Consider the following 51,038-nt stretch of genomic DNA (forward strand, 5'->3'; position numbering starts at 1 on the left):
GGAGCGCGGGGACAACAGCAGTACCGTTGTCCCCGTGCGCAGGGGGCTCGGCGCCGTTGGCAACAGTTGTATCGTTGCCTACGGCGCGCGCAGCCCGGCCCCCGCTTGCGGGGGACACGCCCAAACCGGGCCGTTGTTCAGTCAGTTCAAATGACGCCGCGACGGCCCGCAACCTGCTGGGCTGTAAAAAACGAGGGAACCGCGGCGAACCGAAGGGCCATGATCAAAGTACGCGTGCAGAGCCTGGGGCTCGACCAGAACACCAAGTCGCCCGTCGTCATCCTGCAGGAGGACGGCGGCGAGCGGGTGCTGCCCATCTGGATCGGGCCGGCGGAGGCCAGCGCCATCGCCATGGAGCTGGCCGGGATGAAGTTTCCCCGCCCACTCACCCACGACCTGTTCCCCCTGCTCATCCGCGGGCTGGGGGGCACGCTCACCCGCGTGCTCATCACCAGGGTGCACGACAACACCTACTTCGCCGAGCTCGTGATCACGCGCGGCGACGAGGTGTTCACGGTGGATGCACGGCCGTCGGACAGCATTGCCATCGCGCTGCGCACCCGCGCGGACCTGTTCACCACCGACGACCTGCTCACCAACGCCGCCATCGAGGTGCCGCCCCCCGGCGAGACGACCTTTCCGGGAGAAGGCGGCGATGCGGAGACGTCCGGCCCGCAGCCGGGGCTGAGCCCCGAGCAGCTCAAGGAATACCTCCGCAAGCTCGACCCCGAAGACCTGGGACGCTTCAACCCGTGATCGATTCAGTCCTGCGGATGCGGGCGGCGCGCTGCACGGCGCGCCGCCCGTTCCCGCTCCTGACCCTGCTCCTCGCGCTGGCCGCGGGGATGCTTTCGTTTTCGGCCGACGCCGCGGCGCAGACCGTCACCGGGCGCGTGGTGCGCGCGGGCGCCGGCGTGCCCAACGTGCCCGTGGAGCTGCACCGGGTGGCCACCGACACCTCCGGCCTGCTCGCCACGGGCACGGCGGACGGGGACGGCCGCTTCAGCTTTACCCTGCCGCCGGTGGACGCGAGGGGGTTCACGGTCTTCTTCGCCACGGCCATGGTAGAGGGGGTGCGCTACTTTGGCCCCGCGCTGCACCCGGGGGAAACGGGCACTTCGTACGTGGTCGCCGTGTACGACACCACTTCGGCCAAACCGGCCCTGGACGCCCTGCGTGTGGGACGCCGCGACGTGATCGTGATCGCGGGGCAGCGCGGCGGCTGGGAGGTGGCCGAGGTGGTGCGCGTGGAGAACCCCACCGGCAAGACGGTGGTGGGCGCGGGCGGCTCCCCCGTGTTCGGGATGGCCATGCCGTCGGGCGCCACGGACTTCCAGACGGAGGAGCCGGGCGTGTCGGAGTCCGCCGGGGCGGAAAAGCCGCGCGACCTGGTGCTGATGGGTGGCCGCGTGCTGGCCACGGTGCCCCTGACGCCCGGCGGCCGCGACTTCTTCTTCCGCTACCGGCTGCCCGCGAAGACGGGGACGCTGGCCCTGCCGCTGTCGCAGCGCACGGACACGCTGGCCGTCTACGTGCGCCAGCCGTCGCCGGACGTGCGGGTGGACGGGCTGCCCGCGGGCGAGCCGTTCACGGCGGAGGGCGAGCAGTTCCTGCGCTACACGGGCACGGCGCTGGCCCCCGGCGCGACGGTCCGCCTGCGCGCGGCGAGCAACGGCGGCGCGCCCATGGACCCGCGGCTGGCGGCGGGGATCGTGACGGGGCTGGTGCTGGCCGCGGGCGCCTGGTTCGCCCTGCGCCGCCGGCCGTCGCAGCCCACGCCGGCCTGAGCCGAAGGGGATCGCGGCCCATGGCGCTGGCCAACACGCGGGCGCTGGTGCTGCAGTCGTTTCCGTACAGCGAAAGCAGCAAGGTGCTCCGGCTCTTTACCCTGGAGCACGGGCTGCGCTCGGTGATGGCCAAGGGCGCGCTGCGCCCCAAGAGCCGCTACGGCGGGGTGCTGGAGCCGTTCACGGAGGGAGTGGCCACCTTCTACCTCAAGGAGGGGCGCGACCTGCACACTCTCTCCGGCTTCGACCTGCTGCGCAGCCGGCAGGCGCTGGGGCGCTCGCTGGCCGCCTTCGCGGGCGCCTCGCTGGTGGCCGAGCTGGTGCTGCACGCCGACACGGAAGAAGCCAACCCCGAGATCTACGAGTCGCTCGCCGCCGCCTTCGACGCGATGGCGGCCGCGGGCGACGCGGACGAGGCGCTCCGGGCCGCGCTCACCGGCGCGTGGACGCTCATCTCCCTCCTCGGCTTCGAGCCGGGGACGGACCACTGCGTGGTCTGCGAGCGCCCGCTGGTTCCCGCCGAGCCGGTGCGCTTCGACACGTCGGCCGGGGGCGTGGCCTGCGTCCGCTGCCGCCCGGCGGGGCGCATCATCCCCGCCGCCTCGCGCGCGGAGCTGCACGCCATGGTGCGCGGCCGCACCCCCGAAGAGCCGCTGGCCAGCCCGGGGCTGCACCGCGCCCTCCTGCGCGTGTTCCTGGAGACGCACGTGCAGCAGGACCGCCCCTTCCGCGCGCTCCCCCTCTTCCTGGACCAGATGGGCGCCACCGTCCCATCGGAGAGCGAGGCGGAGGGGGATGGGGATGGAGAGGCGATGGACGGCGCGCGGTAGGGTGGCCGGACAGGCGCGTGTCATCCCGGTAGACGGCGAGCGCGGAGACGATCGGCCTCCCGCCGCGGAGTCGGACGCGCGGGCGCACTTTCGTACTTCCGTATTCCCGTACTTTTCGTACTCCCGCGCAGCGGGCCGACGAATCTTCCGTGCCCCCAGCGGGGTAGACGCGGGGTTCATCGGTGCCCGCGCGGGTGTGCCGGAATTGCTTGACCCATGGCGGACGCCGCGGATATGTTGACCCTGATCCCCAACCCCGAACCGTCCGACCCGTGCGACTCCAGGAGGCGAATGCGACGGTAAACGCATGAACAGAGGAAGGTGCTGATGCGGCGCGCCCCACCTGTTCTGCTCCTCCTCCTGGTGATCTACGGCTTTCTCTCCCCTCCCGCGGCACGGGCGCAGGACCCCCGGGGAAGCCCGCCGGTGGTGACCCAGAAGGGATTCCGGCTGGAGCAGAACTACCCGAACCCCGCGAACCCGGGCACGTACATCCCGTTCTATCTGGAGGAAAGCCTGTTCCAGCATGGAGGCAACCGGGTGGTCTCCATCAGGATCGTGAACATATTTCGTCAGCTGGTGGCAATTCCCAAGGCCGTGGGCCATCCGCGCGGCCCCGACGTGCCGGTGAACAACCTCCCCTACACGGAGCCGGGCCGGAAGCAGGCGCGGTGGGACGGCAGGGACCTGAACGGCCGGATCGTGGCCACCGGGGTGTACTACTGCGAGCTGGTGGTGGACGGCAACACCGACTACATCAAGATGGTGGTCACCCACCCCCGCAGGCGCTCGCGATTCCCGATTCCATTCCTGCACTGAGAAGCCGGTTCGACGTGGTTTAGTCGGCCGGCTTTTTTGTTGGAGTGAGAGAAGTCCTAAGTGCTAAGTCCTGAGTCCTAAGTGCTAAGTCCTGAGTGCTGAGTGCTGAGTGCTGAGTGCTGAGTGCCGAGTGCCGAGTGCCGAGTGCTGAGAGGAGATCGGTGTTGAGCGCCGATGCCGCGGAGTGAGCGGATCAGCCTCGCGCAGTTTGCGAGGCTTCCCGTAGTTGTTGCTGCGGCTTCAGCCGCCGGTGAGCACACAAGAAGACCGGCCCGGTGCATCGTCGCACCGGGCCGGTCTGACAACTTCAGGACTTGGGACTTAGGACTTCTTTTCTCAGTCCACGTGGTAAAGGAAGCGGCCGCAGTTCTCGCAGGTGCGGATCTCGGCGTTGCGCTCGGCGTCGCTGGCCTGCGCGGTGGGCACGGCCACGAAGCACCCGTAGCAGGTGCCGTTGATCACCGGCACCATCACCCGCGGCAGCCGCGCCGACACGCGCCGGTAGCGGGCGAGGATCTGCGGAGGCAGCGTCTCCTCCATCTCGGCGATCTTGGCGTCGAGCTTCTGGACGGCGTCGTCCACGCTCAGCCCGAACACCTGCTCCTGGACCTCGCGCTCGCCGGCTCCGGCGATGTCGCGGCGCTGGGTCTTCAGGTCCTGGATCTCCAGCAGAATCTCGAGGTTCTGGTTCATCATCTCAGACGCCCTTTTCCTCCAGCAGGGCCAGGAAGTCCTTCGGCCCGTCCAACCCCCCCAGCCGTTCGGTCACGTCGGCCTCCTTGGCGAACTGGGCGATGCGCCCCAGCACCGGCAGGTACTGGTTGCTCACCTCCAGCGGCGGGGCCACGATCAGGAAGAAGTAGCTCACCGGCTGGTCGTCGATGGCCTTGTAGTCCACGCCGCCCTTCTTGCGCCCGAAGGCCAGGCGCAGGCGGTTCACCACCAGCGAGCGGCAGTGCGGGATGGCGATTCCCTTGCCGATGCCGGTGGAGCCCAGGTTCTCGCGGCGCTTCAGCATCTTGAACAGGATGCCCTGGGACTTGTCGTCCACCCCGAGCAGCCCGATGAGCTCCTTCAGGATCTCGTCCTTGCTCTCGCCCTTCAGGTCGAGCTGGATCGCGTCCTCGCCCAGAAACTCACGAAGTTCCATGTCTTCAATCAGGGTTCGGATCTATGTAGAAAACCGCGTCCGGCATGTTCCGGATACGGAAACGCGCCAATGTAAGCCACGGCTCGTGCACTGTCAAAACAAGCAGGGAACAGGGGATAGGGGACAGGGGACAGGGAACGGCGGCCCTGCACGCTTTTCTCCCCGTTCCGGTGAATCGTGGCCGATCCGCCTCGCCGCGATTATCCTGAGGACACGCACGTCTTCCGGCTCGCTGGATGAAAATCCCCTCCCACTTTCCGGATCTTCCATGCGCCGATTCATCACCCTCGCTCTCTGCATCCTCGCCGCGCCTACCCTCGCCCGCGCGCAGGCGGTCGGCATCTCCCCCGGCACCGCCACGTACGCCGGCCGCTACGAATACCAGGGGCAGACGCAGGACGGCGGTACCCGCCGGGTCAGCGTGTCGGACACGACGATCGACGGCGCGCACGTGTGGATCGTGGTGAACCGGCTGAAGGTGGGCGATGACGCGATGCTGGACTCCGTGGGGATGCGGGCGGGGGACCTGCGCCCCGTCTTCCGCCGCACGGCCGGGGATGGATCGCGCCTGAGCCTGGCCATGCGCGACGGCGTGGTGGAAGGCCAGCTCGAGACCGACGAAGGCACGGTGCGGGTGTCGCTGCGCCCCGGCGAGCGCAGCTTCCTGAACTACTACGCGCTGTGGGCCGCGCTGCGGGAGTGGCCGCTGGCCGCGGGGTGGCGCGGCACCGCCAGCGCGCTGGAGCTGAACGGCCGCTCGGAGTTCACGCCGCTGGAGCTGGCGGTGGAAGGCGAAGAGCGGATCCACACGCCGGCGGGCGACTTCGACTGCTGGATCGTGCACGTGACCGGCGCAGGGGGCATCGACGAGCGCTACTGGGTCAGCAAGCCGGACCACGTGGTGGTGCGCACCCGCGAGCCGGTGGGCCCTCCGGGCGGCATGCTGCAGCTGGACCTCACCGCGCTCACGCACGCGCCGTGAGGAGAGCGGTGGCCGGGGTGATCGGGGTCGGCGCGGCTCGCGGCGTTCGGCGGCGGGTGGGACTAGCGCGGGTTGAAGCGCGGCGCCGATTCGGGTAGCTTTCCGGGATGCAACAGAACGCATTCGACATGCTCCGGAGCGGCCGCGTGCCGCTGTACCTGGCGCCGCAGGCCGGCGTCAGCGAGAGTCCCTTCCGCCGCCTCTGCCGCTCGTTCGGCGCGGACGTGGTGGTCAGCGAGTTCGTGAGCGCCGAGGGGATCCGCCGCCACGACCGCCGCACGCACTCGTACCTGCGCTTCCACGACGACGAGCGCCCCATCGGCATCCAGATCTTCGGCGCCGACGCGCAGGCGATGGCCGAGGCCGCCGCGCTGGTGGAGGAGGTGTACGCGCCCGACTACCTGGACATCAACTTCGGCTGCCCGGTGAAGAAGGTGGCGCTGCGCAACGGCGGCAGCGGGTGCCTGAGGGACCTGGACATGGTGGAGCGCATCATTCGCGCGGTGAAGGGCGCCATCGCCATCCCCACCACGGTGAAGATCAGGAGCGGCTGGAGCGAGGAGATGCGCGACCCCGTGTCCATCGCGCTCCGCTGCCAGGACGCGGGGGCCGAGGTGCTGACGCTGCACGCCCGCACCCGCACGCAGATGTACAGCGGCCACGCCAACTGGGACGAGATCGCCGCCGTGGTCGAGGCGCTCGACATCCCCGTCATCGGCAACGGCGACGTGTGGACCGGCGTGGACGCCAAGCGGATGCACGACCACACCGGGTGCGCGGGGATCATGATCGCCCGCGGCAGCCACGGGCAGCCGTGGATCTTCGGGCAGGCGCGCGCGGCGCTCGACGGCACCCCCATCCCCGACGACCCGGACGTGACGGAGCGCTTCCGCATCATCATCCACCACGCCCGCCTGGCCATCGCCTGGGAAAAGGATGAGGAGAAGGCGATGATCGAGTTCCGCAAGCACCTGGGGTGGTATACCAAGGGGCTCCCGAACGGGCGCATCCTCCGCCAGGAGCTGTTCGAGGTGACGTCGCTGCAGGAGGCGGAGGAGAAGCTGGAGCGGTATCTCGAAGAGTACGAAGGGGCGGCGGTTTGACCCCCGAGCGGCTGCGGGCGCTGCTGGCCGAGGTGGCCGCCGGCGCGCTGACGGTGGACGACGCGGAGCGGCGCCTGGCCTGGGAGCCGTTCGAGGACCTGGATTTCGCCTCGGTGGACCACCACCGGGCGCTGCGGCAGGGCTTTCCCGAGGTCGTGTTCGGGCAGGGGAAGACCCCCGAGCAGATCGCCGGCATCGCCGCGCGCATCGCCCCGCGCGGGGACGGGTTCCTGGCCACGCGGCTGGCCGACGATGCGGCGGAGATGCTGGCCGCGAAGATCCCCGCCATCGAGCTGAATCCCCTCGGCCGGACGGCGTATCTCCCCCCCGCCGAGCCGGTCGCCCGGAAGACGCGCGGCAGCGTGCTCATCGTCACGGCGGGGACGAGCGACCTTCCCGTGGCCGAGGAGGCGGCGGTGACGGCGGCGGCGTTCGGCAACCCGGTGGAGCGGCTGACCGACGTGGGCGTGGCGGGGATCCACCGCCTCCTCGCCCGCACCGACCGGCTGCGCTCCGCCTCGGTGGTCATCGTGGTCGCGGGGATGGAGGGGGCGCTCCCGTCCGTCGTCGGCGGGCTCGTCGCCGTCCCGGTGATCGCCGTGCCGACCAGCGTGGGGTACGGCGCGTCGTTCGGGGGGATCGCGGCGCTGCTGGGGATGCTGAACTCCTGCGCGTCCGGCGTCACCGTGGTCAACATCGACAACGGCTTCGGCGCGGCGGCCGCCGCCTCGCGCATCAACCTTCTGCCCGCTTCCTGACATTCCCTCCAGCGGACGCAGCCCCGCCCCGCCCCAGCTGATCGCCGCGGGCGCCGCGTACCTCGCGGTGCTGGCGGCGCTCGGCCGTCTCCCCGTCTGGGCGCTGCTGGCCGCGGGCGCGCTCCTGGTCCTCCTCGCCGCCTGGGTGCAGCGCGCGGGCGCGGGGCGGACGCAGCTGGCGCTGGCCGCATGGCCGCCGCTGCACGTCCTCCTCTTCGCGACCGGATCGGCGGATTCGCCGCTGATCGCGCTGGCCGCGGCGTGGCTGGTCGCCCTGGGCCGCTCGTCCACCCGCGCGCTGGCGGGGGGATGGATCGCCGCGGCGCTCCTCGTCCCCGCGGCGCAGTGGCTGCACCGCGCGCCGCCGTCCGTCATCTCCATCACCCGATACGAATTGCTCCTTGCCGTCGCCGCGGGGCTGTCGATGCTGCGCCGCGCCCGTCCCTCCGCATCCGCGTCGCCATCGACCGACGAGCCGCGGGAGGGGGGGAAGAAGGAGGAGACGGGGGATGCGGACGCGGACCTGAGGGCGGCGCTGGAGATCGTCCGCCGCGCGACGGACGCGCACGAGGCCACGCTCTGGCGCGCGGACGGCGAGTGGCGCTCGGCGTCGCTGGTGGCGCGCGCGGCCGCGCCGGGGGTGCCGCTGCCGGACGCCGTCGTCGGGCTGGAGGGCTCGCCGTACAAGTGGGCGGTGGAGGAGCAGCTTCCGCAGCACGTGCGCCGCGGCAAGCGCGACCTTCCCGCGCCGTGGGCGGAGGAGATGCTGGTCGTTCCCGTCGACCTTCCCGAGGGGGTGCTGGCGCTGGCGTATCCCGGGCTCGTTCCCCCCGGCGCGGACGCGGCGGCGCTGGACGCGGCCCGGCACCTGACCACCGTGCACGCGCTGCTGAAGTCGCGCGGCGAGCACGCCCGCGACGACGCCCGCGTGCAGGCGATCGCCGAGGCCGCTCGCGCGCTCCCGGGCGAGATCGAGGTGGACGCCTTCGCGCGCCGCCTGGCCGCCATCGTCCGCCAGGGAACGGGCGCCGCGGGCGTCGCGGTCGCCGTCGCGGGCGACGAGGCGGGGCGGGGAAGGGTGCTGGTGGTGGACGACACCGGCCCCGCGCCGCAGATCTCCGACGGCTTCGCGGAGGGCGATTCGCGGCTGGCGATGGCGATGAAGCACGCGGTGGACCTGCGCTACGACGATCTGCGCCGCGAGCGCGAGAAGCTGCCGCTGCTGACCGCGGGCGAGCAGTGGCGGATGGCGCCGCGCTCCGCCGCCGTGTTCCCGCTCGTCGCCGACGGGCGCGCGCTGGGCGCCGTGGCGGCGTGGCACCCGGAGCCGGGGAAGTTCGGGGAGAAGGAGACGGAGCTGCTACGCCTGCTCTGCTCCATCGCGCCGATGCCGCTGCGCAGCGCGCGCCAGTACGAGGCGCTGGACCTGCGCGCGCACACCGACGCGCTGACCGCGCTCCCCAACCGCGCCGCGTTCGAGGAGCGGCTGGCCACGCTCACGCACGTGTTCGACCGCTACGCGCGCCCGTTCGCGGTGCTGGTGCTGGACGTGGACTTCTTCAAGAAGTTCAACGACACGCACGGCCACGAGGCGGGCGACCGCGTGCTGCAGCACGTGGCCGCCGTCGTCCGCCAGACCGTGCGCGACGTGGACACCCCCGCGCGCCTGGGCGGCGAGGAGTTCGTGGTGTTGATGCCGGAGACGGGCCTCCGCGCCAGCCAGGAGGCGGGCGAGCGCCTGCGCCGCAGCATCGAGGCGCGCACGGTGAGCTGGAACGGGCGCCCGCTCTCCGTCACCGTTTCCATCGGCGCCGCGTCATGCCCCGACTGCACCACCACCGCCAGCGAGGTGCTGAAGCTGGCCGACGAGGCGCTCTACCGCGCCAAGGCCGCCGGCCGGAACCGCGTCGCCAGCGCGCCCAGGGCGGCGAAGGTGTAGGGAAGAAAGAAAAAAGAAGTCCTAAGTCCCAAGTCCTGAGTCCCAAGTGAACTGCGAGCGTGTGCCACCTGGGACTCAGCACTCAGCACTCAGCACTCAGCACTTGGGACTCAGGACTCAGGACTCAGGACTATCCCCGTAAGTCGTTGCCAGATCGATAGATTGACACGCTCGCCCACAGGGGTTAGATTGGGAGCGTTGATTGAAAACACAGGGTCATGGGGATGACAGGTTTCGACGCGTACGGTGAAGCCGTGGCTGCGTGCCGAGGAGCTCGGGGCACTCGTTAAATCTCCGGGAAAATTGTACCTGCGAACGATAACTTCGCCCTGGCTGCGTAAGTAGACGCCCCTCACGGGGCTCCTTACCTCCCATCCGTCGGTCAGCCCCGCCTGAGGCGGGCCGCCGGGTGTCGATAAATTCTGGCTGGCCTGCGTTTGGCGCCGTGACGGCGCAGGCGAGATTTTCACGGCTGGTTCGCAAGGGGCCTTCAGCCGGCCGATGAGCGAGCGAGGAGAACAGAACGGTTGAATACGCACGTAGACGCTGCGGGGGATCGGTAGGCGGACCCGGGTTCGAATCCCGGCATCTCCACTCATGACGAAAGCCGGGCTCAGCTTCATTGCTGGGCCCGGCTTTCGTCGTTTCTGTCTTCCCGCATCTCCACGCGAACTCAGCCGCAGTAAACAACCCTCTTTCGCTCGCCGCTTCCACGGATTAAGTTCGCTCCGAGACATAACTAGACACGTTGGACAAATTGGAATTATTGGAATTACTGGTCAGGCGGCCGGCGCGGAAGGGTGGGCCTTGTGCTGGTACGTCTTTTGACGTACATTGAAATCCGGGAGGCGGAATGGGGTTTCGGGACGTGCGGAGCCTGCTGATCGACGCCCTGGAATCCGGGCGCTTTCAGCACGAATACCGGGCCGACATGGAAAGCAAGAACCTGCTCGCCATTGGCGAGGTCACGCCCGAGTTCGTGGTGTCGCTGCTGCGGCGGTGCCCGGGGCAGGCGTACCGGTGCAGCCCGTACCACTTCGACCATCGCATCCAGTGCCACCAGTTCACCCCCAGCCTGAACGGCGAGCGGTGGTACCTGAAGGCCTGCTTCCTTTCCGCCGACGCCGTGTTCATCAGCGTGCACCAGTAGGAGGGCTCCATGCATCTGTACCGTGAGGGCGACGCGTCCGAGGCCATCTGCCACGCCTGCCAGCGGCGCGTGGCCACGCGCTTCGCCGTGCGCACGGTCACGCTCCCCGAAACGGGCATCGAGGTGCCCGACGTGCTGGCCGCGGTGTGCGACGAGTGTGGCCAGGTGGCCGCCATCCCGGCGCAGTCCGCGCCCAAGCTGAAGGAGGCGCGGGAGCGGCGGAAGGCGGAGGAGCTGGAGGCGCGCATCCCCTCGCACCTGGACGACGTGGTGCACCTGCTGTCGGACCACTTCGCGGCCGCGGTGGCCAGCTTCCGCCCCTCGCTGCTGCGCTTCTACCTGCGCGAGGTGGCCAGCGACCCGGAGCTGGCCGCGCGGGTGCGGTCGCTCTCGGCCAGCGACCTGGCGCAGGGGCGGGCGCGTGCCCGCGTGTCGCTGCGCGCGCCCGAGGGGCTGCTGCGCGACGTGCGTCAGGCCGCGCGCCTGGCGGGGATCGGCTCCGATGCCGACCTGATCCGCGGCATCCTGCTGGCGGCCAAGGAAGATGTGCTGGAGGGCGGCGCCCCCGAACGCCGCCTCCGTCTCGGTGGCGCCGCGCAGGCCGAGGGCGCGCCGCGGCCAGCGGAACTCGCGGTTCGGTAGGTTTCCAGGAGATGAAGAGAGCCGGCCCGGGATCATCCCCCGGACCGGCTCTTCGCGTTCGGCGACGCGCCTCTCGGCCTCACTCCGGCGGCGGGGCGCGGAAGCCGTTGCGGGCGAGGAGGTCCAGCGCGGCGGCGGCCTTGCGCGAGCGGACGGCGCCGCTGGCGTGCAGGCGGCGGAGCGCGTCCGCACCCGCGGGGCCCATCTCCGCCAGCGTCCAGACGGCGGCGGCGGGCGCGTCGTAGCCGTCGGCGGGGTCCGCGTCTCCCGTCGCGACGGTGATGAGATAGGCGGCGGCCCGGCGGCGATCGGGGGCGAGCGCGAGGAGGCGCAGCGCGGTGCGGCGGAGCGCGGGATCGGTGCTGCGCCGGTGGATGCGCTCCAGCCGCGCGCCCACGCCCGGCGCGGCGGTGCGCGCGAGGGTGATCGTTGCCGCCTGGCGCACCTTGGGGTCGGCCGAGCGCAGCGCCAGCCGTTCCAGCGCCGCCTGGAACGCCGGTTCGCCGGCCGCCGCCCCGGTGGAGGGGGCGGCGTCCGCGGGCTCGTCCAGCGCGGCGGAGCGGCCGGGGGTGGGGTCCTCGGGGCGGCGCGTGGCCGGGGCGGGGAGGGTGATGCTGTACTCTACGCCGTTCTGCTCGTGCACGCGCAGCTCGTAGCCGGCGGAGGTGCGCACGAGGCGGCCAGCATCCTCCTGCGCGGGCGCGCGGGCGGCGAGGAGCGGGATGGAGACGAGAAGAAGCGGGACTGCGCGGCGCACCGGCATCATCATCACCCACCTCCCTTCTGCGCATCGGGACGGTGATCGTCGGCTTCCCCGTAGAACGCGGGGCGGGAGGCGATTCTAACGCGCACCGTCTTCATCGCCGCGCTTGACGGTGGCGCGGGCGCAGCGCGTATTGTGCGCCGGGGATTCGATCTCCATCTCCCGAAACCGGCGGAGGCTCCGATGCGGCGTGCTCCGGTCTCGCTCCTGCTGGTCGCCGGGCTGGCGCTGCTCGTCCATGTGGACTGGCACCTGGCGCGGTCCGGGCACGGGCATCACCGGCTCAGCTTCGACTGGCCGTACCACTGGACGCTGGCCGTACCCGCCTTCGCGCTCGCCGCGTGGGTGGTGTGGCGGCGGTGGCCGGACCGGCTCGCCCCGGCGTCGGCGCTGAACCTGGGGCTGGCGCTGGCGGTGGGGCAGGTGCTGGAGCCGCTGGCCGAGCAGATCCACTACTTCCATCGCTTCGCCCTGGGGATCGAGCCGCCGCGGTGGACGGTGTTCCTGCAGTTCGCGGGGACGGGGCTGCTGGCGTACGCCTGCACGCTGGCGCTCCTCCATCGCCGCGCGCGGCGCGATCCATCGCGGGCGCCGGTGCGTCCGGCCTGAGCATCGGACGATCTCCCGAAAATCGAAGAGGCGCCACGGACCGATCGTCCGCGGCGCCTCGTCTCCATCATCCCCCGCCCGCGGTCACGGCTTCTGCGCCGCCGCTTCGCGCGCGAGGAGCGCCTGCACCTGGGCCTGCAGCCCGGCCACGTCGGCGCGCAGCCCCTCGACCTCGCCGCGCAGCTGCGTGACCTCGTTGGTGCGGTGGTTCAGCTGCCGCTGCAGGTCGGTGGTGCGCGCCTCCAGCGCCTTCACGCCGGCCAGGTTCACCCCGTCGATGTCGCCCAGCCCGATGGTGGTTTCGCCCAGGCCCAGAGCGAAGGCGTGGTAGAAGTCTTCGGCCACCGGGCCCAGGTGCCGTACGCGGGCGGCATCGGGGCCACCGATCATGTTCCAGGTGGTGATGGGGATCCCCCGGATCCGGGCGAGCACGTCCTCGCCGTTCACCGCCACGAAGTTCTCCTTGAGCGTGCGGCTGGACGCGCAGGTCCAGCTGGGGACCGCCACGGTCAGGTCGCATCCCACGTTGCCGCCGGCGCCCGGGGTGTTGCCGTTGGCCGCGGTGCTCACGCGCAGGCGGATGCCACCGTTGTAGCGGATGCGGAACTCGTTGTCGGCCTGGTTGCGCACCGAGTCGGTGGTGGACTCGTCGCCCATGGCCATGGTGCCGGTGTGCGTGTTGTTCGAGGCGCGGTACCCGATGGCCACCGAGTAGTCGTTGTTGGCCGTGGTGCGGTAGCCCAGCGCCACCGAGCCCTGCCCGCCCGCGCGCACCGTGTAGCCGATGGCCGTGCAGGCGAAGCCGGAGCAGACGTTGCTGGCGCCCGAGCTGAAGCCGGCGGTGCCGCTTACGGTCACCCCCGAGCCGAAGCCTACGCCCACGGTGGAGCTGACCGTCACCTGGTCGCCGTAGGCGAAGGCGCCGTAGCCGCTGGCGGTGACCTGATTGCCGCCGGCGAAGGTGAAGTCGTCCATGTTGGCGTCGTCCCAGTTGGTCTGGGCCGTGGGAACGCGCCCCCAGCGCACCGAGCCGCGGCAGGGATCCCACATGAAGCGTGTGCCGGCGCCGGTGGCGGGGAGCTGCGCCGCGCAGCCGGTGGTGTTGCCCACGTCACGCACGAAGCCGTAGGCCACGAAGGCGCCGGAGCTGTCCACGCGGAAGCGGTCGCTGAGCGGCGAGCCGGCGCGGAGCCTGAGCAGCACGGCGGCCTGCCCGTGGGCGGGCGCGGGAGCGCCGGCGGCGCACAGGGCCGCGGCGAGCGTCGCGGCGGCGAAGATCGGGGTCCTCATGGGGGCGTGTCTCCGGGAAAGGTTTCGCGCCGCGCGCTACTGCGCGTCGACGTCCATCTCGAACAGGTCCGACGTGATCGTCCCCGAGTCGACCGCTTGGGGCGCCACGCCGTGGTACTGGCCGTCCAGCGCGTATGTCCCGGTGACCAGCACGCTGGGGAAGCGGCCCTGGAACGCCTTGTTCGCCCCCGACAGGAGCACCGAGCCCGCGCCGCTGGCCACGATCCCCGAGGGCGCCGTCTGGCCGGTGCGCACATTGCCGGTGGAGGTCAGGACGAAGCTCGCCACGTTCAGCGTGGCCTGGTCCGCCACCGTCAGGTCGGAGATCGCCACGGCCGAGGTGAGCACGGGGAAGTTGCCGCTGGCCAGCGGGAAGGGAACGGTGACCGAGTCGGCCGCCACCGGCACCAGCCCGTCGGCCCAGTTCGTTCCCACGCTCCAGTCGGCCGAGGTGGCGCCGGTCCACGCGCGCGTCATCCCGGTGACGTCGAACACCATGCTCCCCGAGCGCGTCCCGTCGTTCGCGGTGATGGAGCAGGTGGCGAACTGGACCCCGTCCACCAGTCCCGTCCCGCTCACCGTGGCGCACGCCGCGTTGGTGGTGCCGAAGGTGATGGTGGTGCCGGGGACCACGTTCCCCACCGCCGTCCTCGACACGGCCGTCAGCGGGTGCGTGGCCGTGGGGTGCAGCGGGCCGTAGTGGTAGTCGGGAAGCTCGCCGTCCAGCGTGATGTAGCCGTTGGGGTACTCGACGGGAGCCGAGACGTAGAGGAGGAACGTGAAGGAGGTCACCGTCGGCGGCATCACCAGCGTCCACGTCTTCGCGCCCGAAGTGGCGTTCTGCGCCAGCAGCTGGTTGTACTGGTAGAAGGGCTGCCCCGCCGCGGTGAAGGTGGCGAAGCCGTCGGGGACCACCGCCGCCGTCCCCGTTCCCCCGGTGACCGTGGGGCCCGAGGAGAAGAAGACGCGCACCCCGTTGGGGTCGGTCGTCGTCCCGTCCGTCGTTCCCATCGGCTGCTGGATGAGGTTCTGCACCGTGACGTCGAAGGTGAACTGCCCGGTGCCGCTGTTGTAGGCCACGTTGCTGGAGGTGAGCTTCACCAGCACCCCCTGGTTGCCCACGATGATGTCGCCCTGCGTGCTGCCGGCGGGGAGCGCGGCCGCGCAGGAGACCGCCAGCGTCTGGCGGTTGCCGGTGCACTCGAGCGCCTGGATGGTGATGGGCGTGCCGGGGGTGCCGGGCGGCGTGCCGGTGCCAGGGCCGGGGCCCACGGGGTTGGCCCGGTCGGAGCAGGCCGCGGCGCCGAGCGCCAGCAGCGCGGCGGCCAGGGCGCGGGTCCGGCGGTGGAGGGGCCGGTCAGGAAGCATGGGACGTCCTTGCGAACGGGTTGGCACCGCGCCGGCGGTGGGCGCGGGGTCGGGCACATCGGCCGCGCGCACAGACGGGCGCGCGTGGACATAACGGGAGCCGGACGGGCCTGCGGCTCACGCTCGACGCTTGGTGCTGTGTGCTGGTGCTCCGGGACCCCGGGGAGCAGATCGGCTGCGGGTCCGCTATGGGGCCGGGGGTGATGAGCGGGAGGTGAGGTGGTACTCCCCGGCCGGGTGCACGCCAGGTGCGTGCAGGTGGTGCAGATACAAGGTTGCGCTTTGTCCAACGTTGGCGCAAGGGAACGTTTGGCGTAATTCCTGATCCGCCAATGCGTTGCAGATGCTGCGAACTGCGAGGGGATGGGGAGGGGAGATGCGGGGCCGTCCGTTGCCCCCGTGACCGGTGGCTGGGTCGATCCGTGCGGGGTAAACGATGGAGGCGCCGCGAGCCATGCTCGTGGCGCCATCGTCAAGTCGTCAGCGGGCTCGCCTGATCCGGCTGGTATTCGGACCGGCAGCCCAGTCCAGCCCGGGCCTACGGCGTGATGGTGAAGCCGATGCTCCCGGAGCGCGCGCCGCTCGTCGCCGTGATCGTGCAGGTGCCGGGAGCGACGCCGGTGACGGTTCCCGCGCCGTCGACGGTGGCGCAGCCGGAATCGCTCGTCGCATAGGTCACCGTGGCGCCGGGCACCGTGGCACCCGAGGCGGTCTTCACGACCGTGGCGAGCGCGCGCGTCGTTCCCACCTGAAGCGAGTCGGTGCCCGCCCCGGGAAGGTAGCCGTCCAGCTGCACGTATCCGCTGGGGTACTGAACCGCTGCGTAGACGTAGACGGAAAAGCTGAACGATCCCACCGTCGGCGGCATGTCGAACGTCCACGTACGTGGGGAGGAAACTGCGCTCTGCGCCAGGATCGTGCTGTACTGGTAGTACGGCTGGTTGGACGCGGTGAAGGTTCCGATGCCATCCGCCTCGACGGTGATGGATCCCGAACCGGACGTCACGAACGGTTGCACGTTGAAGAATACGTCGATCCCGTTCGGGTCCGGCGTGATGCCGTCGGTGGTGCCGATCGGCTGCTGGATCAGGTTCTGAACGGTCACGTCGAAGGTGAACTTCTCCACTCCATCGTAATGAACGTTGCTGGACGTCAGCTTCACGGCACCGCCTCCCAGGATGATGTCGCTCAGGGAACCGCTGCTGCCCGGGCGGGCCGGGGCGCAAGTGACGGCGGTCCGGGTGGCGGTGCACTCGAGCAGCTGGAGGGGGACGGCGCCGCCGGGCGAGGCCGGTGCCGGCGCTTTCGCGAGCGGATTGGCGCCGTCGGTGCACGCGGCGCCCAAGAGAGCCACGATCGCGACGGGGATCAGCCTCAGCGAGCGGCGGCGTTCGTTCGTCATCGGCATCGGATCTCCCTTGCGGTGTGAGCTGGGTGGATTCCAGGTGCCGGGACGGAGAGTCATCGTCCGCGCCGGATGTGCCAGAATCCTTTCCGGCATACTATGTCGGTAGATGAGTGCTCTTGCAAGGACTTTCTATCGTGCCGATCCCTCGGTCGGTCCGCGTTCGTGCACTGTCCCGCGGTCTTCACGACTCGCGGCAGCACGGCGGGTGAAGGCCGCGCCGCATTGACGAACCGCCTCGCGCGGCGGCATTCTGCGGCCGGGCTGACGCGGACGACGAGGAGGGGACGAGTGGCGAACGGGCCTGGGCAGGGCGAAGGCGTTCCCGAGTGGGCGCTGAAGTACGACGCGGGCGAGTATCCGGCCTACGCCGTCACCGGCGACGCGGTGGCGCTGGCGCTGGACTGGCCGGTAGGCGAGGCCTCGCTGCGCGCGCTGGTCGTGGTCCGCGGCGGCGACCCTTTCCGCGGCCGCGACGCATGGCCGGGCGGCTTCCTGGAGTGGGACCAGGACCCCACCACCCGCGAGACCGCGCTGCGCGAGCTGCGCGAGGAGACCGGCGTGGAGGAGCCGGGCTACCTGGAGCCGCTGGGGAGCTACACGCAGGACGGCCGCGATCCGCGCCAGTTCGCCGGGCATCCCGATCCCGCCACCGGCGCGTGGGTGCGCACCGGCGCGCGCGTCGCCTCGAACGCGTATCTCATGCTCCTCCCCCAGCCCGCGGAGCTGACGGCGCAGGCGGAGGAGGTGTCCGAGGCGCGCTGGACCGACCTCTACACCTACCTGCCGTGGGAGGACCTGCGCGCCGAAGCCGGGCGCCGCGCCGCGCACGAGGTGCTGGCCGTGCTGGGCGAGTGGGCCGCGCGTCAGGGCGGCGACGCGCGCGAGCGGATCGGCCACGCCTTCGGGTCCGGGCTGCGCGAGTGGAACGAGGAGCGCGTGTCCGAACGCTGGCGCCTTCTCTTCGACGCCGGGCTGGTCGCCGAGGCGCGGCGGGACCGCTGGGGGCGGCCGCTCCCGGGCGCGGGGGAGGGGTTCGGGCGGGAGATGGCCTTCGACCACCGCCGCATCCTGGCCGACGCGCTGGCCCGGCTGCGCGGCAAGATCAAGTACGTCCCCGCCACCCTGAAGGCGCTGGCCGGCGACGACTTCACCCTCGACGAGCTGCAGGCCGCCTGCGAGGCCGTGGCCGGGCGCCCGCTGCACCGCGCCAACTTCCGCCGCACCGTGGCGCAGACCAAGGGCGACCGGCAGACGCGCGCGCCCCGGATCGTCGCGGGAACGGGAAAGCGCCGCACGCGCGCCGCCGGCGAGCCGGGGGTGGCGCCGGAGCTCTTCCGCTTCCGCCCGGGGGTGGTGCACGCGCGGCTCGACCCCTCGCTCCGCCTTCCCTTTCTCCCGCTGGAGCCGGGCGACGGAGACGACGCTTGACGCGGCCCGCACCCGGCGCTATCCTGTGCCGATCGAATGATTCTCGTTTTGAGAATAACATGGGAGCCGAAACCGGATGATCGACCAGCCGCCCGCCGACGATGCCACCGCACGCGCCGCCCATCTCCACGACGGGCTGCGCCGCTTTCCCCCCGAGCTCTTCCAGTTCGACGCGCGGATCCGCACCGGCTGGCTCTCCGACCGTTATTTCGTGCGCACCGCCAGCACCCTGCGCCACGCCGGCCGCGACCCGGTGGTGACGATGCAGGTCTTCGCCAAGCAGGCCGGCGTGCTGGCGGGCGTGTACGAGGCGGTGCGCCTCTTCCAGACGCAGCTGGCGGAAGGATACGACCCGGCCGATCTCCGCATCCGCACGCTGCTGGAGGGCGACGCGGTGAACGCCGCCGGCTCCGACGCGTGGGAGCCGGTGATGCACATCACCGGCTGCTACCGCGGCTTCGCGCACCTGGAGACGCCGGTGCTGGGCGTGCTGGCGCGGCGCTCGCTCATCGCCAGCAACACGCGCATCGTGGTCGACGCCGCGGCGGGGAAGCCGGTCATCTTCATGGCGCCGCGCCACGACGACTGGCGGGTGCAGACGCCCGACGGCTACGCGGCGCAGATCGGCGGCGTGCAGAGCGTGTCCAGCGACGCGGCCGGCGCCTGGTGGGGCGCGCGCGGGGTGGGGACCATGCCGCACGCCATGATCGCGGCCTTCGGCGGCGACACCGTGGCGGCCACCCTCGCCTTCGCGCGCTACCTGCGCGGCGAGGAGCCGGGCGTGCAGCTGATGAGCCTGGTGGACTACGAGAACGACTCCGTGCGCACCGCGCTCGAGGTCGCGCGGGCGATCCGGGCCGAGTTCGGCGACGGCGTGCTGAGCGCCGTTCGCGTGGACACCAGCGAGCGATTGATCGACGCGTCGCTGATCGGCGACCCCGAGGTGTGGGGGCGCGCCCGGCTCACCGGCGTGAACTCCTACCTCGTGCGGAAGATGCGCGCGGCGCTGGACGCGGAGGGCTTCCACTACGTCGGCATCGTCGCCAGCGGCGGGTTCACGCCGTCCAAGATCAGGCGCTTCGAGGGCGAGGGCGTTCCCGTCGTGGCCTACGGCGTGGGCAGCAGCCTGCTGGGCCACAGCGACCCGGCCAGCGGGCTGCTGAACGACTTCGACTTCACCGCCGACCTTGTGCGGGTGGACGACCGGCCGGAAGGAAAGATCGGCCGCACCTTCCGCGAGAACCCGCGGCTGGTGCCGGTGGATTGGGCGCAGTTGATTTAAGTGCGAAAGTGCGAAAGTGCGTGAGTGCGAAAGTGCGGGAGCGGGGGATTACGGAAGAGAGGGCATGATGACCGATAGAATCGCGCGGATCGGGTGGGTGGTGGACGCGCAGAATGATTTCCTGCTGCCGCCGGCGGAGAGCGGGCGCCTGTACGTCCACGACCTGTTCGACGACGGGAAGGACGTTGGGGCCTCGCAGATCATGCCCGCGCTGCAGCAGGCCGTGGAGTGGATGCGCGCCAACTGCGACGCCATCGTCTACACCGGAGACTGGCACTCGTACGAGGACGAGGAGATCGACACCGAATCTCCCGACGCGACCAGGGGGACGTATCCGCCGCACTGCATGGGGCTTTCGCCCGACGCGGCGGAGCGCGCGGGGGCCGAGATCCACGAATCCATCCGCCCCGAGGACATGCTGGTGCTGGAGCGCGGCGCCAGCGCCGACGTGGCCCGCAACGTGGCCCGCCGCGCGGTGGGCGAGGGACGCCCGGTGTTCATCCACAAGAACCGCTTCGACGTCTTCACCGGCAACCCGGCCACGGACGCGTTCCTGCGCGAGCTGGGCTACCGCCTGGGCGCGCCGCTGGAGATCTACGTGGCCGGCGTGGCCCGCGACGTGTGCGTGAAGAACGCGGTGGAGGGGATGCTGGAGCCGCGCGGCTACCCCGTCACCGTCATCACCGACGCCACCTGGGGGCTGGGGCTGGAGCCGGAGGCCGAGAGCCTCGCGCGATGGGCGGGGCAGGGCGCCGCGCTGATCACCACCCGCGGCCTGGAGCTCCGCGCCCGCAAGGGAAGCTGAGCAGCAGCATCCAGACTGCGCGGCGATTCAGGTCCGGGCCTCGCATCCCACGATCGCCGCCGAACGCGCCGGCATCCGGGCGGCTCAGTCGAAGTTACCCCCTCCCGTTATCGGGCCCCGTTTTCGGGAGGGGGTACGCGGTCCCAGCCGCGGGGGGAGGGTTCCCCCGCGATCGCGATCCACCGCGCGCCCCCACCGCCGCGCCGCCGTCCTCCTCCACCGCCGCATCCGGGATCCGGCGATGCGCATCTTCCCGACTTCCGACGAGCCGCACCACGTCTTCCGCGGCGCGCTGGTGGGGAGCGTGGTGGCCCTCGGCGTGTTCGAGCTGCTGCTGCGCGTGGTGGGGCTGCGGCAGGACGTGACCGCCATCATCCTGGGCGTGGCGATGATCCCCGCGCTGGTGGTGGGCTTCATCCGGCAGGTGGGCGCGCTGCTGAGCGACCCGGACCGGCTGCCGCACACCATCGGCTACGCCTTCGGGACCATCGCCCTCACCATCCTCTTCTTCGCCTTTCTCTACCGCGAGCTGGGGATCGTCCGCCCCAGTGACCCGGCGGCGGGCGAGGTGACCAGCTTCTTCACCTGCCTGTACTTCAGCGCCAGCACCATCACCACCGCCGGGCTGGGCGACTTCGTGCCGATGCCCGAGGCGCGCATCATGGCGGCGCTGGAGATGGTGATCGGGTACGTGGCGTTCGGCATCGTGACCGCCGCCAGCTTCTTCCTCATCTCGCACCGGAGCCGCAAGCCGTGAGCACGAACACGCACCTCCCGCTGCGCTTTCCGCACCCGTTCCGCCACGACCATCCGCCGGTGGTGAACGTCGAGGAGGTGATGGCGGAGCGGATGACCGTCGGCGAGCGCACCGCCGACCGCGTCGCGGCGATGATGGGCTCGTGGAAGTTCATCATCATCCAGTCCTCCATCCTGGCCGTCTGGTTCATGCTGAACAGCGTGGCCATGATCCGGCACTGGGACCCGTATCCCTTCATCCTCATGAACCTGGTGCTTTCCACGCAGGCGGCGTACGCGGCGCCCATCATCATGATGAGCCAGAACCGGCAGGCCGTGCGCGACCGGCTGGAGGCGCGCAACGACTTCGAGGTGAACCGCAAGGCGGAGATCGAGATCGCCGCCGTGCTGGAGCACCTGGCGGCGCAGGACCGCGCGCTGGAGCAGGTGCACGCGCTGCTGGCCAGGCTCTGCGCCACGCACGACATCGTCGCCGAGCCGCACCTGAACTTCGACGCGCCCGACGGCGCCCCGGCGGACCCGAAGACCTGAAAAGAAGGCCTCATGCGGAGACGCGGAGTCGCGGAGGCGATGGGGATGCACCTCCGCGTCTCCGCGTCTCCGCGCGAGATCCCGCGATGCCGGGCCATGCGATGGAAGTGGATGCGGACGATGGACTTGCGTCGACTCATCCGAAGCACATCACCCCAACTTGCACCCGTCATGGACGAATCGCTCAAAGACCGCGTCGAGGTCGTTCAGGGTGACATCACCAGGCTGCGCGTGGACGGCATCGTGAACGCGGCCAACACCTCGCTGCTGGGCGGCGGCGGCGTGGACGGCGCCATCCACCGCGCGGCCGGGCGCAGGCTGGTGGAGGAGTGCCGGATGCTGCACGGATGCCGCACCGGCCAGGCCAAGATCACCGCCGGCTACGACCTTCCCGCGCGGTGGGTGATCCATACCGTGGGCCCCGTATGGCAGGGGGGCGAAAAAGGCGAGGACGAGATGCTGGCCACGGCGTGGCGGAACTCGCTCAAGATCGCCGCCGACAAGGAGATGGAGACGGTGGCGTTTCCCTCCATCAGCACCGGCGCGTACCGCTTTCCGCTGGAGCGCGCGGCCCGCATTGCGGTGCGCGAGGTGCACCGGTTTCTGAGCGAGAACCCGTACCCGCGCAAGGTGATCTTCTGCGCCTTCGAAGAGGAAGCATACCGAGAATACTTGACGGCGGTGCAAATGGAGTTTTAAATGATGCGCAACCGGATTCATTGCAGTTCATGACCCGACCCCACGACATTCCGGCCGCGCGGGCGCAGGACGCGCGCCCCGCCTTGCCACTGCCGACCCCGGAGCGCACATGGAAGACCTGCAGGAAGTCAAAGCGGTGCTGGACGAGATCAACAACGCCATCTCGAGCTACGATCCCGTCCTGAAGGAGCGCGCGCGAGACATCCTCCTGGAGCGTGCCTTCGGTGGCCGCGTGGCCCGGGGCGGCGCGGCCCCGCGCGCGCAGGCCGAGCCTGCGGGCGACGCCGGCGCCGCGGGCGAGGAGCAGCCGCGGCGCCGCGGCCGGCCGCGCGGGAGCACCAACGCGCGCCGCAACGGGGCGGGGGGCGTCTCTTCCGCCATCGAGCGGTGGAAGCCCGAGACCATGGCCGAGCGCGCGCTGCTGGGCGCCTGGGTGCTGGCCCGCGGCCGCGCCGACCGCACCGTCACCAGCCAGGCCATCAACGCCGAGCTGAAGCGCAACGGGCTGCCGGTGCCCAACATCACCCGCGCCATCGAGAGCAACCTGCGCTCGCGCCCGCCGCTCATGGTGCAGAAGAAGAAGATGGGCACCACCCGGCAGGCCCGGAAGCAGTACGCGCTGACGCAGGAGGGGGTGGACCTGGTGGAAGGAAAGCTCAGCGGCAGCTGATCCCGATCTCCCCGATCGACCAGCAGCGGCGCGCCCCTCCACCCCGGACGGGCGCGCCGCCCGGCTTTGCGCAAACCTTCTGCATCACCTTGCGCCGGGCCGGATGGAACGTTTCTTTCCTGCCGTTAAATCAGACCCGCACACCCGCGCAAAGGCTCCTTGAGCGACGCCGCCGCTTCCGCACGCTCCGCGACCCCCGCCGTCCTCCGCCCCGACGCGGGGCTGATGGCGCTGTTCGTGGCGCTCCTGCTGATCCTGGCCACGCTGCTGGGGCTGGCCAACGCGGGGTTCCGCAAGGTGGCGGCGGCCAACCGCTGGAGCATCCACACCTGGCAGGTGATCACCGAGGCCGAGGGGCTGGGCGCCGCGCAGGCCGAGATGGAGACCACCTACCGCGGCTTCGGCATCTCCGGCGACCCGCAGTTCCTGGCCGGGTGGAGCGAGGGCGCCCGCGACTGGGACGGGCACCTGGCCGCGCTGCGCCGGCTGACCGCCGACAACCCCCGCCAGCAGGCGCGCCTCCGCCGCATCACGGCGCTGCAGGCGCGCTTCCGCGCGGGGCAGGCCGGGCCCATGTCCGCCCGCGAGGGCGACAGCGCGGCCATGCGCGCGGCGCGGGCCACCGCGGGCGATGTGCGCGCGCTCACCGCCCGCCGCGCCGTGGCCGACTCCATCCGCCAGACGCTGGCCGAGGTGCGCGGCGAGGAGTTCTCCCTGCTGGGCCGCCGCGCGCAGGAGGCGCGGGCGCTGGAGCGGCGCACCGCCTTCCTGGTGCTGAGCGGAGGGATCCTCGCGGTCCTCCTGGCCGTCGGCGCCGGCGTGCTGGTCGTGCGCCGGACGGCGCGATTGCGCGAGGCCAACCGTCTCCTCACCGCCGAGGCGGCCGAGCGCATCCTGGCGCGGCAGGCGGCCGAGCGGCTGGCGCGGCAGAACGAGCTGATCCTGAACGCCGCGGCCGAGGGGATCTACGGGCTGGACGCGCACGGCTACACCACCTTCGCCAACCCCGCGGCGGCGGCCATGCTGGGGTACGCCCCCGACGACCTTCCCGGGCGGCCGTACGAGGCCACGCTGCTGTCGTCCGACGGCGGGCACGACCCCATCCGCGCCGCCCTCCTCTCCGGCGAGACGAAGACCGCGAAGGACGCCACCTTCCGCCGCGCCGACGGCCGTCGCTTCCCGGTGGAGTTCACCTGCACGCCCATCGTGGAGGAGGAGCGCATCGCCGGCGTGGTGGTCACCTTCCGCGACGTGACCGAGCGCCGCGAGGTGGACCGCATGAAGGACGAGTTCATCTCCGTGGTCAGCCACGAGCTGCGCACGCCGCTCACCGCCATCCGCGGCTCGCTGGGGCTGCTGGCCTCGGGGAAGGCGGGCGAGGTGCCGCAGCGCGGGCAGCGGATGCTGGAGATCGCCGTCCAGAACACCGACCGCCTCATCCGCCTCATCAACGACATCCTGGACATCGAGCGGATCGAGTCCGGGAAGGTGGCCATGGAGCCGCGGCCGGTGAACGCGGCCGAGCTGGCGCAGAACGCCGCCGAGGTGATGATGCCCATGGCCGAGCGCGCCGGCGTGGGCGTCTACGTGTGGGCCGAGCCGGTGGCCCTGGTGGCCGACCCCGACCGCCTCCTGCAGGTGCTCACCAACCTCATCTCCAACGCGGTGAAGTTCTCCAACCCCGGGGGCACGGTGGAGCTGACGGTGGAGCCGGAGGGCGAGGACGCGATGTTCCGCGTGACCGACCACGGGCGCGGCATTCCCGCCGACCGGCTGGAAAGCATCTTCGAGCGCTTCCAGCAGGTGGACTCGTCGGATTCGCGGCAGAAGGGCGGAACGGGGCTGGGGCTGGCCATCTGCCGCACCATCGTGGGGCAGCACGGGGGGCGGATCTGGGCCGAGAGCGTGCTGGGCGAGGGAAGCACGCTGGCCTTCACCCTCCCGCTCCCCGCGCGCGAGCCGGCCGAGGTCGAGGCGGCGCCGCGCCCGGGCGACCCCGACCCCGTGGTTCCCGAGCCGGCGGACGGGCGCAAGCACGTCCTGGTGGTGGAGGACGACGCCGACCTGGCGGGCGTGCTGGCCGAGACCTTCCAGCGGCAGGGCGTGGCGGCCGAGGTGGCGGGAACGGGGGAGAGCGCGTGGGGCGCCGCGCGCCGCCGCACGCCGGACGCCGTGGTGCTCGACATCGCCATCCCCGAGGGCGACGGCTACTGGCTGGCCGAACGCTTCCGCGAGCACGAGGGGCTGCGCGACGTGCCGATCGTGGCGTATACCGCGCTGGACCTGGACGAGCCCGGCCGCGAGCGCCTGCGCCGCGCCGGGGTGGAGGTGCTGATCAAGAGCCGCATCGAGCCGGTGGAGCTGGAGCGGCGCGTCCTGGCGCTGCTCACGCAGGCGGAGGCGCGGGCGGGCGGGGGGCAGGGCGGGGGCGGCGAATCGTGACGCTCCTTGTCCCGGCGCGGGGATTGCCGTTGGATGGGTGCCCAGACTCGCGCGACGGCGCAACGGAATCGGGGGAAGGCCGGCCCGCGGGGGGTGACTCGCCGCGCCCGCCGCGCGTCTTCTCCCGGATCCGCGCGGCGGATGCATCCGGCGGCGGCGCGCGCGACGTAATCATGTTTCCGGCCGGCCGCGCGAGGGACGGCCGGATGGGATGATGGAGACACAATGAGCCGACGCATCCTGATCGTGGACGACGAGGACGACATCCGCGAGGTCGCGCAGATGTCGCTGGAGATGGTGGCCGGCTGGGAGGTGATCCCCGCCTCCAGCGGCGAGGAGGGGATCCGGCTGGCGGCCGAGCACCGGCCCGACGCCATTCTCCTGGACGTGATGATGCCGGGGATGGACGGCCCCGCCACGGCCCAGCGCCTGGGCGAGGACGCGGCCACCTCGGCCATTCCCATCATCCTGCTGACCGCCAAGGTGCAGGCCGCCGACCGCCGCCGCTTCGAGGGGCTGGGGGTGGCCGGGGTGCTGGCCAAGCCGTTCGACCCCATGGACCTGGCGCGCCAGGTGTCGGCCTCGCTGGGGTGGCCGGAGTGAGCGGAAGTCCGCCCGCGCGGGTGCTGGTGGCCGGCTTCGGCGACGCCGTGGCCGGCTTCCTGGCGCGCCAGCTGCGCGGCGTGACGGTGGAAACGGCGCCCGACGCCGCCGCCGCGCGCGCCGAGCTGGCCCGCGGCGGGTGGGCGCTCCTGCTGGTCGACGACGCCATCCCCGGCGGCCCCGCGCGCGACCTGCTGCGCGGCACCGAACCCCATCCCCCCACCTTCCTCTGCCTGGAGCGCGGCACCCGCGCCTCGCTCACCCGCGCCGACCTGGACGCGCTCGGCGTGGCGCGCATCTTCTTCCACCCGCTGGACCGCCAGGCGCTGGTGCGCGAGGCCGGCGCCGTGCTGGGCACCGGCGGGCCGTCGCCCGACGACCCGCGCGACGTGGCCGCCGCCGCCGGAGAGGCGAAGCGCGGCGCGCTGGCCGACGCGGTGCGGCAGGCGTGGGAGCGCTTCCGCGGCGCGGTGATGGAACGGGTGGACGCCGTCGAGTCGGCCGCGGTGGCCGTGCTGGAGGGGGGGCTGGACGAGGAGAGCCGCCGCCACGCCGAGCGCGAGGCGCACAAGCTGGCGGGCTCCGTGGGCACCTTCGGCTTCGCGCAGGGGTCGCGGCTGGCGCGCGAGATCGAGCTCCTGCTGCAGGGCGCGGCGCCGCTGGGGCAGGCCGAGGCGCTGAAGCTCACCGACCTGGTCGTCGCGCTCCGCCGCGAGCTGGCGCGGCCGCCCACGCCCGCCGCCGACCCCTCCGCGTCGCGCGAGCGTGTCGCGGCGCCGCCGCAGGCCGGGCCGGCGACGGGCGCGCGGCTCCCGCTGCTGCTGATCGTGGATGACGACGCCGAGCTGGCCGACCGCATCGCCATGGAGGCGGGCGGGCGGGGGTTCCGCACGCGCGTGGCCCCCGGCGTGGCCGAGGCGCGCGCCGCGGTGGCCGAGGAGCGCCCCGCCGCCGTCCTCCTGGACCTTTCCTTCGAGCGGGGGGAGAGCGGGCTCTCGCTCCTTTCCGAGCTGGCGTCGCGCACCCCGCGCGTCCCCGTCCTGGTCCTCACCGCGCGGGGCTCGTTCACCGACCGCGTGGACGTGGCGCGGATGGGGGGGATGGGGTTCCTGCAGAAGCCGGTGCCCCCCGCCGCCGCGGTCGACGCGGTGCAGGGGGTGCTGCACCGCGGCCGCGACCGCCACGCCTGCGTGCTGGTGGTGGACGACGACCCGCTGGTGCTGGCCAGCGTGGGCTCGCTGCTCGAGGCGGGCGGGGTGAAGGTGCACACGCTGGACGACCCGCTCCGCTTCTGGGAGGCGCTGGAGGAGTTCTGCCCCGACGTGGTGATCCTCGACATCGACATGCCGCGGGTGAACGGGATCGAGCTCTGCCGCGTGCTGCGCAACGACACCCGCTGGGGCGCCACCCCGGTGGTCTTCCTCACCGCGCGCGCCGGCCCGGAAACGGTGCAGCAGGTGTTCAGCGCGGGCGCCGACGACTTCGTGGCCAAGCCCATCGTGGGCCCCGAGCTGGTCACCCGCATCACCAACCGCCTGGAGCGCGTGCAGCTGCACCGGGCGCTGGCGGATACCGATCCGCTCACCGGCGTGGCGAACCGGCGGCGGTCGGAGGAGCTGATGGGGCAGCTGCTGAACCTGGCCGTGCGCCACCAGCAGCCCTTCTCGCTGGCGCTGCTGGACCTTGACCACTTCAAGCAGGTGAACGACCAGCACGGCCACGGCACGGGCGACGAGGTGCTGCGGCGCGTGGCCCGCATGCTGGAGCGCAGCTTCCGCGCGGAAGACGTGGTGGCGCGGTGGGGCGGGGAAGAGTTCCTCGTCGCCATGCACGGGATGGACAAGGACGACGGGGTGCAGCGCCTGGCCGAGGTGCTCGAGGTGCTGCGCGACGAGCCCTTCGAGGTTCCCGGCGCCGAGCCGCTGCGGGTGACGTTCAGCGCCGGCGTGGCCCAGTACCCGATGGACGGCGGCGACCTGCAGGCGCTCTACCGCACGGCCGACGCGACGATGTACCAGGCCAAGGAGGCGGGGCGCGACCGCGTGCTTCCCGCGGGGTGGACGGCCGGGCAGCCCAGCACCGCCGAGCACGTGGACGTGCTGGTGGTGGAGGACGACCACACGCTGGCGCGCCTCCTCCTGCACGCGCTGGAAACGCGCGGCTGGCGCAGCCGCTGGATCGCCGACGGACGCGAGGCCGCGCAGCAGCTCACCGGCAGCCGCCCCAGGCTGCGCGCGCGCGTGGTGCTGCTGGACGTGGACCTGCCGGGGATGGACGGCCACGCGCTGCTGCGCACCCTGGCGCGCGAGCGGGTGCTGGAGCGCACGCGCGTGATCGTGCTCACGGTGCGCGCGCACGAGGCCGAGGTGGTGCAGGCGCTGGAGGAAGGCGCGTTCGACCACGTGGCCAAGCCGTTCAGCGTGCCCATCCTGCTGCAGCGCATCCGGAGGGCGATGCGCGCATGAAGGGAGGGAACAGAGGACAGGGTACAGGGAACAGGGTGGACGTTCGCGCGTGCCACGCACCGGCGCGCGCCCTCGCCCCCGCGCCCTCCCCCCGCGCCGGAGGGCGCGACCCCCTCCCATTCCGGGAGGAGGTGGCCTTCCAGCATCTGCGCGAGAGCCAGCCGGGCGGGCACGATGCAGCCCCCGACGCGCGGATCTCGTCCAGCTACCTCTCCCGGTACGGGCGAGGTGGACGGCCTGGGCCGGCCGGAGAGGGCGCGGCGCATGGCGATGCGCGGATGCCCGTCATCGCGAAAACCGCAGGGGTTTCACGCAGGGAAGCAGAGCAGCGGAGATGTTTCCTCCGTTCCTCCGCGTCTCCGCGTGAACCCCTTTCTGGTTTTGGAGATGCGAAGGATCCATGGTGGATGGAGATCGCGCGATGAGCTCCATCCGCCTGCTCGACCTGGCGCTGGTGGTGATCGGCGTGGCGTGGATCGCCAGCCTGGTCACCATCTTCGGCCACGGCGTGGCGATGGCGCTGCACGAGCGCCGCTCCGCCCCGCTGATGGAGCGCGGGCGGATGGCGCTGGCCGGCGTGGCCGTGCAGCCGCGCGTGGACCGCGCCGACGAGGCGTTCCTGCGCGCCCTGCCGCTGCGCCTGCAGATCCGCCTCTTCACCGAGCTGGCGCCCAGCATCGGCGGGGCGCAGCGGCGGCACCTGTCGGCGCTGGCGCGCGAGGTCGGGCTGGTGGAGGGCGCCGAGCGCCTCTGCAAGAGCCGCAAGTGGTGGAAGCGGCTGCGCGGCATCCGCCTGCTCACCGCGCTGGGCGGCGGCGAGGACGTCGTCCCCCCGCTCTTCCGCGATCCCCATCCCGCCGTGCGTGCGGAAGCTGCCGAGTGGGCGGGGCAGAACCCCACGCCGGGCGTCATCCGCCGCCTCATCCTCCTCCTCGAATATCCCGAGGCGGTGGGAAGCTGGGTGCTGCGCGACTCGCTCATCCGCATCGGCCCGCCGGCGATCGACCCGCTGGCCGCGTACCTGGAGACGCACGGCGGCGAGCAGGCCGAGGCCGCGCTCGAGGTGGCCACCGGCCTGGCCGACCCGCGCTTCGCCGCGGCGGCCGAGCGGCTGTGCGGGGATGCCGACCCCGTCTGCCGCGCGCGCGCCGTCGCGCTCGCCGGCGCCATCGGCGGTGACGCGCTGGTGCGGCGCGCCGTCGGGCTGCTGGACGACGCCGAGCCCTCGGTCCGCGCCGCCGCGGCGGCCGCGCTGGGGCGGCTGGGGCACTGGCCCGCCGCCGCCCGGCTCGCGCGGATGCTGCGCGACCCCGCCTGGGTGGTGCGCAGCCAGAGCGCGCTGGCGATGCGGCGGCTGGGGAGCCCGGGGCAGCTGCTCCTTCGCCGCGCGCTGGACGACCGCGACCGCTTCGCCGCCGACATCGCGCGGCAGGTGCTGGACATGCCCGAAACCACCACCGAGCGGGACCAGTGGCGATGAGCCCGTACTCGATCGCCGTCTGGATCCTGGTGAAGCTGGAGTGGGCGATCCTGGCCTACTTCCTCCTGGTGAACGGCTGGTACCTGGTCCTCCTGGCCAGCGCCGGGGTGGAGATGCGCCGCCACGTCCTCCTTTCGCGCGGGCAGGCGCGCTGGAAGATGCTGGGCTCGCGCGTGGTTCCCGGCATCTCCATGCTGGCCCCCGCCTACAACGAGGCCGCCACCATCGGCGAGAGCGTGCGCGCCCTGCTCGCGCTCTACTATCCCAACCTCGAGGTCGTGGTCGTCAACGACGGGTCGCGCGACGAGACCATGGCGGTGCTCATCGACCAGTTCGACCTGGCGCCCATCCACCCCATCTACCAGAAGCGCATCCACTCCGCCGAGGTCGTCTCCCTCTACCGCTCGCGCACGCACCCCAACCTGGTCGTCGTCGACAAGCGCAACGGCGGCAAGGCCGACGCGCTGAACGCGGGATTGAATCTGGCGACGGGCGACCTGGTCTGCGCCATCGACGCCGACACGCTGATCGAGCCCGACGCGCTGATCCGCATGGTGCGGCCCTTCATCGACGACGACGAGGTGATCGCCGCGGGGGGAACCATCCGCGTGGCCAACGCGTCGCGCGTGGAGAGCGGCCGCGTGGTGGAGACGCGGGTGCCGCGGCGCGCGCTCCCCGGCTTCCAGGTCGTCGAGTATCTCCGCGCCTTCCTCTTCGGGCGGCTGGGATGGAACCGGCTGGGCGGCAACCTCATCATCTCCGGCGCCTTCGGCCTCTTCCGCCGCGACCTGATGATCGCCGCGGGCGGGTACCTGGAAGAAACGGTGGGCGAGGACATGGAGCTGGTCCTGCGCCTGCGCCGCATCGGCTACGAGCGCAAGGGCGCGCACCGGGTGGACTTCATCCCCGACCCCGTGGCGTGGACCGAGGCGCCCTCCACCTTCCGCGTCCTCGCCCGGCAGCGCGACCGCTGGCAGCGCGGGCTGGCCGACGTGCTCTGGCGCCACCGCGGGCTCCTCTTCAACCCGAAGTACGGGCGGATGGGCACCATCGTGTACCCGTACTTCGTGTTCAACGAGATGCTGGCGCCGGTGGTCGAGGCGGTGGGGTTCCTGGGGGTGATCCTTGGGCTGATGCTGAACGCCATCGACTGGCCCTTCGCCATCCTCTTCTTCCTGACGGCGTACGGGCTGGGCGCGGTGCTGACCTTTACCGCGCTGGTGCTGGAGGAGATGAACTTCCACCGCTACCACACCTTCGGCGACCGGGTGATGCTGGTGGTCTGGGCGCTGCTGGAAAACCTGGGCTACCGGCAGCTGACGGTGATCTGGCGGCTGAAGGGGATGTGGAACTACGTCCGCGGCAGCAAGAGCTGGGGGAAGATGGATCGCAAGGGCTTCGCCCCCACCCCGGCGCAGGTGGCCGATGCCGACCGGGCGATCGAGGCGGAGGCGGAGTCCTCCGGCTCGGCGAAGGTGAAGCGGCGGGTGCGGGTGTGAAGGGAGGTGTGCGGTCGGGCTGGCCGGTCGCGGGGATGCTGGAGAGCAGTCCCGCAGGGCCTTTGTGCGGTTGTTGCCGGTGAATTCCATTCACCGGATGCTAGACCGGTGATGAGCAGAGAGCTGACAAGATGCGTGGAGAGAAGGGCTTGATGCAGTTCATCTTACGTGAATCCGATCTACGGATGCGGCGACGGATCGCGCTCGCGGCGATGGCGGCCGCGCTCGGCGGCGCGGCCGTGCCGACGCTGGGTGCGATGGGAATGCGGGGGGCGCAGGAGTGCCCCGAGGTCGCCAACCCGCTGGTGGAGCGCGGGTGGACGCTGTACCGCGCCAGCCAGATCGACTCGGCGCGCGCGCGGTTCGACGCGGCGCTGCGGCGGTGCCCCACGCACGTCGGCGCGCGCGTGGGCAGCGGCTTCGCCATGCTCCGCGCCGGCGACGTCCCCGGCGCGCGGCGGAGCTTCGAGGCCGTCATCGCCGCGGCGCCGCAGAACGTGGACGCGCTGGTCGGCCTCGGGCTGGCCGCGTGGCGGCAGGGCGACCAGGAGACGTCGCGGAGCGCGTTCACCCGCGTGCGCCGCATCGATCCCAACAACGCCGACGCGCGCGAGTACCTGGCGCGGCTGGGCGAGGCGCCGGTGGTCGTCCAGCGCGGTCCGCTCGTCATCCCCGACACCATCGTCTACCCCAGCCGCGCGCACGGCGACCGCTTCGAGGTGCGGACGGCGCGCGGGTGGGAGCCGTTCTACGTGAAGGGCGTGAACCTCGGCGCGGCCACGCCCGGGCATCATCCCAGCGAGTTCCCCGATTCGGCCACGTACGCCCGCTGGATCGCGCAGATGGCGGAGATGGGCGCGAACACCGTGCGCGTCTACACCATCCATCCCCCCCACTTCTACCGCGCGCTGTACGCCTGGAACTCGGCGCACCGGGAGAATCCGCTGTGGATCATCCATGGCGTGTGGACCGAGTTGCCGGAGAACGACGACTTCGCCGACCCGCAGTGGGAGGGGCAGTTCTTCGCGGAGATGCAGCGCGTGGTCGACCTCCTGCACGGCCGCGCCGACCTCCCGCCGCGCCCCGGCCACTCCAGCGGGCAGTACACGGCCGACGTATCGCCCTGGGTGCTGGCGTGGATCATCGGACGCGAGTGGGAGCCGTTCTCGGTGGGCGAGTTCAACGCGCGGCGGCCGAACTATCCCGCGTGGAGCGGGCGCTACCTCACCGTCGCCGGCGGCACGCCGATGGACCGCTGGCTGGGGAAGGCGTGCGAGCACATCGTGGAGTACGAGGCGCGCACCTACCACGCGATGCGGCCGGTGGCCTACACCAACTGGCCCACGCTGGACCCGCTGAAGCACCCGACGGAGACCACGGTCGACGAGGAGATCTCCATCCGCACGCGCCTGGGCGAGCGGGTGGACCGCAAGCCGCTGGAGTACGACAACGACCGCATCGACCTGGACGCCTCGATCGTGCACCCGACCGCGGCGTACCCGGCGGGCTACTTCGCCAGCTTCCACGCGTATCCGTACTACCCGGACTTCATGGTGCTGGACCCGGGGTACAACCGCGCGTCGTCCAGCCTGGGGCGCAGCAACTACTTCGGCTACCTGCGCGAATTGAAGGCGCACCACCCGGGGATGCCGGTCGTCATCAGCGAGTACGGCGTACCGGGGTCGATGGGGAGCGCGCACCTGCAGCCCCAGGGATGGCACCACGGCGGCCACGACGAGGCGTCGATGGCCGAAGCCGATGCGCGGCTGACCCGCGAGATCGCCGAGAGCGGGATGGCCGGCGGGGCGATCTTCGCGTGGATCGACGAGTGGTTCAAGAAGAACTGGATCGTCATCGACTTCGAGATTCCGCTGGAGCGCAACCGCCTCTGGCTGAACCGGCTCGATGCCGAGCAGCACTACGGGATGCTGACCGAGGAGCCCGGCGAGGTCGTCCGCGGCGCGACGCTGGCCGACCGGGCCTCCGCGTGGGCCGCGCGGCCGGTGCTGTACCGCACGCCGCAGGGCGTGGTGCGCGCCGCAGTGGACGAGGCGTACCTGTGGGTGGAGGTGGAGACGGCGGACGGCCGCGCGCCCGACGAGCTCTACCTCGGCTTCGACGTGGTGAAGCCCGACGCGGGCGACTTCCGCTGGCCCGGCCGCGTCGGCGAGCGGCTGCCGGTGGGGATCGAGTTCGCGCTGCACGCCACGCGCGGCGGCGAGGTGCGGCTGCTGGCCGATCCCCCGTCGAACCCGTTCGCGATCGACCTGGTGAACCAGATCCCCGGCCAGCCCACGCCGCCGCCGCACATCGACAACCCGCTGCCGGGCTTCTTCTTCGGGCGCTACCAGTCGCGCTACAACCGGCCGTTCGTCACCCGCGCCAACGACGACGGGGTGTACGACTCGCTGCGCGTGGTCACCAACCGCCGCCGCTTCGGGCGCGACGGGACGGAGTTCGCCGCCTTCGGCTACGACCGCGGCATCCTGCGCCAGGGCCCGCCGCCGGACGGAAGCTGGGAGATGCTGGACCGCGGCGTCTTCGAGGTCCGCATCCCCTGGATGCTGCTGAACTTCACCGACCCCAGCGAGCGCCGCGTGCTGCAGGACGCGCCCGGCGCCAACCCGAACGGCGACTTCGGCACGGAGACGGTTCCCGGGATCCGCATCGTGGCCGCGGCGCGGTCGGGAAGCCGGTGGACGCAGTGGCCCGCGTCCGGCGGCGCGTCCGCGGTGCCGCTCTTCACCTGGCCCACGTGGGAGATGCCGCGCTCCCGCGAGCGCATCCGCCCCGTCTTCGGCGCCATGCGCGACGCCTTCCGCACCATGGACCCGCCGGTGATGCACCGATGACGAACCGCATGCGCATCTTCCTCCCGCTCTTCGCGTTCCTCACCCTCGCGTGGGCGGCGCCGGCGCGCGCGCAGGACGCGGCCGACCGCGCGTGGGCCGCGGGGAACGTGGCCGAGGCGGGGCGATTGTACGAGCAGCGCCTGCGCGCGGACAGCAACGACGTGCGCGCGCTGCACCGCGTGGCCCTGGTCCGCGCGTGGGACGGCAGGTACGACGAGGCGCTGGCGCTGCTCGACCGCGCGCTGCGGCTGACGCCGAGCGACGTGGAGACGCAGGTGGACCGCGCGCGCGTGCTGGCGTGGAAGGGCGATCCGGCCGGCGCGGTGACGGCGCTGGAGCCGGTGCTGCAGCAGAACCCGGCGTACCTCCCGGCGCTGCAGGCGCGCGCGCAGTTCCTGTCGTGGGCGGGGGACTTCAACGCGTCGCTGCAGACCTACGGCAGGATCCTGGAGATCGCGCCGGGCGACCGGGCGATCGGGCTGGAGCGGGCGCGGGTGCTGTCGTGGGCCTCGCGCTTCGCCGCGGCCCGGGCGGCGTACGACTCCATCCTGCGCCGCGACCCGCGCGACCACGACGCGCTGCTGGGGATGGCGCAGGTGCTGTCGTGGGAGGGAAAGCTGGACTCGGCGGAGGTGGTCTACGGCCGCCTGCTGGAGATCAACGGCAACGACGTGCAGGCGATGCAGGGCCTCGCGCGGACGGCTGCCTGGCGCGGCGACCTGCTCGCGGCCGAACGGCGCTGGCGGCGCGTCCTCGCCCGCAACCCGGACGATCCGGCGGCGCTGGTCGGCCTGTCGCAGACGCTGCGGTGGCAGGGGAGGGACGCGGCCGCGCTCGAGGCCGCCCGCCGCGCCATCCGCGCCGCCCCCACGGACCGCGACGCGCGGACGGAGCTTACCTGGGCGGCCCTGCCGACGCGCCCCGCGGTGGCCCCGGCGTTCACCTATGAGACGGACTCGGACGGGAACCGCATCTCCACGATCTCCTCCAGCGCCGCCTTCCGCCCCGACCCGCGGGTGGAGGTCCGCGCGGACGCGTACCTCCGCGACGCGCGGCTGGAGGGCTCGGCCACGCCGGACGGCACCTCGAAGGGCGTGGGACTGGGGATCCGGACGCAGCTGGAGCCCGGCTGGTGGCTCTCGGCGGGCGGCGGCGTCACGCAGACCGACCGCGCGGGCGAGGACACGCGGGCCAGCTGGCGCGCGGCGGTCTCGTCTCCCGGCCGCTATCCGGTGACGGCCACGCTGGCGTACAACCGCACGCCGCTGGACGCCACCGCGCTCCTCATCCAGCGCGAGGTGGACGTGGACGAGCTGACGCTCTCGGCCGGCTTCGTTCCCGCGCAGGGGTGGGCGATCAGCGCGGGCGGCGGCGGCGCGGACTTCCACGGCCGCGTGTCGGGCGAGACGAACCGGCGCACGAACGGCAACGTCGCCGTGACGCGGCGGCTGGCGCGCTTCTTCACGCTGGGTGCGGCGGGGCGGGCGTTCGGGTTCGACCAGGACCTGAACGACGGCTACTTCGACCCCGACCTGTACTGGATCGGCGAGGCGCTGGGCCGCTTCGGGCGCGAGTGGCGGCACGTGGGCGTGAGCGCGGAGGTGGCGCCCGGCATTCAGCAGGTCCGCACCGGCGGCGACCGCAGCGCGACGCTGCGCGCCAGCGGCGGCCTGAGCTACACCGTGGCCCCCGGCCGCCGCATCGGCGTCTCCGCCGGCTACGCCAACGCCGGCCTCCAGCGCCTCTCGCCCACCGACACAGGCGGCGGCTACCGCTACACGGCCGTCAGCGTGAGCGCCAACTGGGCGTTTTGACAGGCTTGTGTGCTCGCTAGTTGCTGCGTATCGTCCGATGGATATTTATCTGGAGTCACAATTTCATGAGCGAAGACAACCACTGGCTTCGAAATTACGTTGTTGCGCCGCTGGTCGTGGCTATTATCGCGGCGGTATTCACGTACTACCTCACTTCGCGCGGAAAAGAAAAGGCCGAACTTAGCTATCGAATAGACACACCTAGTGAATTCCTGTCCCAGCGGATTCAGGGGCTGCGGGTCGTCCTTGGTACAAACGCGGTTTCCTTTCCGGTGCTCTATCGTGTGACCGTATGGAATTCTGGAGATGTGACCATCAAGGACATTCCGGTGAGCCTCGTGTTTCGGGAACGTGATTCAGCTTTCTCAATTCTTGTCGTCCAGCATCAGACGGTACCAGCGTTCGAGTTCGGGCCGATTCGGGACACAACTGCTGAAGCGATCCCGTCAGGATTTCAAGCTCGACGCTTCGTCTATTCACAACTGGATCCACGCGATCTCGATCATATCTCGATTCTGACTGATGGCCGTGGAGAGCTGGCTATTTACGCAAAAGGCCGTGGAACCCATGTGTCGGTTGTAAACCAGACGAACCGAAGACCCAGCATCATCCTGTTCGCAGTTGTTGCGATGCTTCTTTCGATTGCCGCAACGCTGTTGCCGAAAGCTGCCCGGCTGGTACCCGTGTGGAAACCGCAATTCCGAGTGATCAGAGTGATCGACACGGAGGAGCTGGAGCGAAAAGAGCCGCCCCGATCTCAATGATCGGGGCGGCTCTTCAGTTCGTCGGACCGTCAGGTCCGCGAGGGCTTAGCCCAGGCGGGTGACGTTCTCGGCGGCGGGGCCCTTCTGGCCCTGCACGACGTCGAACTCCACGCGCTCGCCCTCCGCCAGCGAGCGGAAGCCGCTGCCCTGGATGGCGCTGTGGTGCACGAAGCAGTCCTTCGAGCCGTCCTCGGGAGTGATGAACCCGAAGCCCTTGGTGTCGTTGAACCACTTCACGGTGCCGGTGGTACGCATTCCGAAACTCCTTGCATTGGTGTAGACTGCCGAGGCCCGGGAAATCCGTACCAGCCGACTGTCTCCTAAGCGGGCAAATTCGCCCCCCGCCACAGGCGCGCGAAAAACAGAAAAGGACCGGGACGATTGAAGCGTCCAGGTCCTTAGGGCACACTGGCCCGGGCTGAATCGTACGCCCGGTGTTCTTCGCTGCTCACCAATCTAGCGGCATCGTCAGGATTTGTCCACCCCCTTGCGTGGGACGATCTCCCGACACGCCTCGGATCGCCTCGCCCGGCCATCTTCCGAATCTCCCAACTCTCTGCTGCAACCGGCGATGGGTCCTCCGACCCGCCCGCCACGCCGGCCCCTCACCGGCGGCTGAAGCCGCAGCAACAACCACGGGAAGCCTCGCAAACCGCGCGAGGCTGATCCGCTCGGGATCTGGCATCCCCGCGAATCCCACCCGATCGCACCGATGCCCGGGGAGCAGTCCCGCAGGGACTTCGTGCTGTTGTTGCCGCGAATTCCATTCGCCTTCCCAGCCTCCGCACGCTGCTACGCCGTCGCCGGCTTGCGGCCGACGGGGATCAGGCGCCGCATGGCCTTCCACTCGCCCGCGCGGAAGAAGCGGGTGAGCACGAGCAGGGCGGGGAAGGCCACCACCAGCAGCAGCTTCACCCCGATCGACCGGCCCTCCGTGGGCCCCCACCCGTGCGTGGCCAGCCACTGGTCCGCGAAGTAGAGCGCGGCCACGATCGCCGCCAGGTGCGCCAGCCGCGCCCACTCCCAGGGCACCGGGTACACGCGGTTGCTCTGCCACGCGCCCAGCGCCGCCATCAGCGCGTAGCTGGCCGGCGTGGCCCACGCCACCGCCACCATCGAGTGCCGCGCCGCGACCACGCAGATGGCGATGTTGATGGCCGCGCCGGCGCCCGCGATCCACGGCAGGATCCCCGTCTTCTTCTCGATGTACAGCCCCGCCGTGACCACCGCGTACATGGCGCTGAACACGTACCCCAGAAGGATGATGGGAACGATGGAGAGCCCCAGCCAGTACGCCGGCGAGCTGGCGATGTGGCGGATCTTGGGGATTCCGGCCAGCGTGGGGATGAAGAGCGCCAGGCCCAGGAACGCGAACGCGCAGAGCAGCATCACCGACGTCAGCACGCGCGTGAACAGGTGCGGCGCGTCGCGGTCGCGGCCGTGCTGCAGCGAGAAGGGCGTCCACGCCATGCGGAACATCTGCGCCAGCAGGAGCATGGCCACGCCCAGCTTGTAGTTGAAGTTGTAGATCCCCAGCACGTCCTTGGTGGCCATCCCGTACACCGCCTTCGAGACGCTGTCCGGGAGGAGGTTCAGCACCAGCCGGTCGCCGTTCTCCACGATCATCACCGCGAACATGGCGGGCATGATGGGGAGCGCGTACGTCCACAGCGGCTTCCAGTTCACCCCGCGCAGCAGGCGCGGGCGGAAGAGCCGCGCGATCTCGCTGGTGAAGAGCGCGAGGACCACCAGGTTGGCGACCAGGTTGGCCAGGAAGATGGCGCTGATCCCCCAGTGCAGGAACGCGATCAGGATCACGTTCAGCACGATGCTGACGGCCACGAAGAGCAGCCGCAGCACGGCGTACCGCTTGGCGCGCCCGGTCATCCGCAGGTGCGCGTAGGGGACGGCGATCAGCGCGTCGGTGTAGACGATGCCGATCAGGTACAGGAACCCGTCGGCCGGCAGCTTCATGCCGTGCGACAGCCAGCGCGACCCCAGCGCGCCCACCAGCAGCGCCGCCGCCCCGGCGACCGCCACGATGCCGAAGGGCATGCTGAACGCGCGCTGCCGCTCTTCCAGCGGTTTGTCCTTCACCGCGGCGGCGCTGCGCATGTAGGCCACGTCCATCCCCAGCAGGAAGACGATGGAGAGCATGGGCGCGTAGGTGTAGACCGCGCTCTGCACCCCGTTGGCCGCGGGGGGGAAGTAGGCGACGTACAGGAACTGCAGCGCGTAGCTCAGGAAGCGGCCGAACACGGAGCTGAGGCCGTAGATCAGCGACTCGCTCCCCAGCCGCTTCAGCTTGCTGGCGAAGCCGCCGCCGCTGGCGCCGGTGATGGGCGCGCCCGGCGCGCCGCCCTCGATGGGCGACTGCGTGTCGCCCGCCTCGGGGCGGGGCATCAGCAGCGTCTCGTCGTCGTCCCGCTCGATATCCTGGGCGCTCATCGTCTTTCGTGAAAACGCGGGCGGGGATCGGGCACCGCGCCGCGGCTCGTGCGTAGGGGGATCCGCATCACCCTGCGGCCTCAGGCAAACCGGGGGCCGCGCCGCCGAACCATGCGCACGCCGCGCCCAGCGGGCAGCGGTGGGAGGCCGGCAGGGTGGCGTCGGCGGCCGCATAGCCACGGGAGCTGCCCCCGTCACCGGCGGCTGAAGCCGCAGCAACAACTACGGGAAGCCTCGCAAACGGCGCGAGGCTGTTCGGGTCGAAAGCTGGTTCCGGCTCCGGAGGACGCCTCCCTATCATCCATCGTGGTCGCGCGCGGCGCGGTGTTCGACTCAGGATGAAATCGCTCGCGGCATCAGCGCGGTGCCTCCGGGATGCCGGGGGAGCAGTCCCGCAGGGACTTTGTGCTGCTGTTGCCGCGAATTTATTTTTATTCGCCTTCCCAACTCTTTCCCACGCCTCCGCCCGCGAGGTCAGCGCGCGGGCTCCCACGAGATCAGACGCTCCTCGCTCGCGGGCGCGTCGCCCAGCGTGCGGATGCGCACGGCGGCGCCGAGCGCGGGGGCGTAGTGCACCTCGAAGTGCTCGTCCTCGTCCTCGCTCGTCACCTTCACGTCGATCACGTACACGGGGCCCGGCACCGCCGGTTCCGAGGCCGTGTAATCCCCCTCCATCCCGGTCACCACGAGCTCGTACCCGTCGCCGCCGGCCTGGCCGCGCGCCCAACCGGCCACCTCCACGCCGCCGCTCTCCACCGTGCGGAAGGTCAGCCGGTTGCCCACCGCGAGCGGAAACAGCCGCCCCTGCGCGCCGGTGACCGCCAGCACGCGGGTGTCGGCCGAGGCGCGGCGCGTGTCGGCCGAGCCGGTGGCCATCGTGTAGCTCCACGCGTCGCGGAACAGGTCCAGTGCGCCGCCGAGCTGCTGGTCCATGACGGTGCGCAGCTGCGGCATGGGCCCGCCCGGGAGCTCCATCTCCATCACGGCGCTGTCCCGGACCACCGAGCGCCAGCCGCTGCCCTCGCGCACGGTGTAGAGGTGCTCGCGTGTCCGCATCCCGTTCAGCTCCAGGAAATCCGCGCGGCGCATGCTCCGGAAGGCCGGCTTCGGCGCGGCGCCGAAGAGCGCCTCCTCGCCGGCGGCGGCACCGCCCTTGGCCGTCGCGGGCGCGGCGGCGGGGGCGGGCGCGGGGAGGGCGGCGGACGGATCGGCGGCCGGAATCGCGAGCCGCGGCACCTTGCCGGACACCGCGAACGCCGCGCCGCCGGTGACGATCGCCCCAGCGATGAGAAGGTCGAGCGTTTTGCGCATCGGGAAGACCAAAGGGAGGGGATGGAGACGGGAGGGACGCGGAAAGGTAGCGCCGCGCGCGTGTGCCGGGGAGTGGCGGCGGCGTCCGCATCTTCTTTACACCCCGCGGCCCCGCGGGTAGATTCCGCGCCCTCTTTCCCGGCCCGCGGCCGGGCGGCACCACGGCGGCGGATGGGGAGATGGAACGGCTTTCACGCGCGCGGCTGGACGAGATCCTGGAGCGTGCCCGCGGCCTGCGCGTGGCGGTGGTCGGCGACGTGATGCTCGACGTGTACCTGGTGGGCTCCGTCTCGCGCATCTCTCCCGAGGCGCCGGTGCCGGTGGTGCACGTCACCGAGGAGCGCTTCGCCCTGGGCGGTGCGGCCAACGTGGCGGCGAACGTGGCCGCCGTGGGCGCCGAGTGCCACCTGGTGGGCTACGTGGGCGCCGACGAGTCCGGCCGCCGCATCCGCCAGGCGCTCTCGGCGCTGGACGGCGGCCGCGTGCACGCCCGGCTGGTGGAGCGCGAGGACCGGCCGACGACCACCAAGACGCGCGTGGTGGCCCGGCACCAGCAGGTGGTGCGCTTCGACCGCGAGGACGCGGGCGACCTGCCGGACGCGTGCGCCACCGAGCTGTGCGACGCCGTCCGCCAGGCCGTGGCCGCGAGCGACGCGCTGGTGCTGGAGGACTACAACAAGGGCGTGCTGGTCCCCGCCGTCATCCGCGCCGCGCTGGACGCGGCCAGGGAGGCGGGCATCCCCAGCGTGGTAGACCCCAAGTTCCGCAACTTCATGGAGTTCGGCGGGGCCACGGTGTTCAAGCCCAACGCGCTGGAGCTGGGCGCCGCGCTGGGCGCGCACGTCCGCCCCGACGACGACGCGTGGCTGGAGGACGCCCGCACCCGGGTCGGCGCGCGCCACCTGCTGCTGACGCTGGGGGAAGACGGGATGGCGCTGCGGTCGGACGATGCGGCCACCTTCCGCATCCCCACCGTCGCCCGCGAGGTGTTCGACGTGAGCGGCGCGGGCGACACGGTCACCGCCTTCGTCGCCGTCGCCCTCGCCGCGGGCGCGACGATGGAGGAGGCGGCGGTCCTCGCCAACCTCGCGGCCGGCATCGAGGTCGGCAAACCCGGCGTGGCCGTGGTCACCCCCGCCGAGCTCCGCGCGATGGTGGGAGATTGAGGAATCCCGCCGAACCGCGAGGATCCCGGATCGCTACCTCTCCCGGTACGGGAGAGGTGGACGGCCTCGGCCGGCCGGAGAGGGCGCGGGTGCCGCGGAATCGCGCCGCATCCGGAAATCGCAGAATCACGGCAATCACCACCCGACGTTCATCAACCCTGACGAGGTTCTCGACATGGCATTGTTCCAGCAGGTCCAGACCGGCGACGCGCCGGCCGCCATCGGCCCGTACAGCCAGGCCATGATCGCCAACGGGCTGGTCTTTACCGCCGGCCAGATCCCCCTCGACCCCGCGTCGATGCAGATCGTGGAGGGCGACGTGGCCGTGCAGACGGAGCGGGTGATGACGAACATCGCCGCGGTGCTCAAGGCCGCCGGCGCGGACCTCTCCACCGTGGTGAAGACGACGGTGTTCCTGCGCGACATGAACGACTTCGCGGCCATGAACGAGGTGTACGGCCGCCACTTCGGCGACCACAAGCCGGCGCGCTCGACGGTGCAGGTGGCGCGGCTCCCGCGCGACGTGGCGGTGGAGATCGAGGCCATCGCGGTGGTCCGCAACAGCTGAGCTGAACGACGAAACGGGCTCCGCTCCGCGAACGGGCGGCGCCCCCCATTTTTCTGCAATCGGAAACGAGAGACGGATGGTCAACCCGCACATCTTCCGGCAGTACGACATCCGCGGCGTGGTCGGCAACGACGTGACCGGCGAGGTCGCCGAGTCCATCGGCCGCGGCTTCGCCACCCTGGTGCGGCGCAAGCTGGAGAACGCCTCGCCCGTGCTGGCGCTGGGGCGCGACAACCGCCTGAGCAGCAACGAGCTGGCCGACGCGGTGAAGCGCGGGATGCTGGCCGCGGGCGCGCAGGTCATCGACGTGGGCCTCGTCCCCACGCCGGTGCACTCGTTCGCCATGGCGTACTGGGGAACGGACGGCGGCCTGCAGGTGACGGGAAGCCACAACCCGCCGCAGTACAACGGGTTCAAGATGGCCATCTCCGGCGGCTCCATCTACGGCGAGATGATCCAGGAGGTGCGCCGCATCATCGAGCAGGAGGACTTCGAGAGCGGCGAGGGGCGCGCCGAGAACCGCGCGGTGCTGGAGATCTACGTCCGCGAGGTGGCGGCGAAGTTCCAGATCGCCCGGCCGGTGAAGGTGGTGGTCGACTGCGGCAACGGCACCGGCTCGATCGTCGCGGTGGACCTGCTGAAGGCGCTGGGCGCGAACGTCGACGTCATCCCCATCTTCTGCGAGAGCGACGGGACCTTCCCGAACCACCATCCCGATCCGGTGGTGGACAAGAACCTGGCCGACATCATCGCCAAGGTGAAGGAGACGGGGGCGGACCTGGGCGTGGCCTTCGACGGCGACGCGGACCGCATCGGCGCCATCGACGACCGCGGCGGGATCGTGCGCGGCGACACGCTGCTGCTGCTGTACGGGCTGGACCTGCTGGAGAAGCGCGGGCCGGGGCAGAAGGTGGTGTTCGACGTGAAGTGCACGCAGGCGCTCCCCGAGGTGCTGGAGGCGCACGGCGGCGTTCCGGTCCTCAACGCGACAGGGCACTCGCTGATCAAGAAGCGGATGAAGGAGGAGCACGCGCTGCTGGCGGGCGAGCTCTCGGGCCACATCATGTTCGGCGACAACTACTACGGCTTCGACGACGCGCTGTACGGCGCCTGCCTGCTGATCGACATCGTCGCGCGGCGGCAGGGGACGCTGGGCGAGTGGATCGGCACCTTCCCGAAGTTCGTCTCCACCAGCGAACTGCGGTACCCCGCGACCGAGGAGACCAAGTTCGAGATCGTAGGCCGCGCGGTGGAGCACTTCCGCAAGGACCACGAGGTGGTGGACGTGGACGGCGCGCGCGTGCTCTTCGGCGACGGCTGGGGGCTGATCCGCGCCTCCAACACCGAGCCCGTCCTGGTCGCCCGCTACGAGGCCCGCACCCCCGAGCGCCTGCAGGAGATCCGCTCGGAGATGGAGGGCTGGCTCGCCGGCGAGGGCATCGGCGCGGCGACGACGGGGCACTGAGCTGCCGCCGCAGGCAGAGCCGGCGCCCGGTCCGGAAGAAGGAGAGCCGAGCCGCTGCCGCTGACCCGCCAATGAATTGGCGGGCAACAAGGGCACAAAGTCCCTCCGGGACTGCAGCCGAGGCATGTTGCCCTATCGGCTGCATCCATCCGAGCCGCCGCCGTTGACCCGCCAATGAATTGGCGGGCAACAAGGGCACAAAGTCCCTGCGGGACTGCGGCCAAGGCATGTTGCCCTATCGGCTGCATCCATCCGAGCCGCCGCCGTTGACCCGCCAATGAATTGGCGGGCAACAAGGGCACCAAGTCCCTCCGGGACTGCGGCCGAGGCATGTTGCCCTATCGGCTGCATCCATCCGAGCCGCCGCCGTTGACCCGCCAATGAATTGGCGGGCAACAAGGGCACAAAGTCCCTCCGGGACTGCGGCCGAGGCATCCTGCCGGATCCGTAGCCTCGCGCGAGCCGCCGCCCGTGGATATGCACGGGCGGCGGTCCTGTTTTTCATACGCAGACGAATACTGCAGCGGGATAACGCGCGGGTCATTCGCGTCGGTGGTTCTTTCTGCGTCCGATCTGCGGAGCAGTTCTGATGCGCAAATCGAATGTGTTGCCTGGCCGCACCGTGAATTGCATTTTGAGACAGAATTTTTCCATGATCCTCTCTCCCGGAAAGGAGTTGGCCAAGGCCGCCAGGGAACGCGACAGCTCGGACCCGCGGCATTTTCTCTCAGACCATCCCACCATAACCGACGTACCATCTTCGCATCCTCGAGGGACCGTATGATGAACCGCTCCGCGGCAGCCGCCGCCCTGATCCTGCCGTTGCTCGTGGCCGCCTGCGCCGGCGACGACACCCCGGTCACACCCCCGGCGCCTCCCTCCGCGCCAGCCGGGGCCGTGAACCCCGACCTTCCCGGTACCGACGGCGAGTTCATGCGCCTGGCGCGCCAGATCCCCGGCTTCGGCGGCTACTGGCTCGACCACGACGGCAGCGTGAACGTGGCGCTCACCGACGCCGCGCAGGAGGCGAAGGCACGCGCGGTGCTGGCGCCCGTCACCCGGCTGCGGCGCGACGACCGCGGCGGGGAAGGCGCCGCTTCGTTCCGTTTTCACCGCGTGGAGTACGATTTTGGCCAGCTTGCCACCTGGCATGCGCGCCTGACGTCCGTGCTGACGCTGCCGGGCGTGGTGTTCACCGACGCCGACGAGACGGCCAACCGCATCCGCATCGGCATCTCGAATCCCTCCGCGCGCGGCGCGGTCGAGGCCGAGGTCGCGCGGCTGAAGGTGCCGCTGGCGGCGGTGATCGTGGAGCACGCGGCTGCCGTGGAGCCCACCGTCGCCCTGTCGTCGTACATCCGGCCGGTGATCGGCGGCGTGGGGATCACACGAGACATCGGCGGAACGTGCACCCTGGGCTTCAACGCCTACTACGTGAACCCGTACTGGGGCGCCGGAGTGGGAACGCGCGTGTTCTTCACCGCCGACCACTGCACGGCCACGCAGGGTCACGTGGACGGCACTGTGTTCAGCCAGGGAGGGTCGCGCATCGGCGTGGAGCTTGCCGATCCGCCCATGCTGACCAGCGCGACCTATCTCAGCTGCCCCGCCGGCTGGCAGTGCCGCTTCAGCGACGTGGCGGCGGTTCGCTACGACGACGCCGTGGCGTGGACGCTGGGCGGCATCGCGCACACCGCGTACTGGTTCGGGCAGACCTCGGGCTCCACCGATGCGGACCTGGCGAACACGTTCCACATCAACGGCGGGGGCTCGCCGGTCGTGGGGATGGTCGTCGGGAAGGTGGGCGTCACGACCGGGTGGACGGCGGGCCCCGTTCAGAAGACCTGCTCCAACTTCTCGGGCGCAGGCGGCATTCTGATCCTGTGCCAGGACTTCGTGGATGCGTACGCCAACAGCGGCGACAGCGGCTCGCCCGTGTTCACGTCGTCGGGGAGCGGCGCCTCGCTCTACGGAATCGTATGGGCGAAGACCTCGCGCTACGATCCGGACACCGGCACCACGCTGAACCAGTTCGTGTTCAGCAACACCAACAACATCCAGCGCGACTTCGGCAGCTTCACGCCCTCCTGACCGTCTGACCGCGGCCGGCTTGCGAACCGCCCCTGTTCCGGCTCCCGGGACAGGGGCGGCGCGTATTCCATCCTGGTTCCCATCCCTATCGACCGCGCGCCGGCTTCGCACCAACACCGAGGAACAGCAATAACGGAGGGTTCGGTGCGCGCACGGAGTTCCTCCGTTACCTCCGTTCCCTCCGTGTGAGGTACCAAGGCATGGCAGGGTGCGCCCGACGCTCGCGAGCAGCCACGAGGCCGGGGCTGCAGTCCCGCAGGGACTTTGTGCTGTTGTTGCCCGCCAATTCATTGGCGGGGTGAGGGGCGGCGGCTCGCGCGCTGCCGGCTTCCTTGCCGCCAATTCCATTTGGCAGGTCACCGGCCGGGCCGCCGGAGGTGCTGGGACCGGTGCCGGGGGAGGGAAACCCCGGAAGCCGCAAGCGATTGTCCCGCCGGTCGCTTGCCGCCTCCGCGGGGGCGGCTTACAATGTCGCCCTCTTTTGCCTGGGAGGTCCGTGGCGCAGGACAGAACCATCGTCATCGCGCTGGGCGGCAACGCGCTGGCCCAGCCGGGCGAAGAGGGAACCATCACCCAGCAGTTCGGGCACACGCGCGAAAGCCTGGGCGCCGTGGTGGCGCTGGCCCGCGAGGGGTGGCGCATCGCCATCGTGCACGGCAACGGGCCGCAGGTGGGGAACGAGCTGATCCGCAACGAGCAGTCGCGCGACCTGGTTCCCCCGCTTCCGCTGGGCGTGCTGGTCGCGGCGACGGAGGGGTGGATCGGCTACATGATCCAGCAGTCGCTGCAGAACGCGCTGCGCCGCGCGGGCGTGGACCGGCAGGTGGTGACGCTCGTCACCCAGGTGGTGGTCGACCCGAACGACCCGGAGCTGGAGCGCCCCACCAAGCCCATCGGCCGCACCATGGACGAGGCGACGGCGCGCTCGCTGGCCGCCGAGCTGGGCGGCGACGTGGCCGAGACCAGGGGCGGCTGGCGGCGCGTGGTTCCCAGCCCGCGGCCCACGGCCATCGTGGAGCGCCCGATGATCCGCTCGCTGGTGGCGGAAGGGCACCTGGTGATCGCGGCGGGCGGCGGGGGATGCCCCGTGTACCCCGACCCGCGCTGGGGCGGCGGGTTCGAGGGAATCGACGCGGTGGTGGACAAGGACCGCGCGGCCGCCATCCTGGCGCGCGACATCGGCGCCGAGGTGCTGGTGATCCTGACCGACGTGGAGTGCGTCTACGCCGATTACGGCGGGGAGGCGCAGCGCGCGCTCGGGCGGATCACGGTGGACGAGGCCGAGCGTCTCCTCCGCTCCGGCGAGCTGGGCGAGGGAAGCATGGCGCCGAAGGTAGAGGCCGCGGCCGGCTTCGTGCGCAGCGGTGGCGGCCGCGCGGTGATCGCGCGGCTGGACCAGGGGCGGGAGGCGGTGGCGGGGCAGGCGGGAACGGAGATCGTGCCAAGTGCCTAGTGCCAAGTGCCAAGTAACGACCGCGATGGGGGGCAGCGTCGCGGGTACTAGGCACTAGGCACTTGGCACTAGGCACTTTGGGTTCACTTTCAACGCGGACGCAGACTCGCGTGAACATCCACGAATACCAGGCGAAGGAGCTGCTCGTCGCCCAGGGGATCCCGGTTCCCATGGGCGAGGTGGCCACCACGCCCGAAGAGGCCGAGGCCATCGCCCGCAGGCTGGGCGGCGCCGTGGTCATCAAGGCGCAGGTGCACGCCGGCGGCCGCGGCAAGGCCGGCGGCGTGAAGCTGGCCAGGACCCCCGAGGAGGCGAAGGAGAAGGCCGGCGCCATCCTGGGGATGCAGATCAAGGGGCTCACCGTGCACAAGGTGCTCATCGCCCCCGCCGAGGACATCGCCAGCGAGGCGTACGTCGGCATCATCCTGGACCGCGCATCCAAGGCGCCGGTGTGGATGGTCTCGGCCGCGGGCGGCGTGGACATCGAGGAGGTGGCCGTCACCGATCCCGAGAAGATCACCAAGCTCGCGGTCGATCCCCGCTTCGGCTTCCTTCCGCACCAGGCGTATCTGCTCGCGACGAAGCTGTACAGCGACGTGAAGCAGCAGCGCGCGGCCGCGCAGATCCTGCTGAAGCTCTACAGGGCGTTCGTCGAGGCGGGCGCGTCGCTGGCCGAGATCAACCCGCTGATCACCACTCCCGCGGGCGACGTGAAGGCCATCGACGCCAAGTTCAACATCGACGACAACGAGCTCTTCCGGAAGCCGGAGATCGAGGCGCTCCGCGACGAGAGCTCCGACCCCGAGGCCGAGGTCATGGCCCGCGACGCCGGGCTCACCTTCATCAAGCTCGACGGCAACGTGGGGTGCGTGGTGAACGGCGCCGGGCTGGCAATGGCCACCATGGACCTGGTGAAGTACTACGGCGGCGAGCCGGCCAACTTCCTGGACATCGGCGGCTCGTCGAACCCCGAGAAGGTGGTGAACGCGCTGCGCATCATCACCGGCGACCCGGCGGTGAAGGTGATCCTGTTCAACATCTTCGGTGGCATCACCCGCACCGACGACGTGGCCAACGGCATCGTGACGGCCATGAAGCAGATCGACATCTCCGTGCCCATCGTCATCCGGCTCACGGGGACCAACGAGGAGATCGCGGTGAAGATCCTGGCCGACGCCGGCTTCACGGCGCTGACCGACATGGACGAGGCGGTGGAGAAAGCCGTCCAGATGGCGAAGGGAGCGGGGGCCTCGTGAGCATCTTCATCGACAACTCCACCCGTCTGATCGTGCAGGGGATCACGGGCCGCGACGGCTCGTTCCACGCGAAGCAGATGATCGAGTACGGCACCCACGTGGTGGCCGGCGTGGTGCCGGGGCGCGGCGGGCAGACGTTCGAGGGAACGGTTCCCGTCTTCAACACCGTCGAGGAAGCGGTGAAGGAGACCGGCGCCAACTCCAGCGTCATCTACGTGCCCCCCGCCGGCGCGGCCGACGCGATCTTCGAGGCGGCCGACGCGGGCGTGGACTTCATCGTATGCATCACCGAGGGCGTGCCCGTGCTGGACATGACGCGGGTGCGGCCGTACGTGATGGAGAAGGGCGCCCGTCTCCTGGGACCGAACTGCCCGGGGCTCATCTCCCCCGGCAAGAGCAAGGTGGGGATCATTCCCGGCCACATCACCCAGCCGGGGAACGTGGGGCTGGTGTCGCGCTCGGGGACGCTGACCTACGAGGTGGTGTTCAAGCTGAAGCAGGCCGGGCTGGGGACGACCACCTGCGTGGGGATCGGGGGCGACCCCATCAACGGCACCAACTTCATCGACTGCCTGGCCGCGTTCGAGGCGGACCCCGAAACCGCGGCCGTCGTGATGATCGGCGAGATCGGCGGGACCGACGAGCAGGACGCCGCGCGCTACGTGAAGGAGAACATGAAGAAGCCCGTGGTGGGCTTCATCGCCGGGCAGACGGCGCCTCCGGGGCGGCGGATGGGGCACGCCGGCGCCATCATCTCCGGGAGCGCGGGAACGGCCGAGGAGAAGATGCAGGCCTTCCGCGACAACGGGATCGGCGTGGCGCGCCGCCCGCTGGACGTGGTGGGGCTGATCCAGGAGGTCCTCTGAGCGAGGGCGGCCCACCGCCGCGGGGGCGCGAGATCCGGCTGAGCGAGGTGCTGCGGCCGGAGCACGTGGTGGCCCCGCTTCCCGCGGACACCGTGCAGGCCGCGGTGTCAGCGCTGGCGCAGCGGCTGATGGACAGCGGCGCGGTGGCCGACCCCGAGCGGCTGGCCCGGCTCTTCTCCGAGAGCCGCATCCGCGACCTGATCCACGTGGGCGAGCGCGTCCTGCTCCCGCACGTGCGGACGGACGCGGTGCGCGAGCTGGTCGTCGCCCTCGGCGTCGCGGCGGTGCCGCTGGCCACGGCGACGGCGGGGGACGAGCCGGTGGCGCAGGTGGTGGTCCTCGTCCTGGCCCCGCCCTCGGCCACGGGGGTGTACCTGCAGACGGTGGCGGCGCTCGCGCGGGTGCTGCGGAGCGACGCGGTGGTGGACGCGATGCTGGCCGCGCACAGCGCCGAGGAGATCCTGGCGATCCCCGAGGTGCGCGAGATCACCATCCAGCCGCGGCTCACGGTGCGCGACGTGATGACGCAGCGCGTGCACCGCGTGGGCCCCGACGCCCCGGTGCGCGAGGTGCTCGACCTGGTTGCTGACCACAAGCTGCGCGCCGTCCCCGTGGTGGACGACGAGCGTGGGGTGCTGGGAATGGTGACCGACCGCGACCTGATGCGCTTCTTCCTCCCCGTCGTCCAGAAGACCACGGGGGAGAGCCCGGCGTCGCTGAAGGACACGCCGGTGCGCGAGGTGATGAGCCGCTCGGTGATCTGCGTGTCGGAGGACCAGGCGCTCACCGAGGTGATGTCGATCATGGTCAGCAAGGACATCGAGCGCCTCCCGGTCGTTTCCGAGGGAAAGCTCACCGGCTTCCTGACGCGGGGAGACATCCTGCGGAAGCTGTTCGCGTTTCCGTAAAGGAAGTCCCAAGTCCCAAGTGCCAAGTCCTAAGTGACGGACTTCAGTACACTTAGGACTTGGGACTCAGGACTCAGGACTTCTTTTCAATCTTCAACCCTGAAGGATAGACGAACCGATGTCCCGTACCTTCGCCATCATCAAGCCCGACGCCGTGCAGAACGGCCACGCGGGGAAGATCCTCGCCCACATCCAGGACGCGGGCTTCCGTATCCTGGGGATGAAGCTGACGCAGATCAGCCTGCCGCAGGCGCAGAAGTTCTACGAGGTGCACAGGGAGCGCGGCTTCTACGGCGAGCTGGTCGAGTTCATGTCCAGCGGCCCGAGCGTCGTGCTGGCGCTGGAGGCGGAGAACGCGGTGCAGAAATGGCGCGACACCATCGGCGCCACCGACCCGGCCGAGGCCGCCGAGGGCACCATCCGCAAGCTCTACGCGGAGAACAAGGGCCGCAACGCCGTGCACGGCTCCGACAGCGACGAGAACGCCGCCATCGAGATCGCCTTCTTCTTCAGCGGCCTCGAGCTGGTCGGCTGATCCGGCTCGCGGCGACGCAGACCGGCCCCGCTTCCGAAGCTCGGTGGCGGGGCCGATTTTCTTCTGCGTGGTACCGGATCCGGCAACCCCTGTGCATAACAAACGCCCGGAGAGACGTCATCCTGAGTCGAACACCGCGCTTCGCGCGACCACGGAGGATGAAAGGAGATCGGTCGTGAGCACCGGGGCCGCGGAGTGAGCGGAATCAGCCTCGCGCAGTTTGCGAGGCTTCCCGTAGTTGTTGCTGCGACTTCAGTCGCCGGTGACCGGCTGCGCCCGCGCA

The 51,038-nt window shown here is 71.1% G+C and carries 44 protein-coding genes and 1 other RNA gene; 36 read left to right on the top strand and 9 right to left on the bottom strand.

Translation table 11 applies throughout. The annotated features are described in order from the left end of the window. The first annotated feature begins 219 nt into the window (after positions 1-219). The 4 genes from VLK66_RS24560 to VLK66_RS24575 all read left to right on the top strand — a co-directional run bounded on the left by VLK66_RS24560 (position 220) and on the right by VLK66_RS24575 (position 3,436). Positions 220-756 (top strand): bifunctional nuclease family protein, encoded by a 537-nt coding sequence (locus VLK66_RS24560; protein WP_325312143.1) that lies wholly within the window; start codon positions 220-222, stop codon positions 754-756. Further along, positions 753-1,787, top strand: coding sequence for a hypothetical protein (locus tag VLK66_RS24565; RefSeq protein ID WP_325312144.1), 1,035 nt, complete (start codon positions 753-755; stop codon positions 1,785-1,787). The genes VLK66_RS24560 and VLK66_RS24565 overlap by 4 nt, the downstream gene beginning before the upstream one ends. A 20-nt stretch (positions 1,788-1,807) precedes the next feature. Then, positions 1,808-2,617 (top strand): DNA repair protein RecO, encoded by an 810-nt coding sequence (recO, locus tag VLK66_RS24570; RefSeq protein ID WP_325312145.1) that lies wholly within the window; start codon positions 1,808-1,810, stop codon positions 2,615-2,617. Positions 2,618-2,944: 327 nt separating this feature from the next. After that, on the top strand, positions 2,945-3,436 hold the full coding sequence (locus VLK66_RS24575; RefSeq protein WP_325312146.1) for a hypothetical protein: 492 nt from the start codon (positions 2,945-2,947) through the stop codon (positions 3,434-3,436). A 336-nt stretch (positions 3,437-3,772) separates the two neighbouring features. Here the strand turns inward: VLK66_RS24575 and VLK66_RS24580 are convergent, their stop codons facing one another. Next, a complete protein-coding gene (locus tag VLK66_RS24580) occupies positions 3,773-4,132 on the bottom strand; it encodes a zinc ribbon domain-containing protein (RefSeq protein WP_325312147.1) in 360 nt (119 codons plus the stop codon). A gap of 1 nt (position 4,133) precedes the next feature. Next, positions 4,134-4,586: a PTS sugar transporter subunit IIA gene (locus VLK66_RS24585; RefSeq protein WP_325312148.1), complete on the bottom strand. Its 453-nt coding sequence runs from the start codon at positions 4,584-4,586 to the stop codon at positions 4,134-4,136. Positions 4,587-4,854: 268 nt separating this feature from the next. Between VLK66_RS24585 and VLK66_RS24590 the strand changes: the two genes are divergently transcribed. The 7 genes from VLK66_RS24590 (at position 4,855) to VLK66_RS24620 (ending at position 11,160) form a co-directional block, all read left to right on the top strand. Next, entirely contained in the window at positions 4,855-5,568 is a 714-nt protein-coding gene (locus tag VLK66_RS24590; protein WP_325312149.1) for a hypothetical protein, read from the top strand. Positions 5,569-5,675: 107 nt separating this feature from the next. Then, positions 5,676-6,671: a tRNA dihydrouridine synthase DusB gene (dusB, locus tag VLK66_RS24595; RefSeq protein ID WP_325312150.1), complete on the top strand. Its 996-nt coding sequence runs from the start codon at positions 5,676-5,678 to the stop codon at positions 6,669-6,671. Beyond that, positions 6,668-7,429, top strand: a complete 762-nt coding sequence (gene larB, locus VLK66_RS24600; protein WP_325312151.1) for a nickel pincer cofactor biosynthesis protein LarB — start codon at positions 6,668-6,670, stop codon at positions 7,427-7,429. The genes dusB and larB overlap by 4 nt, the downstream gene beginning before the upstream one ends. Before the next feature lie 67 nt (positions 7,430-7,496). Continuing rightward, the gene (locus tag VLK66_RS24605; RefSeq protein ID WP_325312152.1) at positions 7,497-9,368 is read left to right on the top strand and encodes a sensor domain-containing diguanylate cyclase; all 1,872 of its coding nucleotides are present in this window, start codon (positions 7,497-7,499) and stop codon (positions 9,366-9,368) included. A gap of 220 nt (positions 9,369-9,588) precedes the next feature. Further along, positions 9,589-9,965: a transfer-messenger RNA gene (ssrA, locus tag VLK66_RS24610) on the top strand. Between the two features lie 256 nt (positions 9,966-10,221). After that, entirely contained in the window at positions 10,222-10,518 is a 297-nt protein-coding gene (locus VLK66_RS24615; RefSeq protein WP_325312153.1) for a hypothetical protein, read from the top strand. Between the two features lie 9 nt (positions 10,519-10,527). Next, positions 10,528-11,160 carry a hypothetical protein gene (locus tag VLK66_RS24620; RefSeq protein ID WP_325312154.1) on the top strand — a complete coding sequence of 211 codons (633 nt, stop codon included), beginning with the start codon at positions 10,528-10,530 and terminating at the stop codon, positions 11,158-11,160. 79 nt (positions 11,161-11,239) lie between these two features. Here VLK66_RS24620 and VLK66_RS24625 read toward each other — a convergent pair whose 3' ends face one another. Then, complete coding sequence (locus tag VLK66_RS24625; protein ID WP_325312155.1) at positions 11,240-11,929, bottom strand: hypothetical protein; 690 nt, start codon at positions 11,927-11,929, stop codon at positions 11,240-11,242. 177 nt (positions 11,930-12,106) lie between these two features. On the opposite strand from VLK66_RS24625, the gene VLK66_RS24630 reads away from it, so the two are divergent. Then, positions 12,107-12,532, top strand: a complete 426-nt coding sequence (locus VLK66_RS24630) for a hypothetical protein (RefSeq protein WP_325312156.1) — start codon at positions 12,107-12,109, stop codon at positions 12,530-12,532. 84 nt (positions 12,533-12,616) lie between these two features. Here VLK66_RS24630 and VLK66_RS24635 read toward each other — a convergent pair whose 3' ends face one another. The 3 genes from VLK66_RS24635 to VLK66_RS24645 all read right to left on the bottom strand — a co-directional run bounded on the left by VLK66_RS24635 (position 12,617) and on the right by VLK66_RS24645 (position 16,598). Further along, positions 12,617-13,822 carry a tail fiber domain-containing protein gene (locus tag VLK66_RS24635; RefSeq protein WP_325312157.1) on the bottom strand — a complete coding sequence of 402 codons (1,206 nt, stop codon included), beginning with the start codon at positions 13,820-13,822 and terminating at the stop codon, positions 12,617-12,619. Between the two features lie 36 nt (positions 13,823-13,858). Further along, positions 13,859-15,190: a hypothetical protein gene (locus VLK66_RS24640; RefSeq protein ID WP_325312158.1), complete on the bottom strand. Its 1,332-nt coding sequence runs from the start codon at positions 15,188-15,190 to the stop codon at positions 13,859-13,861. Between the two features lie 538 nt (positions 15,191-15,728). Continuing rightward, on the bottom strand, positions 15,729-16,598 hold the full coding sequence (locus VLK66_RS24645) for an Ig-like domain-containing protein (RefSeq protein WP_325312159.1): 870 nt from the start codon (positions 16,596-16,598) through the stop codon (positions 15,729-15,731). Between the two features lie 288 nt (positions 16,599-16,886). On the opposite strand from VLK66_RS24645, the gene VLK66_RS24650 reads away from it, so the two are divergent. The 15 genes from VLK66_RS24650 to VLK66_RS24720 all read left to right on the top strand — a co-directional run bounded on the left by VLK66_RS24650 (position 16,887) and on the right by VLK66_RS24720 (position 36,688). Then, a complete protein-coding gene (locus tag VLK66_RS24650; protein ID WP_325312160.1) occupies positions 16,887-18,026 on the top strand; it encodes an NUDIX domain-containing protein in 1,140 nt (379 codons plus the stop codon). 76 nt (positions 18,027-18,102) lie between these two features. After that, positions 18,103-19,308, top strand: coding sequence for a hypothetical protein (locus VLK66_RS24655; RefSeq protein ID WP_325312161.1), 1,206 nt, complete (start codon positions 18,103-18,105; stop codon positions 19,306-19,308). 64 nt (positions 19,309-19,372) lie between these two features. Next, on the top strand, positions 19,373-20,113 hold the full coding sequence (locus tag VLK66_RS24660; RefSeq protein WP_325312162.1) for a cysteine hydrolase family protein: 741 nt from the start codon (positions 19,373-19,375) through the stop codon (positions 20,111-20,113). A gap of 241 nt (positions 20,114-20,354) precedes the next feature. Then, positions 20,355-20,870: a potassium channel family protein gene (locus VLK66_RS24665; protein ID WP_325312163.1), complete on the top strand. Its 516-nt coding sequence runs from the start codon at positions 20,355-20,357 to the stop codon at positions 20,868-20,870. Continuing rightward, on the top strand, positions 20,867-21,400 hold the full coding sequence (locus VLK66_RS24670; protein ID WP_325312164.1) for a DUF1003 domain-containing protein: 534 nt from the start codon (positions 20,867-20,869) through the stop codon (positions 21,398-21,400). Before VLK66_RS24665 ends, VLK66_RS24670 begins: the two co-directional genes overlap by 4 nt. 171 nt (positions 21,401-21,571) lie before the next feature. Further along, positions 21,572-22,099, top strand: coding sequence for an O-acetyl-ADP-ribose deacetylase (locus tag VLK66_RS24675; protein ID WP_325312165.1), 528 nt, complete (start codon positions 21,572-21,574; stop codon positions 22,097-22,099). Between the two features lie 109 nt (positions 22,100-22,208). Further along, positions 22,209-22,769 (top strand): hypothetical protein, encoded by a 561-nt coding sequence (locus VLK66_RS24680; protein ID WP_325312166.1) that lies wholly within the window; start codon positions 22,209-22,211, stop codon positions 22,767-22,769. 159 nt (positions 22,770-22,928) lie between these two features. Beyond that, the gene (locus VLK66_RS24685) at positions 22,929-25,211 is read left to right on the top strand and encodes an ATP-binding protein (RefSeq protein ID WP_325312167.1); all 2,283 of its coding nucleotides are present in this window, start codon (positions 22,929-22,931) and stop codon (positions 25,209-25,211) included. A 225-nt stretch (positions 25,212-25,436) separates the two neighbouring features. Next, positions 25,437-25,814 carry a response regulator gene (locus VLK66_RS24690; protein WP_325312168.1) on the top strand — a complete coding sequence of 126 codons (378 nt, stop codon included), beginning with the start codon at positions 25,437-25,439 and terminating at the stop codon, positions 25,812-25,814. Beyond that, on the top strand, positions 25,811-28,279 hold the full coding sequence (locus tag VLK66_RS24695) for a response regulator (RefSeq protein ID WP_325312169.1): 2,469 nt from the start codon (positions 25,811-25,813) through the stop codon (positions 28,277-28,279). The genes VLK66_RS24690 and VLK66_RS24695 overlap by 4 nt, the downstream gene beginning before the upstream one ends. 421 nt (positions 28,280-28,700) lie before the next feature. Next, the gene (locus tag VLK66_RS24700) at positions 28,701-29,759 is read left to right on the top strand and encodes a HEAT repeat domain-containing protein (protein WP_325312170.1); all 1,059 of its coding nucleotides are present in this window, start codon (positions 28,701-28,703) and stop codon (positions 29,757-29,759) included. Continuing rightward, positions 29,756-31,258, top strand: a complete 1,503-nt coding sequence (locus VLK66_RS24705; RefSeq protein ID WP_325312171.1) for a glycosyltransferase — start codon at positions 29,756-29,758, stop codon at positions 31,256-31,258. Before VLK66_RS24700 ends, VLK66_RS24705 begins: the two co-directional genes overlap by 4 nt. Before the next feature lie 185 nt (positions 31,259-31,443). Continuing rightward, positions 31,444-34,110, top strand: coding sequence for a tetratricopeptide repeat protein (locus VLK66_RS24710; RefSeq protein ID WP_325312172.1), 2,667 nt, complete (start codon positions 31,444-31,446; stop codon positions 34,108-34,110). Further along, complete coding sequence (locus VLK66_RS24715; protein ID WP_325312173.1) at positions 34,107-35,924, top strand: tetratricopeptide repeat protein; 1,818 nt, start codon at positions 34,107-34,109, stop codon at positions 35,922-35,924. The genes VLK66_RS24710 and VLK66_RS24715 overlap by 4 nt, the downstream gene beginning before the upstream one ends. A 65-nt stretch (positions 35,925-35,989) precedes the next feature. Next, positions 35,990-36,688, top strand: coding sequence for a hypothetical protein (locus VLK66_RS24720; protein ID WP_325312174.1), 699 nt, complete (start codon positions 35,990-35,992; stop codon positions 36,686-36,688). Positions 36,689-36,733: 45 nt separating this feature from the next. Here VLK66_RS24720 and cspE read toward each other — a convergent pair whose 3' ends face one another. The 3 genes from cspE to VLK66_RS24735 form a co-directional block, all read right to left on the bottom strand. Beyond that, positions 36,734-36,943 (bottom strand): transcription antiterminator/RNA stability regulator CspE, encoded by a 210-nt coding sequence (gene cspE / locus VLK66_RS24725; RefSeq protein ID WP_325312175.1) that lies wholly within the window; start codon positions 36,941-36,943, stop codon positions 36,734-36,736. 537 nt (positions 36,944-37,480) lie between these two features. Then, positions 37,481-39,136 (bottom strand): lipopolysaccharide biosynthesis protein, encoded by a 1,656-nt coding sequence (locus tag VLK66_RS24730; RefSeq protein ID WP_325312176.1) that lies wholly within the window; start codon positions 39,134-39,136, stop codon positions 37,481-37,483. A 474-nt stretch (positions 39,137-39,610) separates the two neighbouring features. Next, entirely contained in the window at positions 39,611-40,447 is an 837-nt protein-coding gene (locus VLK66_RS24735; protein WP_325312177.1) for a hypothetical protein, read from the bottom strand. Between the two features lie 179 nt (positions 40,448-40,626). Between VLK66_RS24735 and VLK66_RS24740 the strand changes: the two genes are divergently transcribed. From VLK66_RS24740 to ndk, 9 genes are all read left to right on the top strand, one after another. Further along, on the top strand, positions 40,627-41,613 hold the full coding sequence (locus tag VLK66_RS24740) for a bifunctional heptose 7-phosphate kinase/heptose 1-phosphate adenyltransferase (RefSeq protein WP_325312178.1): 987 nt from the start codon (positions 40,627-40,629) through the stop codon (positions 41,611-41,613). A gap of 175 nt (positions 41,614-41,788) precedes the next feature. Further along, entirely contained in the window at positions 41,789-42,181 is a 393-nt protein-coding gene (locus VLK66_RS24745; protein ID WP_325312179.1) for a RidA family protein, read from the top strand. Between the two features lie 76 nt (positions 42,182-42,257). Continuing rightward, on the top strand, positions 42,258-43,646 hold the full coding sequence (locus tag VLK66_RS24750; RefSeq protein ID WP_325312180.1) for a phosphomannomutase/phosphoglucomutase: 1,389 nt from the start codon (positions 42,258-42,260) through the stop codon (positions 43,644-43,646). Positions 43,647-44,426: 780 nt separating this feature from the next. Continuing rightward, entirely contained in the window at positions 44,427-45,737 is a 1,311-nt protein-coding gene (locus VLK66_RS24755) for a hypothetical protein (RefSeq protein WP_325312181.1), read from the top strand. 496 nt (positions 45,738-46,233) lie between these two features. Further along, on the top strand, positions 46,234-47,190 hold the full coding sequence (locus VLK66_RS24760) for a carbamate kinase (protein WP_325312182.1): 957 nt from the start codon (positions 46,234-46,236) through the stop codon (positions 47,188-47,190). Positions 47,191-47,300: 110 nt separating this feature from the next. Beyond that, a complete protein-coding gene (sucC, locus tag VLK66_RS24765) occupies positions 47,301-48,446 on the top strand; it encodes an ADP-forming succinate--CoA ligase subunit beta (protein WP_325312183.1) in 1,146 nt (381 codons plus the stop codon). Continuing rightward, positions 48,443-49,312 carry a succinate--CoA ligase subunit alpha gene (gene sucD / locus VLK66_RS24770; protein WP_325312184.1) on the top strand — a complete coding sequence of 290 codons (870 nt, stop codon included), beginning with the start codon at positions 48,443-48,445 and terminating at the stop codon, positions 49,310-49,312. Before sucC ends, sucD begins: the two co-directional genes overlap by 4 nt. Before the next feature lie 47 nt (positions 49,313-49,359). Next, positions 49,360-50,220, top strand: a complete 861-nt coding sequence (locus VLK66_RS24775) for a CBS domain-containing protein (protein WP_325312185.1) — start codon at positions 49,360-49,362, stop codon at positions 50,218-50,220. 118 nt (positions 50,221-50,338) lie between these two features. Beyond that, the gene (gene ndk, locus VLK66_RS24780; RefSeq protein ID WP_325312186.1) at positions 50,339-50,755 is read left to right on the top strand and encodes a nucleoside-diphosphate kinase; all 417 of its coding nucleotides are present in this window, start codon (positions 50,339-50,341) and stop codon (positions 50,753-50,755) included. Positions 50,756-51,038: the final 283 nt, after the last annotated feature.

The sequence above is a fragment of the Longimicrobium sp. genome (genome assembly GCF_035474595.1).
GTDB lineage: Bacteria > Gemmatimonadota > Gemmatimonadetes > Longimicrobiales > Longimicrobiaceae > Longimicrobium.

Coding starts and splice junctions, on each gene's coding strand:
- VLK66_RS24560 (WP_325312143.1), top strand. CDS start 220: ATGATCAAAGTACGCGTGCAGAGCCTGGGGCTCGACCAGAACACCAAG.
- VLK66_RS24755 (WP_325312181.1), top strand. CDS start 44,427: ATGATGAACCGCTCCGCGGCAGCCGCCGCCCTGATCCTGCCGTTGCTC.
- VLK66_RS24710 (WP_325312172.1), top strand. CDS start 31,444: ATGCGGCGACGGATCGCGCTCGCGGCGATGGCGGCCGCGCTCGGCGGC.
- VLK66_RS24625 (WP_325312155.1), bottom strand. CDS start 11,929: ATGATGATGCCGGTGCGCCGCGCAGTCCCGCTTCTTCTCGTCTCCATC.
- VLK66_RS24720 (WP_325312174.1), top strand. CDS start 35,990: ATGAGCGAAGACAACCACTGGCTTCGAAATTACGTTGTTGCGCCGCTG.
- VLK66_RS24740 (WP_325312178.1), top strand. CDS start 40,627: ATGGAACGGCTTTCACGCGCGCGGCTGGACGAGATCCTGGAGCGTGCC.
- VLK66_RS24745 (WP_325312179.1), top strand. CDS start 41,789: ATGGCATTGTTCCAGCAGGTCCAGACCGGCGACGCGCCGGCCGCCATC.
- VLK66_RS24660 (WP_325312162.1), top strand. CDS start 19,373: ATGATGACCGATAGAATCGCGCGGATCGGGTGGGTGGTGGACGCGCAG.
- VLK66_RS24580 (WP_325312147.1), bottom strand. CDS start 4,132: ATGATGAACCAGAACCTCGAGATTCTGCTGGAGATCCAGGACCTGAAG.
- VLK66_RS24575 (WP_325312146.1), top strand. CDS start 2,945: ATGCGGCGCGCCCCACCTGTTCTGCTCCTCCTCCTGGTGATCTACGGC.
- dusB (WP_325312150.1), top strand. CDS start 5,676: ATGCAACAGAACGCATTCGACATGCTCCGGAGCGGCCGCGTGCCGCTG.
- ndk (WP_325312186.1), top strand. CDS start 50,339: ATGTCCCGTACCTTCGCCATCATCAAGCCCGACGCCGTGCAGAACGGC.
- VLK66_RS24655 (WP_325312161.1), top strand. CDS start 18,103: ATGATCGACCAGCCGCCCGCCGACGATGCCACCGCACGCGCCGCCCAT.
- VLK66_RS24675 (WP_325312165.1), top strand. CDS start 21,572: ATGGACGAATCGCTCAAAGACCGCGTCGAGGTCGTTCAGGGTGACATC.
- VLK66_RS24750 (WP_325312180.1), top strand. CDS start 42,258: ATGGTCAACCCGCACATCTTCCGGCAGTACGACATCCGCGGCGTGGTC.
- VLK66_RS24735 (WP_325312177.1), bottom strand. CDS start 40,447: ATGCGCAAAACGCTCGACCTTCTCATCGCTGGGGCGATCGTCACCGGC.
- VLK66_RS24615 (WP_325312153.1), top strand. CDS start 10,222: ATGGGGTTTCGGGACGTGCGGAGCCTGCTGATCGACGCCCTGGAATCC.
- VLK66_RS24620 (WP_325312154.1), top strand. CDS start 10,528: ATGCATCTGTACCGTGAGGGCGACGCGTCCGAGGCCATCTGCCACGCC.
- VLK66_RS24705 (WP_325312171.1), top strand. CDS start 29,756: ATGAGCCCGTACTCGATCGCCGTCTGGATCCTGGTGAAGCTGGAGTGG.
- recO (WP_325312145.1), top strand. CDS start 1,808: ATGGCGCTGGCCAACACGCGGGCGCTGGTGCTGCAGTCGTTTCCGTAC.
- VLK66_RS24640 (WP_325312158.1), bottom strand. CDS start 15,190: ATGCTTCCTGACCGGCCCCTCCACCGCCGGACCCGCGCCCTGGCCGCC.
- VLK66_RS24680 (WP_325312166.1), top strand. CDS start 22,209: ATGGAAGACCTGCAGGAAGTCAAAGCGGTGCTGGACGAGATCAACAAC.
- VLK66_RS24700 (WP_325312170.1), top strand. CDS start 28,701: ATGAGCTCCATCCGCCTGCTCGACCTGGCGCTGGTGGTGATCGGCGTG.
- VLK66_RS24645 (WP_325312159.1), bottom strand. CDS start 16,598: ATGCCGATGACGAACGAACGCCGCCGCTCGCTGAGGCTGATCCCCGTC.
- VLK66_RS24635 (WP_325312157.1), bottom strand. CDS start 13,822: ATGAGGACCCCGATCTTCGCCGCCGCGACGCTCGCCGCGGCCCTGTGC.
- VLK66_RS24690 (WP_325312168.1), top strand. CDS start 25,437: ATGAGCCGACGCATCCTGATCGTGGACGACGAGGACGACATCCGCGAG.
- VLK66_RS24715 (WP_325312173.1), top strand. CDS start 34,107: ATGACGAACCGCATGCGCATCTTCCTCCCGCTCTTCGCGTTCCTCACC.
- VLK66_RS24630 (WP_325312156.1), top strand. CDS start 12,107: ATGCGGCGTGCTCCGGTCTCGCTCCTGCTGGTCGCCGGGCTGGCGCTG.
- VLK66_RS24585 (WP_325312148.1), bottom strand. CDS start 4,586: ATGGAACTTCGTGAGTTTCTGGGCGAGGACGCGATCCAGCTCGACCTG.
- cspE (WP_325312175.1), bottom strand. CDS start 36,943: ATGCGTACCACCGGCACCGTGAAGTGGTTCAACGACACCAAGGGCTTC.
- VLK66_RS24590 (WP_325312149.1), top strand. CDS start 4,855: ATGCGCCGATTCATCACCCTCGCTCTCTGCATCCTCGCCGCGCCTACC.
- VLK66_RS24730 (WP_325312176.1), bottom strand. CDS start 39,136: ATGAGCGCCCAGGATATCGAGCGGGACGACGACGAGACGCTGCTGATG.
- VLK66_RS24665 (WP_325312163.1), top strand. CDS start 20,355: ATGCGCATCTTCCCGACTTCCGACGAGCCGCACCACGTCTTCCGCGGC.